This is a genomic window from Synechococcus sp. PCC 7335, from assembly GCF_000155595.1.
Taxonomy (GTDB): domain Bacteria; phylum Cyanobacteriota; class Cyanobacteriia; order Phormidesmidales; family Phormidesmidaceae; genus Phormidesmis.
Genome location: NZ_DS989904.1, coordinates 133,446 through 191,116, shown reverse-complemented (window position 1 = coordinate 191,116; position 57,671 = coordinate 133,446). Strand labels below are relative to the sequence as shown.

General features: G+C 47.9%; 51 protein-coding genes and 1 tRNA gene (1 of these 52 only partly in view). 24 read left to right on the top strand and 28 right to left on the bottom strand.

Features of this window, described 5'->3' with window-relative positions; all coding sequences use genetic code 11:
• Positions 1 to 983 carry the 3' portion of a ParB/RepB/Spo0J family partition protein gene (locus tag S7335_RS00825; protein ID WP_006454502.1) on the top strand. The gene continues 73 nt to the left of window position 1, outside the view, so only the last 983 of its 1,056 coding nucleotides appear in the window; the start codon falls outside the window, past its left edge; it ends in the stop codon at positions 981 to 983.
• 31 nt (positions 984 to 1,014) lie between these two features.
• On the opposite strand, the gene S7335_RS00820 is transcribed toward S7335_RS00825, so the two are convergent.
• Complete coding sequence (locus tag S7335_RS00820; RefSeq protein WP_006455610.1) at positions 1,015 to 2,616, bottom strand: helix-turn-helix domain-containing protein; 1,602 nt, start codon at positions 2,614 to 2,616, stop codon at positions 1,015 to 1,017.
• A 1,033-nt stretch (positions 2,617 to 3,649) separates the two neighbouring features.
• Between S7335_RS00820 and S7335_RS00815 the strand changes: the two genes are divergently transcribed.
• Both S7335_RS00815 and S7335_RS00810 read left to right on the top strand, forming a co-directional pair.
• A complete protein-coding gene (locus S7335_RS00815; protein WP_006455541.1) occupies positions 3,650 to 4,264 on the top strand; it encodes a hypothetical protein in 615 nt (204 codons plus the stop codon).
• Between the two features lie 43 nt (positions 4,265 to 4,307).
• Positions 4,308 to 5,966: a YdiU family protein gene (locus S7335_RS00810; RefSeq protein ID WP_006457707.1), complete on the top strand. Its 1,659-nt coding sequence runs from the start codon at positions 4,308 to 4,310 to the stop codon at positions 5,964 to 5,966.
• On the opposite strand, the gene S7335_RS00805 is transcribed toward S7335_RS00810, so the two are convergent.
• Complete coding sequence (locus S7335_RS00805; protein ID WP_006455183.1) at positions 5,960 to 7,714, bottom strand: multiprotein-bridging factor 1 family protein; 1,755 nt, start codon at positions 7,712 to 7,714, stop codon at positions 5,960 to 5,962. The genes S7335_RS00810 and S7335_RS00805 overlap by 7 nt on opposite strands.
• A 339-nt stretch (positions 7,715 to 8,053) precedes the next feature.
• Here S7335_RS00805 and S7335_RS00800 point away from each other — a divergent pair, with 339 nt between their 5' ends.
• Together S7335_RS00800 and S7335_RS00795 are read left to right on the top strand one after the other, a co-directional pair.
• On the top strand, positions 8,054 to 8,359 hold the full coding sequence (locus tag S7335_RS00800; protein WP_006456784.1) for a hypothetical protein: 306 nt from the start codon (positions 8,054 to 8,056) through the stop codon (positions 8,357 to 8,359).
• Positions 8,360 to 8,454: 95 nt separating this feature from the next.
• The gene (locus S7335_RS00795) at positions 8,455 to 9,702 is read left to right on the top strand and encodes an OFA family MFS transporter (RefSeq protein ID WP_006454375.1); all 1,248 of its coding nucleotides are present in this window, start codon (positions 8,455 to 8,457) and stop codon (positions 9,700 to 9,702) included.
• Between the two features lie 187 nt (positions 9,703 to 9,889).
• Here the strand turns inward: S7335_RS00795 and S7335_RS00790 are convergent, their stop codons facing one another.
• The 10 genes from S7335_RS00790 to S7335_RS00745 all read right to left on the bottom strand — a co-directional run bounded on the left by S7335_RS00790 (position 9,890) and on the right by S7335_RS00745 (position 19,012).
• Positions 9,890 to 11,002 (bottom strand): TrkA family potassium uptake protein, encoded by a 1,113-nt coding sequence (locus S7335_RS00790; RefSeq protein WP_006457298.1) that lies wholly within the window; start codon positions 11,000 to 11,002, stop codon positions 9,890 to 9,892.
• A gap of 123 nt (positions 11,003 to 11,125) precedes the next feature.
• Positions 11,126 to 11,659 (bottom strand): gamma-glutamylcyclotransferase, encoded by a 534-nt coding sequence (locus tag S7335_RS00785; RefSeq protein ID WP_006457562.1) that lies wholly within the window; start codon positions 11,657 to 11,659, stop codon positions 11,126 to 11,128.
• 10 nt (positions 11,660 to 11,669) lie between these two features.
• Positions 11,670 to 12,422, bottom strand: coding sequence for a (2Fe-2S) ferredoxin domain-containing protein (locus S7335_RS25595; protein WP_006455750.1), 753 nt, complete (start codon positions 12,420 to 12,422; stop codon positions 11,670 to 11,672).
• A 62-nt stretch (positions 12,423 to 12,484) separates the two neighbouring features.
• Positions 12,485 to 12,688, bottom strand: coding sequence for a putative nitrogen fixation protein NifT (gene nifT, locus S7335_RS00775; protein ID WP_038015342.1), 204 nt, complete (start codon positions 12,686 to 12,688; stop codon positions 12,485 to 12,487).
• 73 nt (positions 12,689 to 12,761) lie between these two features.
• Positions 12,762 to 13,913 (bottom strand): homocitrate synthase, encoded by a 1,152-nt coding sequence (gene nifV / locus S7335_RS00770; RefSeq protein ID WP_006454690.1) that lies wholly within the window; start codon positions 13,911 to 13,913, stop codon positions 12,762 to 12,764.
• A gap of 14 nt (positions 13,914 to 13,927) precedes the next feature.
• Positions 13,928 to 14,485, bottom strand: coding sequence for a Dps family protein (locus S7335_RS00765; protein WP_006453403.1), 558 nt, complete (start codon positions 14,483 to 14,485; stop codon positions 13,928 to 13,930).
• Positions 14,486 to 14,612: 127 nt separating this feature from the next.
• The gene (locus tag S7335_RS00760; RefSeq protein WP_006457578.1) at positions 14,613 to 14,927 is read right to left on the bottom strand and encodes an Asr1405/Asl0597 family protein; all 315 of its coding nucleotides are present in this window, start codon (positions 14,925 to 14,927) and stop codon (positions 14,613 to 14,615) included.
• Positions 14,928 to 14,929: 2 nt separating this feature from the next.
• The gene (gene cysE / locus S7335_RS00755; RefSeq protein ID WP_006455821.1) at positions 14,930 to 15,658 is read right to left on the bottom strand and encodes a serine O-acetyltransferase; all 729 of its coding nucleotides are present in this window, start codon (positions 15,656 to 15,658) and stop codon (positions 14,930 to 14,932) included.
• A 536-nt stretch (positions 15,659 to 16,194) separates the two neighbouring features.
• Positions 16,195 to 17,919, bottom strand: a complete 1,725-nt coding sequence (locus S7335_RS00750; protein WP_006456778.1) for a DUF3299 domain-containing protein — start codon at positions 17,917 to 17,919, stop codon at positions 16,195 to 16,197.
• A gap of 88 nt (positions 17,920 to 18,007) precedes the next feature.
• Positions 18,008 to 19,012 (bottom strand): GTP-binding protein, encoded by a 1,005-nt coding sequence (locus S7335_RS00745; protein WP_006454295.1) that lies wholly within the window; start codon positions 19,010 to 19,012, stop codon positions 18,008 to 18,010.
• A 107-nt stretch (positions 19,013 to 19,119) separates the two neighbouring features.
• On the opposite strand from S7335_RS00745, the gene S7335_RS00740 reads away from it, so the two are divergent.
• Complete coding sequence (locus S7335_RS00740) at positions 19,120 to 19,863, top strand: metal ABC transporter ATP-binding protein (RefSeq protein WP_006456651.1); 744 nt, start codon at positions 19,120 to 19,122, stop codon at positions 19,861 to 19,863.
• A gap of 208 nt (positions 19,864 to 20,071) precedes the next feature.
• Here the strand turns inward: S7335_RS00740 and S7335_RS00735 are convergent, their stop codons facing one another.
• The 4 genes from S7335_RS00735 to S7335_RS00720 form a co-directional block, all read right to left on the bottom strand.
• Positions 20,072 to 20,311 carry a metal ABC transporter permease gene (locus S7335_RS00735; protein ID WP_227499922.1) on the bottom strand — a complete coding sequence of 80 codons (240 nt, stop codon included), beginning with the start codon at positions 20,309 to 20,311 and terminating at the stop codon, positions 20,072 to 20,074.
• Positions 20,293 to 20,904, bottom strand: a complete 612-nt coding sequence (locus S7335_RS00730; protein ID WP_006453933.1) for a cation transporter — start codon at positions 20,902 to 20,904, stop codon at positions 20,293 to 20,295. Before S7335_RS00730 ends, S7335_RS00735 begins: the two co-directional genes overlap by 19 nt.
• A 263-nt stretch (positions 20,905 to 21,167) precedes the next feature.
• A tRNA-Thr gene (locus tag S7335_RS00725) sits at positions 21,168 to 21,240 on the bottom strand.
• Positions 21,241 to 21,435: 195 nt separating this feature from the next.
• Entirely contained in the window at positions 21,436 to 22,068 is a 633-nt protein-coding gene (locus S7335_RS00720) for a response regulator transcription factor (protein WP_038015334.1), read from the bottom strand.
• Positions 22,069 to 22,504: 436 nt separating this feature from the next.
• Here S7335_RS00720 and S7335_RS00710 point away from each other — a divergent pair, with 436 nt between their 5' ends.
• Together S7335_RS00710 and S7335_RS00705 are read left to right on the top strand one after the other, a co-directional pair.
• Positions 22,505 to 23,338 (top strand): S-adenosyl-l-methionine hydroxide adenosyltransferase family protein, encoded by an 834-nt coding sequence (locus S7335_RS00710; RefSeq protein ID WP_006453472.1) that lies wholly within the window; start codon positions 22,505 to 22,507, stop codon positions 23,336 to 23,338.
• 108 nt (positions 23,339 to 23,446) lie between these two features.
• Positions 23,447 to 25,684, top strand: coding sequence for a DNA polymerase III subunit gamma/tau (locus S7335_RS00705; RefSeq protein ID WP_006453754.1), 2,238 nt, complete (start codon positions 23,447 to 23,449; stop codon positions 25,682 to 25,684).
• Between the two features lie 2 nt (positions 25,685 to 25,686).
• On the opposite strand, the gene pheT is transcribed toward S7335_RS00705, so the two are convergent.
• Positions 25,687 to 28,155, bottom strand: coding sequence for a phenylalanine--tRNA ligase subunit beta (gene pheT / locus S7335_RS00700; RefSeq protein ID WP_006457413.1), 2,469 nt, complete (start codon positions 28,153 to 28,155; stop codon positions 25,687 to 25,689).
• Between the two features lie 293 nt (positions 28,156 to 28,448).
• Here pheT and S7335_RS00695 point away from each other — a divergent pair, with 293 nt between their 5' ends.
• A complete protein-coding gene (locus S7335_RS00695) occupies positions 28,449 to 30,032 on the top strand; it encodes a serine/threonine-protein kinase (protein ID WP_006455609.1) in 1,584 nt (527 codons plus the stop codon).
• Between the two features lie 124 nt (positions 30,033 to 30,156).
• Entirely contained in the window at positions 30,157 to 30,375 is a 219-nt protein-coding gene (locus tag S7335_RS00690; protein ID WP_006453719.1) for a hypothetical protein, read from the top strand.
• A gap of 85 nt (positions 30,376 to 30,460) precedes the next feature.
• Here S7335_RS00690 and S7335_RS00685 read toward each other — a convergent pair whose 3' ends face one another.
• The 4 genes from S7335_RS00685 to S7335_RS00670 form a co-directional block, all read right to left on the bottom strand.
• Positions 30,461 to 31,207 (bottom strand): tetratricopeptide repeat protein, encoded by a 747-nt coding sequence (locus S7335_RS00685; RefSeq protein WP_006454769.1) that lies wholly within the window; start codon positions 31,205 to 31,207, stop codon positions 30,461 to 30,463.
• Positions 31,208 to 32,103: 896 nt separating this feature from the next.
• Positions 32,104 to 32,241: a photosystem II reaction center protein K gene (locus S7335_RS00680; protein ID WP_006456025.1), complete on the bottom strand. Its 138-nt coding sequence runs from the start codon at positions 32,239 to 32,241 to the stop codon at positions 32,104 to 32,106.
• A gap of 157 nt (positions 32,242 to 32,398) precedes the next feature.
• Positions 32,399 to 33,559 carry a tRNA guanosine(34) transglycosylase Tgt gene (tgt, locus tag S7335_RS00675; RefSeq protein ID WP_006453859.1) on the bottom strand — a complete coding sequence of 387 codons (1,161 nt, stop codon included), beginning with the start codon at positions 33,557 to 33,559 and terminating at the stop codon, positions 32,399 to 32,401.
• Complete coding sequence (locus S7335_RS00670) at positions 33,556 to 34,002, bottom strand: hypothetical protein (protein ID WP_038016654.1); 447 nt, start codon at positions 34,000 to 34,002, stop codon at positions 33,556 to 33,558. The genes tgt and S7335_RS00670 overlap by 4 nt, the downstream gene beginning before the upstream one ends.
• Positions 34,003 to 34,589: 587 nt before the next feature.
• On the opposite strand from S7335_RS00670, the gene S7335_RS00665 reads away from it, so the two are divergent.
• Together S7335_RS00665 and glgA are read left to right on the top strand one after the other, a co-directional pair.
• The gene (locus S7335_RS00665; RefSeq protein ID WP_006454094.1) at positions 34,590 to 36,212 is read left to right on the top strand and encodes a glycosyltransferase family 39 protein; all 1,623 of its coding nucleotides are present in this window, start codon (positions 34,590 to 34,592) and stop codon (positions 36,210 to 36,212) included.
• Between the two features lie 151 nt (positions 36,213 to 36,363).
• A complete protein-coding gene (gene glgA / locus S7335_RS00660; protein ID WP_006454739.1) occupies positions 36,364 to 37,833 on the top strand; it encodes a glycogen synthase GlgA in 1,470 nt (489 codons plus the stop codon).
• 149 nt (positions 37,834 to 37,982) lie between these two features.
• Here the strand turns inward: glgA and eno are convergent, their stop codons facing one another.
• Positions 37,983 to 39,272, bottom strand: a complete 1,290-nt coding sequence (eno, locus tag S7335_RS00655) for a phosphopyruvate hydratase (protein WP_006454144.1) — start codon at positions 39,270 to 39,272, stop codon at positions 37,983 to 37,985.
• A 95-nt stretch (positions 39,273 to 39,367) separates the two neighbouring features.
• On the opposite strand from eno, the gene gloA reads away from it, so the two are divergent.
• Positions 39,368 to 39,754, top strand: a complete 387-nt coding sequence (gene gloA / locus S7335_RS00650; protein ID WP_006454085.1) for a lactoylglutathione lyase — start codon at positions 39,368 to 39,370, stop codon at positions 39,752 to 39,754.
• A 166-nt stretch (positions 39,755 to 39,920) separates the two neighbouring features.
• On the opposite strand, the gene S7335_RS28695 is transcribed toward gloA, so the two are convergent.
• Positions 39,921 to 40,226 carry a Uma2 family endonuclease gene (locus tag S7335_RS28695; RefSeq protein ID WP_006454611.1) on the bottom strand — a complete coding sequence of 102 codons (306 nt, stop codon included), beginning with the start codon at positions 40,224 to 40,226 and terminating at the stop codon, positions 39,921 to 39,923.
• A 206-nt stretch (positions 40,227 to 40,432) separates the two neighbouring features.
• Here S7335_RS28695 and S7335_RS29400 point away from each other — a divergent pair, with 206 nt between their 5' ends.
• The 3 genes from S7335_RS29400 to clpB all read left to right on the top strand — a co-directional run bounded on the left by S7335_RS29400 (position 40,433) and on the right by clpB (position 44,143).
• Positions 40,433 to 40,723 (top strand): hypothetical protein, encoded by a 291-nt coding sequence (locus tag S7335_RS29400; protein WP_369791669.1) that lies wholly within the window; start codon positions 40,433 to 40,435, stop codon positions 40,721 to 40,723.
• A complete protein-coding gene (locus S7335_RS00640) occupies positions 40,614 to 40,934 on the top strand; it encodes a Uma2 family endonuclease (protein WP_369791668.1) in 321 nt (106 codons plus the stop codon). Before S7335_RS29400 ends, S7335_RS00640 begins: the two co-directional genes overlap by 110 nt.
• Positions 40,935 to 41,317: 383 nt before the next feature.
• A complete protein-coding gene (gene clpB / locus S7335_RS00635) occupies positions 41,318 to 44,143 on the top strand; it encodes an ATP-dependent chaperone ClpB (protein WP_006455711.1) in 2,826 nt (941 codons plus the stop codon).
• Here clpB and S7335_RS00630 read toward each other — a convergent pair.
• Positions 44,140 to 45,600 carry an MFS transporter gene (locus S7335_RS00630; RefSeq protein WP_006455694.1) on the bottom strand — a complete coding sequence of 487 codons (1,461 nt, stop codon included), beginning with the start codon at positions 45,598 to 45,600 and terminating at the stop codon, positions 44,140 to 44,142. The genes clpB and S7335_RS00630 overlap by 4 nt on opposite strands.
• A gap of 355 nt (positions 45,601 to 45,955) precedes the next feature.
• Here S7335_RS00630 and arsM point away from each other — a divergent pair, with 355 nt between their 5' ends.
• A complete protein-coding gene (gene arsM, locus S7335_RS00625; RefSeq protein WP_006453596.1) occupies positions 45,956 to 46,918 on the top strand; it encodes an arsenosugar biosynthesis arsenite methyltransferase ArsM in 963 nt (320 codons plus the stop codon).
• 140 nt (positions 46,919 to 47,058) lie between these two features.
• Here arsM and S7335_RS00620 read toward each other — a convergent pair whose 3' ends face one another.
• The gene (locus S7335_RS00620; protein WP_006457515.1) at positions 47,059 to 48,648 is read right to left on the bottom strand and encodes an FAD-dependent oxidoreductase; all 1,590 of its coding nucleotides are present in this window, start codon (positions 48,646 to 48,648) and stop codon (positions 47,059 to 47,061) included.
• A gap of 222 nt (positions 48,649 to 48,870) precedes the next feature.
• Between S7335_RS00620 and S7335_RS00615 the strand changes: the two genes are divergently transcribed.
• Entirely contained in the window at positions 48,871 to 50,679 is a 1,809-nt protein-coding gene (locus tag S7335_RS00615) for an ABC transporter ATP-binding protein/permease (protein ID WP_006456768.1), read from the top strand.
• 104 nt (positions 50,680 to 50,783) lie between these two features.
• Here the strand turns inward: S7335_RS00615 and S7335_RS00610 are convergent, their stop codons facing one another.
• The gene (locus tag S7335_RS00610) at positions 50,784 to 51,062 is read right to left on the bottom strand and encodes an HU family DNA-binding protein (RefSeq protein WP_006456006.1); all 279 of its coding nucleotides are present in this window, start codon (positions 51,060 to 51,062) and stop codon (positions 50,784 to 50,786) included.
• 386 nt (positions 51,063 to 51,448) lie between these two features.
• Positions 51,449 to 51,892, bottom strand: coding sequence for a tetratricopeptide repeat protein (locus tag S7335_RS25590; RefSeq protein WP_006454206.1), 444 nt, complete (start codon positions 51,890 to 51,892; stop codon positions 51,449 to 51,451).
• A gap of 195 nt (positions 51,893 to 52,087) precedes the next feature.
• On the opposite strand from S7335_RS25590, the gene S7335_RS00600 reads away from it, so the two are divergent.
• Both S7335_RS00600 and S7335_RS00595 read left to right on the top strand, forming a co-directional pair.
• Entirely contained in the window at positions 52,088 to 53,095 is a 1,008-nt protein-coding gene (locus tag S7335_RS00600) for an alpha/beta fold hydrolase (RefSeq protein ID WP_006456808.1), read from the top strand.
• Complete coding sequence (locus S7335_RS00595; protein ID WP_071776894.1) at positions 53,096 to 53,758, top strand: class II aldolase/adducin family protein; 663 nt, start codon at positions 53,096 to 53,098, stop codon at positions 53,756 to 53,758. It abuts the gene before it with no gap.
• 70 nt (positions 53,759 to 53,828) lie between these two features.
• Here the strand turns inward: S7335_RS00595 and tsaE are convergent, their stop codons facing one another.
• The gene (tsaE, locus tag S7335_RS00590) at positions 53,829 to 54,272 is read right to left on the bottom strand and encodes a tRNA (adenosine(37)-N6)-threonylcarbamoyltransferase complex ATPase subunit type 1 TsaE (protein ID WP_006456587.1); all 444 of its coding nucleotides are present in this window, start codon (positions 54,270 to 54,272) and stop codon (positions 53,829 to 53,831) included.
• 79 nt (positions 54,273 to 54,351) lie between these two features.
• Here tsaE and S7335_RS00585 point away from each other — a divergent pair, with 79 nt between their 5' ends.
• The 4 genes from S7335_RS00585 to S7335_RS28315 all read left to right on the top strand — a co-directional run.
• The gene (locus S7335_RS00585) at positions 54,352 to 55,008 is read left to right on the top strand and encodes a ParA family protein (protein WP_006456118.1); all 657 of its coding nucleotides are present in this window, start codon (positions 54,352 to 54,354) and stop codon (positions 55,006 to 55,008) included.
• Positions 55,009 to 55,118: 110 nt separating this feature from the next.
• Positions 55,119 to 55,673, top strand: a complete 555-nt coding sequence (psbP, locus tag S7335_RS00580) for a photosystem II reaction center PsbP (protein ID WP_227499921.1) — start codon at positions 55,119 to 55,121, stop codon at positions 55,671 to 55,673.
• A 294-nt stretch (positions 55,674 to 55,967) separates the two neighbouring features.
• Positions 55,968 to 56,561, top strand: a complete 594-nt coding sequence (locus S7335_RS00575) for a nucleoside triphosphate pyrophosphatase (RefSeq protein ID WP_006455569.1) — start codon at positions 55,968 to 55,970, stop codon at positions 56,559 to 56,561.
• Between the two features lie 3 nt (positions 56,562 to 56,564).
• On the top strand, positions 56,565 to 57,671 hold a 1,107-nt coding region (locus S7335_RS28315; protein WP_038015327.1), incomplete at its 3' end, for a UPF0182 family protein.

Here is a 57,671-nt window from a genome sequence, read left to right as displayed (position 1 = left end):
AAGCGCAATCTGCCTCATTAGAGATACGAGTCGATAGTATCGTTTCTTTGCAGCTACCCAACAACATGCAGCAGCCAAGGCTGTATTTTGATCCAGGCAAAATGGAGCTGTTGAAAGAATCTATTAAAAAGCATGGGGTGCTTGAACCCATCTTACTCAGACCCAGGCAGGATGGAAAATACGAGGTGATTAGCGGGGAACGACGTTGGCGATGCTGTCAAGCACTGGGTATGACAACCATACAGGCTGTTGTCCGACCAATGTCCGATGCTACCGCGCTAGAAGCGGCCCTGATTGCTCACTTGCTGAGTGATGAAATCTCTTTGATAGAACAAACTGAAAGTATTCTTGGCTTATTGTCTTTAAGGTTGGGACTATCTAATGAGGTGATTAAAACATCTCTTTATAAGCTCAACAATTCTTACATACGCGGCACCGAGTATGTAGGTGAATTTGACAATCAACAAGTGGCGGTGATTGGTGAAATATTAGGCGAGTTTGGCATGAAGCTAGCGAGCTTTGTTTCTAATCGACTGCCTCTACTCAACCTATCGCCTCCAATTTTAGAGTCTGTGAAAGCTGGTAGGCTATCGCCAACAAATGCTGTCCTCGTTAATCGTCAGCCAGAGGAATTTCACGTACCGCTCATCTCTCAAGCTGAAGGAAAAACTAAAGGAGATGTTATTTCATTAATCAAGGCTACGGTGAAGTCAAGAGAGCCACCCCTGGACAAAAGCTCTTTGAACACACCTACCCAACAACCGACCGAACAAACTAAAGAACAACCGATTAAACAGTCCGTAGACGCTTCTTTGCCAATCGAAGGCACTCTGCATGGGGCGTCTATTGCAAAGCAGATCTATGGACGAATTCAGCGTCTGAAAGACCAAGTTTCGCTGCTAGAGAAACCAGAAGTAAGAGAAAGATTAACACAGATAGATGGGTTGATTGAAGAGATTGAATCCTTTCGCCAGCAGAGTTGAAAATTCTAGAATTCTAACCTATACAGTACTATCAAAGATCTAGCTCTTTACGTAGCAGTGCTTGGTCGTCCCGGCTAACCTTGAACCGTCCATTTTCAATATCACGTACCCAACTTTGGCTCTTGCCGAGACGCTCAGCGAGCGATCGCTGACTTAGCTTTTGCCGCTGGCGAGCCAAGTTGATATCACTGCCAGAGAGCTTTTCGGTCTGAGTGACGGTCCATGATTTGGAAGGTTTACGGCGTTTTTTAGGTTTGCGTCGTCGAATATTTTCCTGCCATTCCTCGGAAATCTCAAAGCCCAACAGCCGGGCGTTGAGTAAGCGCTGCCATTTATCTCTGGGCGCACTATCCGTCAGGCCAAAGGCTTGATTAGCATCATCAGCCCAAAAGTTGACTTCCTCATCAACATCGTCAGGGATGCTAGCAACTCTAACCCAAAGTGGTTGAATATCAAGTGGATAGGTTTTAGGATCAAACAGCGGCTTTAGCCCATACTGACAGATGGCTTCTAGGTCGCTCTCGAAAGCTCTTAATAGTCGCTTGTGAGCACCGCGTACGGTAGCCGCTTGATGTAATTGTTCTTCTCCATAGGCAACTCGCATTAGGGTACGAACCTTCACGCGCTGATCTCCGCCTAGTCTTAGCTTGAATAAGCTCCATAACAGTATGCGGATGGCACCTTGATGTTGTTGCCAGCGGCCCATGACTTCTCTGAGTAATGATTGAGGCAGAGTCCCATATTGGTAAAAGGCGGTTTGAGATCGATATTTCTGCTTGTTCAAGAAGTGTTTAGCCCATAGTCCTGATTTTATAGTAAAGCTCAGTCCGATTAGATGCCGATGACCCTTACTATCCTTTTCAAAATGATATTGGGTATCAAGCAATTGCCAGACGAAGTGTTCCTCTAAGCGAAAAGCGCCGACTCTGCCCTGCTGAGGCCAGTTGAGAGTGACTAGAACCTGACAGGATTGATGCACTAGATTCTTGATTAGGGTAAGTTTGTCGAGTTTAGTGAGGTCCTTGCGCTTATCGAGCCCTAGATAGTTTGCAATATGTTGATCGTTTAGTACGAAAGCATTTTGCCAAGGACAATCAATCGTCATAACATAGGCCGCAAAGATTAGGTGAATGCAGGTCGCACGAATGTCGAAGTTTGCGATCGCCTCTTCCCCAGCGCCCATACTCATTGGCTTAGGAGAATTCGTCTCAGCATCTGCCGCCAGTCGAAATCTCATTTCTCCCCGATTGCGATTTACTGGCCGACGATAACAGATTCGGTCATCATCATCTCGTGTCCAAGGCAGTGCCTGCCGCTGGGCGAGGATATTACAGGTCTCCCACATCACTAAGCAAGAGGCAAAAGGTGACGTTTTGCGGTTGAGAAAAATACTGGGAATAGCGACGGGTAGTAAGCTACTTTTGCACCGTCCTTTTTTAGGTGGTAGAGGCTTTAATGCCCCGGTATCACAAGCTGAAACACAAAGAGGTATCTCCAAATCAGGGCAGCCATCGCACAGCGTAGGATCAATCCAGTAGCCGTCGCTTTCGCTATTCGGTTTGATTGCATCTTGCGGACATAGCGGCTGACAAACATCGCAAGCAATACAGTTTTCTTTAATCGTGTAGTTCATAACGCAATCGGGTCTGTTAAGGAGTTAGGTAGACTGCAGCTGATAGGGTAGATAGAGAGATTACTACTCAGATAAGGGTGGCTTGGATGAGGCTATTTGTGAGTGCTATTTATTGGAACTATTTAGTCAATGAAGTACTGTTCAACTTAGTCAATGAAGTACTGTTCAATACAAAATTCTGATAGCCGAAGTTTCCCACTGGCTGAGCGAGATTGTAGGGCTTGATTTAGTTCTCAATGTCTACTTACATTCGAGCTTCCGTTAGCTGCACTTGATAACGTAACTAAACAAACAACCGTTAATTTGACATCTAATAAACCGAAGCTAAATTGTTAGATGATTATGCAAACTATGATGAATGAGAGGCTTCGCATTGAGAATGGCGATAAACGAGTTCACTAGAAACGTACTAACAACAGTCCTAGCTTATTGCCAGAGACCTGTATAGAGGTATATTTAGAGACAACCGCATCTTTCTTGATACCTCTCTCGCTCTGAAGATAGAGTGTCTTAGTCCTAGCATTCAGACAAAAGAGATAAACGAATAGAATCAAGCAGCTCGTGATAGTTGACTTGGCGTTTTGCCTCGTCAAATTACTCTGCCTTAAAGAGCTAAATTAATGAGCAATAAAACTAACCCGTAGTCAACTCAAACCGTAGTCAGAAAGTAGCTTAAATAGATTTGTTTCTTTGATTACATCTGTATTAGGTATAACAATGCAATATAGTCTGTTCTATGTCAAATGATACAGTTTTATGTTGTCTTTACAATTCATTTTTAATAGCTACCAAAGAGATTCTTATATAAAGTTTCTATCTCTTTGATTTTGCGAAGTCAGAGCGCTTTGATAAAGTATGAATTAGGTTGAAGGGCTTATTATACGATTACTTTCCTATCGCTTCACTGCATCAACAACAAAGGCAGAAGCAAAGATTAATATAGTCAAATAGTCGAAAGAAATTCTAATTGTTAGGATTTAGCAGTTGAGAGTGAGAATTCTAGAATTTTAAAGATAATCCATTCAAAAAAACTGTGAATAAAGATTGGTCAGTTACAGAAGATGGGCACTGTCAGCCGTGCCCTACAACCCTAGATTGGAGTTTGTTAGAATCTCCATATCATTTTCATCGGTTTCTGACAGAAATAGAAAACGCACTACAGCAGGCGAGAACGACTCATCAATGTGATTGTTTACCAGTGCTGCGACGATTAGTTCGCAAGCTCGTCATCAATTCCTATTGGATCAGAACTCGGCGGCCTAGTCTTTCGTCTACGGCTCCAACTGCGCTTTTGAATCTCTACGACGAAACGGGCTATCCTTTAACGATTCAAGTCGAAGCACTTATGCCGGGTGCTAGTTCTCCGATTCACACGCATGGAACTTGGGGGGTTGTTGCAATTTTGCAAGGTCAGGAAAAGCATACTTTCTGGCGCCGATCGCCTGAGCCCAGCTTTCCTGACAAGATTATTTGTGTGGCTGAAAAAACGTTAGGTTATGGAGAGATAATCAGCTTCTTCCCAGAGGCAATCCACCGCATACAAGCGATTGGAAAAGATCCCCTAGTGACCTTTAACCTGTATGGAGAAACTATGGGCAAGCAGCGGTTTAAATTTGATGCGATCACGCATCAAGCCAAACATTACTAGACAAAAGCGACTAATAATACCTCCTTAGGCTAACAGGAGATCTATGTCTGCCCCTAATCCCTTCTTTAGATTGCACTACGAAACTGCACTGGCGTCGTTAGGAGAGGATTTCTACGATATTGTTCAACCTGCGGCTTTTCCCAAAGCGCAGCTCCGGTTTCGCAACAGTCGTCTGCTTCCTTTGCTAGGTTTAACCCCTCAGTTAGTCACCGATCAACACTTTGTTGAAGCCTTTGGTAAGTTTCACGCTTACCATGGCCAGCAGACTCAACTACAGAAGCCAGCGCAACAGAAGCCGCATCAACAGCTAACCTATCTCCCAAAGACTCGCTCGCCAAGAGTTAATACACCAGAAATAAATACGCAGAAATTAGGACTTGCCCTGCGCTACCATGGCTATCAGTTTGGCCAATACAACCCCTATCTAGGCGATGGACGCGGCTTTCTCTACGGGCAAGTGCGCACAGCCAATGGGCAGCTTTTTGATTTAGGAACAAAGGGGTCGGGGCAAACCCCTCACTCTCACGGCCGCGACGGTCGGCTGTCTCTATTAGGTGGAATTAAAGAAGTACTTGCTGCCGAAGCTTTGCATAGACTCGGTATCCCTACCTCACGCGTTCTCAGCCTGATAGAGACAGGTGAAGAACTGATCCGAACCGACGAGCCATCCCCTACTCGCTCAGCTGTCATGGTTCGTCTTAGTCGCTCACATATCCGGTTTGGTACCTTCGAGCGACTAGAGTATTTTGATCGCCCCGATTTAATCCGGCGGTTGCTCGACTATGTAATCTCTCATCATTACGAGCATTTATGGCGTACTCCAGATCAAGACATTCGATTCTATATAGAACTAGTGCAGCGAACTGCTTATTTGGTGGCCGGATGGATGGCGGCGGGATTTTGTCACGGCGTTCTTAATACCGATAATATGTCCATTGTTGGTGAAGGGTTTGATTACGGCCCGTACGCTTTTATTGATGCCTATAGCCCTCATTTCACAGCAGCGTCTTTTGATCGGCTAGGTCGCTATAGCTATCGCAATCAGCCTACAGTTTGTCGTTGGAATCTAGAGAAATTGCAAGTTCCCCTAGCATCGGCTATATCAAAAAAAGACATGGAAAGCGCGCTGACCTCGTTTTCAACAGTTTACGAACATGCCTATCATCAAGGAATGCTGCGCAAGCTAGGGTTTGAAAATCTGTCGAATAGAGATGCACTAACTCTAATCGATCTTACTTTGCAATTTTTGTTTGCAAGTCAAGTGAATTATCACCATTTCTTTCAGGCCCTACAACAACAGTTTTCGGTTCGATGGCGAGAAGATTCAGCGAATATTTTTACCGACTTGAACTTTTTAGGCGGTGCTGATTTCGGCTCAGCTAGTCTGAGGTTGACCGACGATGCTACCAATCACCCTACAAAGTATTCCAAGCATCATGCTGCCGATACAGAGCTCAAGAACTCAGGGTTTACTGATCTCAAGATTGGCGATCGAGTAGGTGCGCTAAAGCCTTGGAAAGACTTCTATCATCATCTATTAAAGCAACAATCAGAGGATGAGATAGTGGCGATCGCCCACCGCCTAAAACAATACAATCCCCGCCAGAGAATCTCTCGAAGCGCGATCGCATATATCTGGCAGGCGATCGAAGAAGATGACAACTGGCAGTACTTCAATCAAGCATTGTCTGGCGACTACTGAATTCCTAACGCCTCACGCAGTCTTACCTGATCTTCAAAGCTAATGCTAAATCTTCCCTTTTCAACATCGCGAATCCAGCTCTGACTTTTTCCTAGACTACTAGCTAGCGCCCGCTGAGTAATCTTTTGTTGCTCGCGTGCTGCCTTTATAGCCAATCCAGATAGAGACTGGCTAGAACCTGCACCCTGATTAGAAACAGAAGAACGAGACTGATAATAGTGCTTGGATGGTGGGCGACGGCGACGTTTGGACACAGGCCGTCTAGCAGATTGTTGCCACTCATCTGAAAGCTCAAATCCTAAAATACGGGCGTTCAAAAGTCGCTGCCATTTGTCTTTAGGCGCGTTGTCCGTCAGAACGCGATTAGCCTCATCGGCCCAAAAGTCTAGCGCTTCATCCACATCATCAGGAATTCTTGCGGCCTTAGCCCACAGCGGCTGAATCTCGATTGGATAGGTTTCCGGATCAAAGATGGGCTCTAATCCGTGACAATAAAGTCTTTGAAGATCGTTCTCGAAGGTTTTGAGCAAACGCTTGTGCGCCCCCCGTACAGTTGTCGCTTCTAGCAACCGATGCTCGCCGTAGGCTACTCGTAGTAAAGTACGCACCGTAAGTCGATGATCCCCTCCCAAACGCAGCTTAAACAACAACCATAGTAACAGTCGAACAGCGCCTTCATGTTGTTGCCAGCTACTCATGACTTCTGCAATCAAGGCCCGGGGCAAGGTGCCATACTGGTAGAAAGCCGTTTGGTTGCGATAGTCTCTGCTGTTGAGAAAGCGCTGGGCCCAACCGCCAGCTCTAATCGTAAAACTCAAACCAATCAAATGTTGGCAGCCTTGAGCATCTTTTTCAAAGTAGTATTGCGTGTGGCGTAAGTGCCAAACAGGTTGCTCGGTGAGCGTGAAGGGCCGTACCTTTCCCTGCTGAGGCCAGTCTAAAGAAACTAACAGCCGACAGGACTGGTAGACCAGCTCTTTAATTAAAGTAAGTTTCTCCAGCTTAGTTAAGTCTTTGCGTTTATCAAGCCCTAGGTACTTTTCGATATGTTGATCGTTGAGTTCAAAAGATTCTTCCCAAGGACAATTGAGCGTGGCTGCATAGGCCGCAAAGATGAGATGGATGCAGGTGGCGCGAATATCAAAGCGAGCGATCGCCTCTCTACCAAGATCTGCGGACATTGGCAAAGGCACTTCAGCAACAGTAGTATCAGCAGTATCAGCGTCTACTGCAGTATCAGCTGTTCCATCGCTGACTGTATCGGTATTGACCCTATCAGCATTGCCCCTTTCAAGATGAGCGATTTCAGGATCAACCGCCAGCCGAAATCGCATTTCTCCACGCCCTCGATTGACCGATCGGTGGTAGCAGAGCCTGCCGCTAGCATCTGTATGCCAAGCGAGTAACTGCCGATTAGAGAATACTGTGCAAGCCTCCCAAATCACCATGCAAGAAGCAAAAGGTGTTGTTTTGCCATTGAGAAAAATACCGGGTATAGCAGGCGGCAGCAGCGTACTTTTACAGCGTCCCTTCCTAGAGGGCAAAGGCTTCAAAGAGGTGTCTGAGTCGCAAACTTGCACACAGTAAGGAATCTCTACATCTGGGCAGGCATCGCAAAGTGTTGGGTCGATCCAATAACCTGGTTGCTGATATTCTGCTTGTGGCTCCGAAGGCTTAATCGCCCCTTTAAGACACTCAGACCAGCAGCGATCGCAGTCGTGACAACCGTCCTTGATGGTGTAAGCCATTGGCACCCTACGAGAATCGAACCCCTCTATAAAACTCTAAAACTTTGTTCTAACCGCTACAGGTATAACAACCGAGCCTCGAAGCGTTCTATGACATTGGATACGGTTTAATGTTTTCTTTACTATTTCTTTTCACGTTCCCTGACAAACCGTTTGACTTGGCCACACATTTAACAATTCATCGTTAATATGAGATATTTATGCGTAGACAGAGGCTATGCGTAGAGGCAGACAGAGATTCTCGAATTGATATTCATCAGAGGTATACTCGGGAAGATAACTTCTGTACGGTGTCTTAAATAATAAAGTGCTAACAGCCATTAAGAGGGAAAAAAGGTAATGGTGACTATTACAGAAGCTGAAGAGCTAGCCATGACTTTTCTCATGGATGATTTGGAAATTTCAGTAGAAGATCAGTCGTTCTTCTTGGTCATCTCGGCGAGAGAGACCGGTAGTAGCTGGACAGTTGTTGAAATTGGTGTGGCCGGACTGCCCGACAAGTGGGTACTTCAGGTGTTTGATACGGGTCAGTGCGACCCTTGCTACACTTTCGTCTCTCCTATGCCTAAAGGAGAGGACGCAGATCTATCAGAGTTTCCTAGCCGGATTGCTGAAGTAGTGGCAGCTGAGCGGATAAACAATTAGACAAATAGACAAACAATGAGTAATTGTAAGTTTGTTCTATAGTTTGATTGATACAGTTTTGCTTGATGATCTTTTTCTTGTAGCGACGAGTCACTATGTCCTTAGAAGTGAAGATTCTAGGATTGTCAGCAGAGCGAGGTAGATGGCTGCTGGTTTTACTGGGTATGAGCGTATTGCTATGTCTAGGCAGCGTTTATGCTTGGAGCGTTTTTCGTAAGCCTCTGGAATCAGAATTTAACATTGGTGCGACCGAAAGTCTATTGCCCTACACTATCGCACTGGTTTTTTATGCCGCCCTGATGCCGATTTCAGGATTTCTTATTCCTAGAATGGGACCACAGATGGTCACCACAATCGGCGGGCTCGCGGTAGGGCTAGGTTATGTTCTTTCTAGCTTTGCCTCGGACATTACGGCAATGACACTGACCTACGGAGTCATCGCAGGCACCGGCGTTGGTATTGCCTATGGCGTTCCGATGGCGGTTGTGGCGCAGTGGTTCCCGGATAAAAAAGGATTGGCGGTTGGTATTACTATCGTAGGATTTGGACTCTCCCCCTTAATTAGTGCGCCGATTGCCAGTAGTTTGATGAGTGCCTACAGCCTCAGGATTGCCTTACGGGTTTTGGGAGTGGCGTTTGGCCTGCTGATTCCGGCGATCGCAACCACCCTCAGGTTCCCCCCCAAGGACTGGCATCCTAGCCAAGCCTCAGCGTTAGCCCCGCTAGCAACCCAGGACCGTATCTATCCCAAACACTTACTGACGAGTCGTTCGTTTTATGGATTGTGGATTTGCTATGCGCTAGGCACTCTAATTGGCCTTAGCGCTATTGGCATTTCGAGCCCAGTTGGCGAAGAAATGATCAACATTAATCCTGGCTTAGCAGCTAGCAGCGTCTCTTTATTTGCAGTGTTCAATGGTGTTGCTAGGCCGCTTTTTGGCTGGCTGAGCGATCGCTTTGAGCCGCACTATGTGGCGATCGCTAGCTATGCGCTCATTCTGGTTGCTTGCATACTGATGGTCAGTGCCCAGCCTGGACAAGTAACAACCTACTTGCTGGCCTTTTGTTTATTCTGGTTTTGCTTAGGGGGGTGGCTGGCGATCGCGCCGACAACGACACTGCGATTTTTTGATCCTAATCACTACGCCCAAAATTATGGCATTGTGTTCACCGCTTACGGTATTGGAGCTTTGAGTGGAACCCTGGTTACTGGGAGGATCCGAGACTGGCTAGGCTCCTACACCTATGTATTTTATTTAATGGCACTGCTGTCTCTTATCGGCATCGTAACCGCCAGTACTTTGTTGAAGCGCGACAAGTCTAACCTGATCGATCTAAGCTGATCTATCAAGTTATAACTTTGGTCGCTTAGCTTACGGCATAGTCATTGGCTATAACCCTTGTGTTTCAACAGGTTAAATGACTCGCAATGCGCGAATGCATCTGCACTTTGCTATGGTTTCTCTAGACTGTTTGACCTAGACTAAAGGAGTTATGCTCGCAAGTCATTTGCCTAACTGAAGAGTGTGTTCAAGGCGTTTGATTAGGCTCTTGCAGTGGCTTTGCATTTAGTGGAGAGAGAAGACGGTTCATAATTTGTAGCTGCTCTGCTGTTCCTAAGCAAATAAGAAAATCTTTTGCCTGCAGTTGAATGTCGGCTGTCGGTCCAATAATCAACTCGCCCTGGTTGCGTCGAATCGCAACAATCAAAACCCCGGTGAGCGCTCTTAGTTGAGATTCTTTGAGCGTTTGACCAATTTGAGCACAAACCAAAGGATCAAGAAAGAACTCTTCCATGTAGTAGGTGCGATCGCCGCTCGAAACAATGCCATCCATAAAGTCCATTACCTGAGGTCGCAAGGCAGCCGCGGCCATGCGTTTGCCCCCGGTGATGTATGGCGAAATCACTGCATCTGCGCCTACTCGCCGTAATTTTTGAATAGCCTCACTGCTGCTGGCTCGAGCGACGATCCTCACGCCAGGATTAAGCGTTCTAGCCGAGAGTACGGTGTATAAGTTTTCTGCATCAGAGGTCAACGCTGAGATTAAACAAACCGCCGATTCAACTTTGAGCAAGTGAAGTGTATTATCTGAGGTGGCATCTCCTTGCACCGCTACAAAGCCTAGCGTTTGGGCCTGCTCTACCAAGCCTGCTTCTGTATCGACAACCACAAATGGAATCTTTTGCAAAGAAAGTTCTTCGGCAATTTGTTGGCCGGTTCTACCAAATCCACACAAAATATAGTGATTAGAAAGACTTTGCATAAGCTTACGGCGTTGATTCAAGCGGATGCCTTCTTGAAAGTAGCCCTTGACAATCGCTTCTGTAAATCGATTGGCCATATACCCAACCGCTACAATTCCTAGAAAGATCAGTACCGTTGTGAACACCCGGCCGCGATCGCCCAGTGGCCGAACTTCTGAAAAGCCTACGGTCGTTAAGGTAATGACAGTCATATAAAGGGCTTCGGCAAAGTGCCAGCCCTCCACAAGCCAATACCAAAGGGTCCCTATCAGAATAATGCCAAGCACTGCCGAAAGTCCTCGAAAAAGCTCTCGCTGCATCTTTCGATATCTTTCTTGCAGAGCCGTATAGTAGCGATCTCGCGCCTCTGGTGCTTGAATGAATGGCTGACGTGGCAAGCTAATGAGGTTCCTTTATTGCAAAACTAGCTTGCCTTAATCGTAAGCCTGAAAACCGTTGATAGAGAAGTAAGCCTATATAGAGACCTAATAGAGAAGTAAGCCTAACTTCTCTTCAAGAGGCTAAGCACTCTGTAGGCCGCGCATGTGCTCGAACAGACTCCAGCAATAGTGCTCTGGCAGCTTGCAGGTAGTCGCGCCTCGCATTACCACAGAGAAGTACCAGTCATTGGGCGGAACTTCTACAGGCATTTTCTTGACAACGACATAGGTGCGTACTTGGATGTAGGAGCGGCCACCGCTGCTGACGGTAACGCGTTCGTGACGGTAGCCACCTTGCTCAACGCCTTCACGCCGGTCGAGGAGATCGCTAAATCGCCAAGGCAGCCGGTAAAGGACACCTTGCACCTCACTACCTAGCTGCGGAGAGATATCGAGCGCGCCACACTGCCGCTGAGACGAATAATAGTGAAACCCCAAGCGATAGCCTTTTAGAGTGGCAGGGCCTACCACATAAGGATGGGTATTTTCTTTGAGCGATCGCTTCAAATCGACTGGGCACATGCATGAGCCGTAGGCAAAATAGTGAAAGTAGGATTCACCAGGGAAGTGCTCAGAGGCGGGATGTTCAGTGATTAGGCGTTCAAAAGATGACATAGCTCAGCACTTAGGACAGCTCGCAAAAGTGTTTTTCAATCAGGGAAGGTAGATCCTGTGGATTCAGACCATAATAGCGGTGTTTGCCAGGCATAATTGTCAGACCGGGTGCTTTTGAACAGCACTTTTGGCAGCCCGTGTATTGAATCTCTACTCGGTCTTGAAGCTGATATGTCTGCAGTGCCTGCTCTAGCGCCGAAACGAGCTGTCGTCCACCGCGCTTGTTACAGCCTGATTTGTGACAGACTAAAATTCTTTGCTTCTGCCGAGCTGGCCTAGAGGCAGCTACCGGCATCGTCGAAGTGGCTGTCGAAGTAGCTGTCGAAGTAGCTATGGGCAAAACGCTCGCCGTTTCAGAAAAAAGACAGTAGGCTTTGAGCTGAATGACGTTTGCCGCATAGTCAAGCCGACTGCGACCAATACAGCGAACGCGATCGCCTAGCCGAAGAGAGCGTTGCCTAAGCGACTGTTTGACAGCAGCCTGTAGATTTTTAGGCAGCTCAATACCAATCGTCTCTAGTTCACCAACTTGGTTATCCTCGGTCAATACTTCAACGGCCAGCACAATTGACTTCACGTTGTTAGGCGCCTCGCCGAGTAGTCCTAGGAAGGTACCGGTTAGATTGAATATCCAAGGCAGCGCGGTAGGCGCCTGAGTGTTTGATTGATTAATCAAACTCATATCGTCTCTGATATCAGAGGAAATATTAGAGATCGCCTCTGACATGCTTTTCGATACAGCAACCGAAAGATTATTCGACATGCGGGTTTCCTCTTGCAAGGGCTGAGTAACTAATAGGGGAAGGCAATTGAAAGATTCGCTACCTACTTCACTCGTTTGGCTCGCACCGTTTGAGGCGTTTGGATGGGATCATCTAGTCCAGCTATCTGTAGTTCCCAACCGTTTGCTAACGTCAAAACATGGTCTTCGTCTGCTCGGGCTTTCTGAGTCACCTCTTGTTCTAGGTCTTTTTTGGCTACGTAGGCCATTAACTTTCCAGCGCGGTCTGTGTGAAGCATTACTTTCATAGCTGATTCCTGGCATTATAAGGACTTTGGAATTGAAGAATGTAGAGTTGCAGAATGTAGAGTTGCAGATTTTTTATTGCGTCTTGGCAGCGAGGACAAGCAGTTCATCCAAGGTGAGGCTGCGTTTGAGTTCGGTGGCCTGGTCGCGTACCGCCTGTAGCACTGACTGGCTCCTTCCTGGCTCAACGCTTACGCCTGCCCCTTGCATCACCTGATTCAATAGATGGCGGCCTGAATGTTTACCTACAACGAGCTGGCGCTCTCGCCCTACTTCTATTGGGTCAAAAGGTTCGTAAGTGCTGGGATTAGCTAAGACGCCGTGAGCGTGGATGCCAGATTCGTGGGCAAATGCATTTCTACCCACGATCGCCTTCCAAGGAGGAACCGGACAGTTGACGGCTTTAGCGACAGAGCGCGATAGCTCTAGTAAGTGCTGGGTACGGATACCTAGCTTGATACCATAGATGTGTTTTAGCGCCATCACCACTTCTTCTAAAGCCGCGTTTCCGGCCCGCTCCCCTAATCCGTTAACGGTGGTATTGATCGAACTAGCGCCAGCGCGAACACCGGCTAGTGCATTCGCACTTGCTAGTCCAAGATCGTTGTGCGTGTGCATTTCAACTGGAATTTCTAGCGCGGCAACGAGTTTTTGCACTTTTTCAAAAGTGGTAAACGGATCGAGAATACCGACCGTGTCACAAAAGCGAAAGCGGAATGCTCCCCACTCTTGAGCAAACTGAGCCGCGTCCACCAGAAACTGTTCGTCCGCGCGTGAGCTGTCTTCACCGCCCACACTCACCTCTAGGCCGTGATCCTTGGCGAAGTTGATGGCATCGCGTAGCTGCAGCAGCATCGCATTCCAGCGGCCCTGAAACTTGACCTGAATTTGAGCATCAGAGACAGGGATAGAAATATGGATTCGCTGTAGTCCGCAGTTCAAGGAGGCTTGAATATCGGCGATGACCGCGCGGTTCCAGCCTAGGATTTTGGCATTGAGTCCCAAATTGGCGATCGCTCGAATCGACTGGGCTTCGGCTTGTCCCATCGCTGGAATACCCACTTCTAATTCTTGAACACCGATAGCATCTAAGAATTTGGCGATCGCCACTTTCTCTTCTAGACCAAAGGCAATACCGGCGGCCTGTTCGCCATCTCGTAAAGTGGTGTCATTGATATAGATATGGGCTGGGTCAGTTTGAGGTGAAGTGAGAGATGAAAGCGTCATAGCAGCCTCGAGTATTATTTCAAAAAGGCAAAGGTGAGACTGTCTTCTGCTAAGAAGTGATCGAGATGGAAAGCTCTATCTTCTGTAGTCAACAGAATTTGCTCATAGAGATAGCGGGTAGCGCGATCGCCTACGCTTTCTGCCTGGGTGGCCAATCTACGCAACAGAGAGATTACCGCCTGCTCTCCTGCCAAATCGTTTTCAATCATCTGTCGGCAAACGTAGATGCCTTCGGGCTCGGGCTCAAAACAACAGAGATCTGAAAGCTGAGCGAAAGAACCTGCAGGAACACCCCCTAGTCCATTCAACCGCTCAGCGATATCGTGGGCATGTTCCTGGGTCTGACCATAGCTCTCTTGAAAGAATTCGTGAATAGAATAAAATTCAGCGCCTTCGGTAACGAAGTGTTGCTTTTGATACTGAAGGTATAGACCCTGAAAACTGGCATAGGCTAGGTTTAATCCTTCGCAAACCGGAATAGTAACGTCTCTTTCAAGACGAATTGGGTTAGGGCCGACATCGCCAAAAGCCTGAACTAGGTTTTCAACAGATTGAACAGATTGAATGGTCATATGATTACTCCAAATAACTTAGATTGAACAAACTTTGAAAATTTGAAAAGTGGTCTGGTGAAAATCGATCTGAGCTAAAAATCTGAGAGAAAGTCGTACCTTAAAGTGAAACTTTTAGATGAAACTTTTAGAAGACTACAGAACAGGCAACACGGCTGCTCCAGCAGCGCTCTAGCCAGTCCACACTGGTTTGACGAGGAACCTTGAACCGTCGCACTACGCTATTCACTAGCAGCAAGGCGATCGGGTGATTGGCGTTGACGCGCAAGGTGCCATCCGCCGGACAGGTGCAGGGAATGTTGAGTTCTCGTAGGCGAAGATTGATTGACCAGCGATCAACCTGAGAAACAGAAACAACATAACCCAAGTTGTTAGAGTTTGCGTCAGCGTGATCGCCTGCGTGATCTAAATGAGAAGTAGCAACAGATGTGTATTGGTCCATGATTAAGACTCCAGCGTAGTTAAAGATGAGAGGGTAGAGCGTTTGAGCGTGTGTAGCTGTTCTTCGAGCTGTTGAATGTGAGCCCATAGATGATGTATCGTTACGGCCTCAACATCAGGTAGATTGCCGTGTTCTAATGGGGCCGCAGTTGTATTACATTCGCAGACATTTCGGCTAGGAACGCCGACAGCAGTGCAGTGAGCCGGGACTGTATGCAGGACTACCGAACCAGCGCCAATTCTGGCATGATCGCCAATATGGATGTTGCCTAATACGTTCGCACCTGCGCCAATGACAACTTTTTTGCCTATGGTGGGATGGCGTTTGCCCGTCTCTTTACCCGTGCCTCCTAAGGTGACACCCTGGTAGATCAAACTATAGTCACCCACAACGGCAGTTTCTCCAATGACGACCCCCATCCCATGATCGATGAATACTGCAACACCTAGCTGCGCTCCAGGATGAATTTCAATGCCAGTAAAACAGCGTGCTAGATGCGAGATAAAACGAGGAAAGAAAGGAATATGCCGGTAATGTAGCCAGTGAGCTAGACGGTGAGCCGTAATTGCATGAAACCCAGGATAGCAACACAGTACTTCTAGCCAGTTGCGAGCTGCCGGATCTCGCTCAAAGATGATGGCAAAGTCTGATGCTATAGGCCATTGTGATCGCACTAGGTCAGTCAACTGCCGCCGATAGTAAGTAAAGGCTCTCTTGAAGGAGGGAAACATAATTCGGGTAGTCGACCAGATGACCGCTGTAAAGAACTTTGTTTGTTCGTTTATAGCAACCGCGTTTTTACGAGGTTATCGCCACCGACCCATCCGAATTTACTAGAACTATTAAGCCTGCACTCAAACGCTGTACCCTCTTGCTAGAGAGCCTCGTGGATTTATTCAAGGTAGGCGCACTAGTATTTTAGTGATCAAGGACGAGTGTTTCTCACCCCAGGTACAAGTATTGTGCACTCAGCCGCAAAGCCTCCACTTACCGCGGTTGTAGAATTCTTTCAGATGCGCTGAGAAAGACTTCTCGGGTGTACTCAAACTGAAGTCCTCACGCTTCTATGCACACTTCTTTTGTGAAAACAGTAACACGAATAACCATTTTCTTAGGTCGCTGCTTGATAAGACAGTGCATAAAAGTGATAGTTTGCTCAAAATAGACAATCCTACAGCCAACTTAGAATAATGTTCACGAGATTGACGCTTGAGTTGATTACCTATGGCATCTGTCAGGGTGACTGTTTTTAGCCTGACAACAGCCTTCATTCAGTTAGGGTCAACAAAAAAAGACTTGCACCTAACAACAAGACACAGCTAGCGCCCGCAACCTGGCCTAATTGCACCAATGAGAACCTAGAGAGCAGATTTGGTTTACTTGGCACTGCCTCTTTCCAAGAGAGTCGCTTTTGCTGCTGGCGAGCTGCCGCTTGATGCCCGTACCGATTTCCTAAAATAGCGAGTGCACCAATCCAGGCCAGGGTAAAAGCCATACCCACAGAAATAGAAATAACCATTGCCACACTTGGCCACAGCAAGTCATTTGCCAGTCCATACAGCAACACGAGCAATGCGCCGCTACAAGGTACAGCGCCGACCGCCAAGGCGAGCCAGCCACCAATGCCTTGGGGATCTTCACAAGTCAGACAGCTACAGTCCGCCAAAACAGCGCTATTTCCTGGCGGCGCAGTCTTTTGCGGCACGGTCTCTCGTAACCTATCTAATTGCCCAGTTTCTGATAGTGCGAGCTGCTGAGTCAAACTGGGATATAGCATCGCTTCTACCGTCGCATTGTCTCCGGACGCAGCATAGGAAGCGGAATGGACAGTGTTTCGCTTTTTCAGCGCCTGTCGCAACATCCAACCACCAATGAGCGCGATCGCCCCATAGCTAATCAACTGCACCACCCGGTAACTACTGGCACTGCTGCCGCCCACTTGCTGTACCAGTTGATCGGTAAAAACAACAATAACAACTGCAGAGAGCACATGGAAAAGAGCAATTCGTATGCCCATTACAATGCCGCGCCGCATGCTACCACCATTGCCGACAAAGTAGGAAACAATCACCGCCTTTCCGTGCCCAGGTCCTAATGTGTGCAGCACCCCATAGCTAAATGACAGCAGCATCGCCATTATCAGCGTACGCGGCGATGTTTGCCGCGACAGATTTCCTAGAGACACCGTTAGCACATTGGAAACCCTCGCTGGTAAGGTGCGCCACCATGGCCCTGTAATTTGCCTAGCAAACGCTAATGAGTTGGTATCTGGAGCTGGTGTGATCGCCTCCAAATCCATCGCATAGCTCACCTCGATCGTTCGGCTACCATCTACTCGAAACAGCTCGTATCTGCCGGAGCGCGATCGCAGCTTGCCAGTAATCTGCACCGCTGAAAACAAACCAGGATTCTCAATCGCTACCCTTGGCTTGATATAGACCATCTGATTGGGCGGCGGCGTTGGAACGTGGATACAAGCACCCACATAAGGCACTAGCAAAAACTCGCTTACTGTCTGCGTTCGGCTATCGGCTTGAGCATTGCCCAATGGCAGAATATAGCCCGAGAGTTGAACAGATTGTTCTTCCAAATCGGGGTTAGTGATTTGTGATTGCGACCGCCAGTAGGCCCGAGCTTCATCCGCATGAACCAACAGTGCGTCCGTGTCGAGCCCTTCAGCAGCTAAGGTTTGCTCTAGCCGCTGAATTTCTTTAGCCTCTATGCTCTCAGGCGCAGATGGATTCTCCTTTGTCCATTCTTTCAGCTGATACAAACTAGAAAGACGATAGGTTTGTGCTTCACTTAGGTGCTCGTAAGGATTGCGCAAGTGCGTTGAGTGGGCCTGCAAATCGTCCCAACTAATTGCCTCTTGAGCCCTTACCGGCGCGGCTGGAATGATAGCCATCAGCAAAGCCAGCACAAAGACAAAAAACAGTGCACTCAGGCGAGAGCACCACAAAGCAAAAGAGCTGAGCTGACAAACCTTGAACATCTACTGCTCACAAAAGCGATGACGCGGCTATTGTATCGTCTTTAACAAAAGTCACTTACTTTGAAGTCTTCATCGCCTCTGGTAAGCATTAAATAGGTTGACCGGTTAAACAATTGCCTAGATATTGGTGGATTTGTAACGGGTTGAGCTTGTGGCCAATGAACACGAGTTGGTTTTGCATAGGGGGCGTTTGAGTATCTGGAGAAAGGCTGCATCGCTTGCCTGCTAGCTGAAAAATATATCGCTGTGGCTGATTTTCAAACCATAGAATGCCCTTAGCCCGAAAGATATTCTCGGGCAATTGATGCATCAGAAAATGTTCAAACCTAGTAAAGTCGAAAGGGCGATCGCTGCGGAACGGAACAGATACAAAGCGATCGCTCACGATGTGATTGGAAATCTGTTGCTCTGAAAGAACATAGGTCTCAGCGTCGGATAGCCCCACATCTAGAATGGCGGAGAGCGGCAGTGCAGCAGAAGTTTCTAAGCTACATCGCAGCAGCCGTGCCTGGGCTTTTAGTCTATGTATTTCAGCTTCTACAGCCAAAATACGGTCATCGTTTACCAGATCAGTTTTATTGAGTAAGATGACATCGCTGTAGATAAGCTGATTGGTGTATACCGAACTGTTAAAGAGATCCGCACCAAAGTTATCCGCATCCACCACACCGATGACAGAATCGAGCCGAGTCAAGTCTTTTAGGCTTGTACCAACAAATGTCATCATAATCGGCAGCGGATCAGCTAGGCCGGTGGTTTCTATCACCAGATAATCTATCCGCTCTTCTCGCTCTAATACCTGATAGACCGCATCTACCAGACTTTCGTTAATCGTGCAGCAAATGCAGCCATTACTGAGCTCCACCATCGTCTGATCGCTTGAAACCAAGAGCTGAGTATCAATATTAATATCACCAAACTCGTTCACCAGTACAGCGACTTTGAGGCCCTCGGCATTATTCAAAATGTGGTTAAGCAGGGTAGTTTTACCGCTCCCTAGAAAGCCGGTGATGATCGTGACAGGCATTCCTTGCTTAGGAATCCTGATCGCTGAGTGATCTTCGACTAATTCATCTTTGAATGCTGACGCCATAGAGCAGTAATGATTATCATTCTCAGGATCTTACACTCTAAATCACGTTGCATAGAAATAATCTGCTAAGCTTTTGCATATGCGATAATGATTATCATTTCTAGAGTATGCTAGCGGTTCAGAATCTATCAGTCAACTATCGGGGAATCGAAGCACTGACAGCAGTTTCACTGACTTTGTACCCGGGTGAGTGGGTAGGCCTGATCGGACCTAACGGTGCCGGGAAAAGCACCTTGGTCAAAGCTATTTTGGGACTGATGCCTTATCAGGGAAAGATTCTACTGAATGGAGCTTCACTGAAACGGCAGCGGCGGCGGGTAGCGTATGTACCGCAGCGATCGCAAATTGACTGGGACTATCCGATCACAGCCTGGAATGTGGTGATGATGGCGCAGACAAGAGCGCTTGGCTGGGGGCGCTCTCCCGATGTCCAAGCCAAGAAGCTAGTGAGTGCTGCGCTCGATCGGGTGGAAATGTTGCCCTTCAGAAATCGTCCCATCGGTCAGCTCTCGGGTGGTCAGCAACAAAGAATTTTTCTGGCTCGCGCTTTAGCACAGCATCCTGACTTATTTTTGTTAGACGAACCCTTTAGTGGCATTGATAAGAAAACCGAAGCCGTTATGCTAAGCATTTTCGCCGACCTCAGCGAGCAAGGCAAAACGCTACTAGTTTGCAGTCATGAGTGGGGCGAAGCGCTCAATCGCTATCATCGATTGCTATTACTCAATCGCCGCGTTTTGGCCAACGATACCCCTCGAGCGGTGATGACGATGGAAAATATTCAACAGGCTTACGGCGCGAATATTCAATCAGCTTTGCACAATCAGAACGTCATTCCTTTTGCCTGTTAGCTGTTGTTTTTACCTGCTTGCTGCTGCATTCCGGTCGGGCAGATCCAAACACAATAGGTTCATTCTCTGCTCTGATACTGGAGTAAATTCGTACATACGCTCAGTCGTCTGTGATCGCACGTCAAAATCTTCTGGCTGGAGCTAAACCTTGAGCTCAACAATAGAGCCAATAGAAAGCAGGTAGAGAAGGTTAAGTATGATAGTAGGCTCAGAAAGAGAAAGTGATCGCTAGTCCCGGTAGCACCACATGAGGCGTCACATCGCCCAAGATTCCCATGTGCTGAACAATTAGGTAAGTACCTATAATCGGGCGTAGAACACTCATCATCACGCCTGCCGTCGCACCTAATCGCCTAAACTCAAAGTTCAAGGAATCTAACAGCCGGCTCATAGTGTGAGTATGCATAGGGAACAGTGATTGCTGTGCGATCACTGCATCTCTTGCCATGATTGCGTGAGTACCTGTCCGGCTGACCTAGCAAACACAAACGTTAACAGAAAACCTACAGCCAAGTCGGGTAGTCCAGAATGCGTGATAAACACTAGTCCTGCTGCTACCAACACCGATGTATTGGCAATGATGTCATTCCTAGAGCATAGCCATACCGAAGACATGTTCAAATTATCTTTTCGGTGTCTAGACAACAGCATCAGACAAATAAGGTTAGCAAGTAATGCTAACAGACCAACTGTACTCATAACGCTCACTGTCGGTGTGATGCCAGCAGAGAGTTGATAGAGGGCTTTAGCGAAGAGGGCGATCGCGAACAAAAACATCAAGATGCCCTTTAAAAAAGCAGATCCCGCCTGGGCTTTACGTCCTTTATTCACCACGTATAGGCTACTTGCATACACCAACGCATCTCCCAGCATATCCAAGGAATCTCCAGCAAGAGAAAGCGAGGCGGCTCGAATGCCCGCACCGAATTCGACCACGAACATCACTAGGTTGATAAACAGCACAGCCCACAGCACCTGAGTCTGATTCTTCTTCAGCTTCGTTAACTCACAACCCTTGTTCTGACAGCAGCTATCACTCATAATTTGCTCTTCAATACAACGTTCAAGTGAATGTTAGAACGTTACCACAAAAGCTTGTAGGCTAGCACTGGGTAAGTCCCCTTATGGGTACTTTGTACTGACGCTTTTTATTCCACAACTGCGTACGACTCTATGCCCATACTGAGGCCATACTGAAAAGTATTCATTGATGCCGAAACGAGGTCTCAAGCAATCTCTCAAAGACAATCCCTATAAGGGCTTATGCCTTTACAGGGATTGGAGAACCATTAGTTTGTTCAAAAAGCTGGTGATCCGACTCGAACGGACGGCCGGCTGATTACAAATCAGCTGCTCTACCAACTGAGCTACACCAGCAAGAGGCTTGATTATATCAAACATCGAAACGATTTTGATAGGCTGAGTCGATCTTGATCTGCGAAGCACTGACCTGATATTCAGTCCTTCCTCCGACCCGTTTCGAGCCAGCCTTTCTTATCGCTTTGGCATAGTACCATCAAAGCCCGTCTCAATTAAACTGAGTTGATCAAACCAAGCCTAGGCCTTGTTATTTTATACTGCCCAGCGAGCCAGCTCAGTGCGGTTATGGAGTCCGGTTTTGCCTAGCATGTTGCTCACATGGCTTTCAATTGTACGCTGGCTAACTCTTAGCTCGTCAGCGATTTGACGGTTGGCCATGCCCCTGGCGACAAACTGCACCACCTTCAGCTCGGTAGGCGTTAGCTCTACGTCAAAAGGTACCTGAATGGTCGGCATCGAACTCGACCCTTTGTTTTGATGGTGGATCAAGCGATTCGCCTGCTTCAAAGAAGACTCTACTTGGGCAACGAGTTCTTCGGGCTCAAAAGGCTTAACCATATAGACGTCAGCGCCGGTGGTCAGACCTTTAACGCGATCTTGACTCTGTCCCTTAGCGGATAAGAACAAGATTGGAATCCAGCTCTTACTAGGATCCTGACGAATTTGTTCGACAAAGGCGTAGCCGTCCATTTCTGGCATCATCACATCGCAGATGATCATATCTGGCGATAGCTCAGGAAGCATCGTGAGTGCCTCTCTGCCGTTACCGGCGGTCACTACCTGATAGCCACGAAATTCTAAATAGTCCTTTACGAGCAAGATGAGATTAGGATCGTCATCGATGAGTAAAAGTTTTTTTTGTTCTCCCGGATTGGATTCTTTCATGCCGTTTGTCCGTAATCTGAACTGAGGAGAGGTCTGCACTGATGTTTGTACTGATGTTTGCACGGGTATATAGGGTGAATGAACAGCATTTGGTCTCGTTTAACTGATGGAACTAATGTAGCAGTCCTTCAGCTAGCATACAGAAGCGTGGTTGCGCAAGCGTTAGCCTATCAATTTTCTATATCAACTATTCCCAAAATGTTGGATGAAATCACCCAGGCAAGTTGTATTGAACAAAAGTTAACTAATCAGCGGTATTATCAGTATTTGTCAATGGCCGCTTAAGCTCATATAGTCGCCACTACATATAGTCGCCACTACATATAGTCAAATAGTCCGCGACTGCATTTCTTCAATTGAGCGTGCTTGAATCATTCGTTTGCTCGCTTTTGGATTGGTGTTGTGATAGTAGGCGCCTCGTGGCGTTGCTTTAGACATGATCACATTACTAAGCGACTTTGGCTTACAAGATGCCTATGTGGCGGTGATGAAGGGGGTGATCGCCTCAATCGCTCCAGGAAAGCTGATGTGGGACCTGACGCATCAGATACCACCGCAAGATATCTTGGCAGCTAGATTTAACCTGACGATGGCCTATCCGCATTTTCCAAAAGGGACTGTGCATCTAGCAGTAGTAGATCCGGGGGTGGGCTCTAATCGACGGGCGATCGCCTTGCAGCATCCGAACGGATTTTTTGTGGCTCCAGACAACGGTCTGCTCGGCAACCTCTTCGACCAAGCGCAGCACGGCCCATCGATTACAGCCGTCAGTCTAACCAATCCTCAGTATTGGCGAGTGGAGCAGCCTAGCCATACGTTTCACGGAAGAGATATCTTCGCTCCTGTCGCTGCACATCTGGCTAACGGTGTGCCGATTGAGTCGTTGGGTGAACGTATCGATCCGGCCACACTAGTCCAACCGAATTTGCTACCCCTGCAAGCCGTCAACAGCAAGTCGCTTGATCAGCGTACGCTCCAATACGTTGGCAGTCTGCAGTACATAGACAGTTTCGGCAACCTGATAAGCAACATTCCTGGTGAGGTGGTCTCTAACCGGTCCTGGCAAGTTGCGCTCGAAACGCCCCATCGTCAGTTTGAATTTACGGGTGTAAGCACATACGCTGATGTCCCTGTAGGTAGGCTGTGTGCAGTAGTTGGTAGCCACGGGTGGATAGAGATAGCCTGTAGCTGTGGTAACGCTGCTAAAACACTTCAAGGTGTGGCTGAAGTTGGCAGTCCGCTCTCTGTAGTAATTTCCGAAGTGCAGTAGTTTCGGCGCATAGGTACTGCCCGAACAAGTATCAGATGCAATAGTTTAGACAATCTTTTCACTGAGACGATATCTTAGTAGCGATAGCCGTACTCAGGTTAGCAGCGCTTGTACGAACCTCTTCACCATAAGTATCGACCGCAAACGTTTTCTCAGCTAGTGGGTCAAGATGCGATCGCTCAAACCCTCACGCATGCCTTAGAGCAAAAGCGGATTGCTCCAGCTTATCTATTTTGTGGTCCTAGAGGCACTGGCAAAACGTCTAGTGCTCGGATCCTAGCAAAATCGCTCAACTGTCTTAGCTCAGAGGTGCCAACAGCTCAGCCCTGCGGTCAGTGTGACGTTTGCCAAGCAGTGATCCAAGGGATTGCGCTAGATGTCGTCGAAATCGATGCGGCAAGTAATACTGGTGTGGATAATATTCGCGAGCTGATCGAGCGATCGCAGTTCGCACCCGTACAATGCAGGTACAAGCTTTACGTGCTCGACGAAGTTCATATGCTGAGTACGGCTGCGTTCAATGCGCTGCTTAAAACGCTAGAAGAGCCACCGAGCAGAGTAGTGTTTGTACTGGCTACGACCGATCCTCAAAGGGTCCTGCCGACGATTATTTCTCGCTGTCAGCGGTTTGATTTTCGCCGCATTCCGCTGCCGTCTATGATCAAACATTTGAGCTATATTTCGGCTGAAGAGGCTATTCAAATTGAACCATCCGCGATTCAGCTAGTCGCTCAGATCTCTCAAGGTGGATTGCGTGATGCTGAAAGCCTGCTAGATCAGCTGAGTTTGCAAGCCAATAAAATTACGGTTGAGACGGTTTGGGACTTGGTGGGGGCCGTTCCTGAGCGAGATTTGCTGAATCTGGTAAGAGCGATCGCCGCCGATGATAGCACCGCCTTGCTAGAGCGCGTTCGCCATCTAATGGACAAGGGCAGAGAGCCTTTGATTGTGCTGCAAAGCCTGGTGGGGTTCTACCGCGATTTGCTAATTGCCAAACGTGCGCCCAAACGCGTCGATCTTGTGGCAATTACCTCACCTACCTGGGCTGAGATGATTCCTTTTGCGCAAAAGCTATCTGCTGCTGCGCTGCTTGCTAGCCAACAGAAACTCCAAAGCGCAGAAGTTCAGATCAAAAATACAACTCAGCCACGGTTGTGGTTAGAAATTACGCTGACCGGACTACTACCTAGTGCGCTAGAGGTGATGGCCAAGCGTACTCCTGCTAGTAACGCTGCTACGAACCCAGCTACTAACAGGGCTAACAGTGCCGCTGTCGATAATGCGCGCGAGACAACAGCAGCGACTGATATCACCTCTAGTGTTAAGCCTAAGATTGCACCTAGCATCACGCCGCCAATCGTTAAGCCTGCGATCGCATCAACTATTCAGCATCCAGTGCCGCCCTCGGTAGATCAGCCAGCACAGACGGCTGCTACCGGTGCCTCCAAGTCTCCAACAGAGCCTCCCGTATCACTACCAGCTATTCCAGGCGAACCGAATGAACCTAAAGCAGAACTATCTGATAGTTCTGCCTCTTCTAATAATCTAGACCCAGCCAAGGCAGCAGTGTTATCAGATCCGTCTGCTGCTTCTGCTACACAGCCCACTCCCTTAAAGCCGGCAGCCCCAGAAAAGCCAATAGCTGTTGCCTTCGGTAATCTAAGTGATTTGTGGAAACAGATCCTAGCGGTGCTGCAACCTCGTGGGACGCAGATGTTGATGTCTCAGCAGGGAATGCTACTCGGTTTTGATGGGGTAGGTGCAAAAGTTGGATTTCGTTCGGCTCCCCTTCAAAAAGCAGCTAGAGAGCGCATTCCCAATCTAGAAGCTGCTTTCCAAACAGTTTTTCAGCGACCCATCAAAATATCTTTGGAAGTTGTCGACACGTCAAAGCCAGTAGATCCTGCTGCCCAGTCATCTGCTAGTTCATCCACTGGCCTTTCGCCTCACTCACAGCCTTCGACTCTACAAAGAAATCAACCGACTAATCCGCCAACCAATCAACCAGGTAACCAATCGAATGGACAATCTACCAATAACAGCTATCTAGAAATTAGCAGTGGCGCAGATATCGAACTGTCAGATAGCTCAAATATCTCTGTGCCCAACGTTCATAAACCTGTTACGCAACTGAGTACTCCATCTAATCCGAGGCTAGATGCGTCTGTTAATCGACAGCTTGCTGACCAAGAACAAGAGAAGATAAAGCGATTTGCTAGCTTCTTCAACGGTCAGATTGTTAATCTAGATGACGATGCTGATCCTCCACTACCAGGATCGACCGAACAAACAGACTCTAACCAAGGACCCAAATCTTCTGCACCTGGCCCAGATGTTCCGTTCTAGACCTAGCTACGCAGACTAACTTTGTAGGTTTTTTCTAAAGTGGCGCGAATCTTTTGGTGAATAGGATCGATATCTTTGTCGGTAAGGTTGTGATCGCTTGCTCGATAAACTAGCCTAAACGCCAAAGAGCGACTGCCTTCCGGTACGCCTTGCCCACGATACTCATCAAATAGAGTCACTGACTCTAACAGTTTGCCGCCCGATTTATTCATTGCCTTTTGCAGCTCAGCGACGTTTACCTCAATTGGGGCAAAAAATGCGAGATCTCGATCAGAAGCTGGATACCTAGAGAAGGCCTCAAACTTAACGGCCTTACCACGCTTTCCAGTCAAACACATTTCTAATACGGCCCAATCTAGCTCAAAGACATACACCGCCTCCGGCAAGTCTCTCTCGCGGCGTAGCTCTGGGTGTAGCTGCGCAAAAGTCCCTAGCCGCGTACGACCTCGCACAAACAGACCCGCCGTTCGTCCAGGATGGAGTCGCTCATCCCTAGCCTCAGCCCGATAGTCCACAGCTAGTCCTAGATTATCAAACACGCACTCTAGAATGCCTTTTGCCTCATACCAGGTGAGCGGCCTCTCTTGATTGCTATTTTCCCAGCGTCCCTGGCGAGCATCTCCACCGACAATTCCTGAGACCTTAATCGATTCGATCGGATCGCCCTCTGGATCGTCGTCAGGCTGATTGAAAACAGTACCGATCTCAAAAGCGTTGAGTGGCCCGTTTCCTTGATTAATGTTGAGCTCAAAGGCTGCAATCAACCCATCTAGTAAATCAATTCGCAGCGCTGAGTACTCGGTGAACAAAGGATTTGCGATGACTACTTGCCGATCAGAGCTTGGGCTAGTTAAAGAATAGTGAATGACCTCTGTTAATCCCGCTCCTCGAAAAGCTGCTCGTAGCCGCCTAGACAACGCTGCCGCTTGAGAAAGATAGCCGCGTGAGGTCTGGCTTGGTAGCGTGTTGGCGAAGCGGTCGTAGCCATAGAGCCTAGCGACTTCTTCGATCAGATCAATTTCGCGCTCTAAGTCACGATAGCGATAAGGCGGGATTTCTACTGTCCAAGTGTCTTCATCGGTAGCAGTTGCCTTGCAGCCTAATTTGCTCAATAACGTTTCAACAGTTGCTTTGTCTAGTGCCTTGGTGCTTCCCTGCTCGACGACCTCGCCTAGGATTTGGTGAACCCGGCTCAAGCGCAGCGAAACTTCTCTAGTCGGTGAGATATTGCCTATCTCAGTGCGATCTTCGCCCTGTCCAACTAGCGTTGCGCCTGCGGTTTCGATAAAAAGCTGAAGGGCGCGATCGCGAGCTAATTTCAGCTCGGCCGGGTTTACTCCTCGTTCATACCGAGCCGAGGCTTCAGTACGCAGTCCCTGGGACCTAGCCGATTTGCGAATTACCGCCGAGTCGAAATAGGCCGCCTCTAGGAATACCCTTTCTGTCGTATCGATAACTTCCGTCTTGGCCCCACCCATAACACCAGCTAAGGCCACTGGCACATCGTTCGCGGTAATCAACACTGTCTGCGCTGCTAGCTGCCGCTCTTGATCGTCTAATGTCACTAATGATTCAGACTCTGTTGCGTAGCGAACACTTACTGAGAGTGAATCTTGCTCACCTACTGCCATGAGTCTATCTAAATCGAAAGCATGTAGCGGCTGGCCCCACTCTAACAAAACATAGTTGGTGACATCGACTACGTTATTGATTGCCCGGGTCCCGGCGGCAATTAAGCGCTGTTGTAGCCAAGTTGGAGATGGCCCAATCCTAATCCCTTCTAAAACACTTCCCATATAGATAGGACAGATCTTAGGCTCGCTCAGTGTGATATCTACTTTGTCTAAGGCTGTTTTACTTCCTGGCAGATCGTCAGAGATTGGTAGCTTCAAAGGGTTTCCAGTGATAGCTGAAATCTCTCTGGCGATGCCTACCATGCTTAGGGCATCGGCTCTGTTCGCTGTAGAGGTCACATCCAAGACAAAATCATCTAGGCCAAGTAGAGGTCGCACGTCTTGACCAATCGAAATCTCTCCCTGCTCAAATTGCTGCTCATCGAAGATATAGATCCCTTCAGAGTCTCGAGCTAACCCTAACTCCGCTAGAGAGCAGATCATTCCTGCCGATGCGACTCCTCTCAACTCGCGCGGCTTAACTTTCAAATCTACTTTAGGTAGATAGCTGCCGACCGTGGCTACCGGCACACACGTATTCGCACCAACATTCGCCGCTCCACAGACAATAGTTGAAGTCTGGCCTTGATTAATATCAACCGTACAGACACTCAGCTTGGCTGCATCTGGATGAGGCGATGTGTCTAATACCCGACCTACTACCACGCCTTCTGCCCAGCTGCGCCGATCTTCTATTTCTTCGACCTCGAATCCCGCCATTGTTAGCGCTTCAGCTAGTGCCTCCGGCGAAAAGTCAAACTCGACAAGCTCTTTGAGCCAGTTAACAGAAACACGCATTGTGAAATCGACGCTTAGGCGCTTTTTTAAGAAATCAGGCTGTCAATAGTCTTGAGTACGCTTCAAAGAAATTTCCAAGTGATATTGGAGAGCCAGCCTCGACTTATGGTACTACGGTTTCCTGTCTAGAATCCCACGCTTGCGCCTATTGCTGGTGCTGAGCTGCTTAGGACAGTCTATTTGGCTAGAACCGCTGTACGAGGTCAGGCAGATCGATGTGCAAAGTAAGCCTGCATCCTCACTCTGCTATACAGACGGGCATACTCAAAATACGCCCAGACGCAGATTTTGCAATGACCTACTGCATTAAGACCGGTTGCCTCGATCCTAAGAATGACAACGCCGCTAGATTTTGCAAAAGCTGCGGCAGTAAGCTGTGGATACGCGATCGCTATCGAGTGATAGGTGCTTTAGGTCGAGGGGGGTTTGGTGCCACCTTCCTTGCCCGTGATCAGCGGTTGCCTGGCTATCCCGCCTGCGTTATCAAACAGCTCCGACCCACTACAGATGTTCCTAATCTGCTAGATATGGCCCGTAATCTCTTTCAAAGAGAAGCCAAAATTCTCGGCAAGATTGGAAATCACCCTCAGCTTCCTAGACTACTTGACTATTTCGAGATGGCTAAGGAATTCTACCTAGTGCAGGAATACGTCAGCGGTTCCACACTTCAAAAAGAGGTCAAAGAATCAGGCCTTTTTACAGAAGTGAGCGTCAAACAATTTCTCAAAGAGATTCTGCCCGTTATCCAATATATTCACAGCCACAAGATCATTCACAGAGATATCAAACCGGCTAACCTTATCCGCCGCGAACAAGATCAGCAGCTTGTCATGATCGACTTTGGTGCAGTCAAAGACAAGGTCAGTCAACCCACGGTTGATCCAACGGATCAAGCTGCACTGACTGCCTACGCTATTGGTACTCCTGGATACGCGCCTCCAGAACAAATGGCCATGCGTCCTGTATATGCTAGCGATCTGTATGCTATTGGCGTTACTTGCATCTACCTGCTCACAGGTATCCCACCGAAAGATCTTCCCTATAATGCTCAAACTGGCGAGCTTCTTTGGCAAGAGCGTATTTCTGTGAGTAGTCATTTCTCTCAAGTCCTAGTGAAAATGCTCGATATCTCAGTGCATAAGCGCTATCAAATGGCAGAAGAGATTATACGGGATCTTGAAGTTGAGCCGTATCTAGATAGCTTGGCTCAAAACCTATCTTTTGCAACACCAGGACCTGATACGAATAACCAACCAAGCACCCAACCTACGAAAAGCACCCAGCCTACGACGCGAACATCGCGCTCTGCTCGCATAGCCGCGACTATTCGAGCTAGAAAAGAACGCCGTCTGAACAACAGTACTCACTACAAGGGAAAAGAACGCCGTCTGAATAGCAGTACTCACTACAAGGGCGTAGAGCGGCGGCGACGCAAAAAATACACAGCACAATCTCTAATTGATGCTTACGCAAAAGGCTATCGCGACTTTTCTGATCAAATACTTACACAGCTTGATCTCTACAAACAAACCTTTGCAGACGCTAGGTTTGCCAAAGCCAACTTGCGCGAGGCAAATCTAACCAGCGTTGATCTTTCTAATACCAATTTGGGACAGGCAAATCTTACTAGAGCCATCCTCAAAAATGCGAAGTTGGTGAGTGCTTATTTAGCCGATGCCAATTTAGAGGGGGCTGACTTACGGGGTGCCAACCTCAGCAAAGCTAACCTAGACTCTGCGAAACTAGACGGTGCTAATCTTTGTGGGGCCAATTTGACTGGAGCCACGCTTAGCGATGCTCAATTAGCCACTGCGCTGACTAACTGGTCGACTATTCAAGTTGATGGACGCCGAAGTCTGCTACAGAAGATTTTTTGAGTAAAGTTTGAGTAAGCGCTTAGCGCGAAGGTTTCAATCAAAGATTCTTGATCGAGATAACAAGCAAATTTTTGGCTGAGACCGTTACACTAGCTCTAGTTGCCGTAGAAGGAAAGTTTTGACTATGTTTGTTGATGAGCTGACCCCGTTCATAAAGGAACTTGCCCAGCAGCCAGTAGCTTTTTGTGGTGGCTTTTTCTCTGGTTTATTTCGACTAGACTTGACAGAAGATCCGGTCAGGAGCTGGCTGAATAAACAAGGGGCTGTGCCGACTGCTAATGATACGGCGGGTGGAATCAATACCTCTAATCCAAAGGGGCCGCAGTCAATCGATATTGACTAGGCCTCATAGCGTCTTCTTAGATACAGATACCTTGATGGTGATTGATCCACGAACAGCGCCAATAGCGCTAGCTGAGTGCAGATTGTCATTGCGAGCATGAGTTTAGGCTATTAGTCCAACTGAGTACTCTACGGATAACTTTTGTTGGACTACTAATATCTTTGAGGCTGCTATCTTCTGCTAAATGACAGGCGGTTGTGTACGCTGCGATCGCTCGATTCCTATAGCCCTGTAGATGATAGGTTCGCCCTCTTTCTGCGTAGAGAACGGCACTTTTAGGTCTAAAGAACAGAGCAATATCTAGACATATTAGCGCTTCCTCGTAGTTACCCATCTCTCTAAAGGTAACCGCTTGGTTGAGCCGAGCCCGGATGTTCAAAGGGTTGAGATCGATGGCCTCGTCGTAATCGGCGATCGCATCTTGCCAATTGTGCCTGATCGCGTGTAGATTGCCCCGATTGCTGAAGGCTCGATCGAACTTGGGGTTTAATTCTATAGCCCGATTGTAATCAGCTAGCGCGTCGTCGCCGCGTCCCAGGTTGCTATACATGAGTCCTCGATTGACGAGATTCTCTGGGTTAGTTGGTTCACGGACTATCAAATGACTAAGAATTTTGACAGCGGTGATATGGTTACCTTTTTTAGCTTCATCCCCAGCCTGCTTTCGCAGCAGCAAAGTAGTATCTGTAGAAGATAGCCAGCTATCGGCATTGGGATGATAGGTAGAGCGCACGGGCTTTTGTCCCGACTTACTCTGACGAGATCTAGGAACGAGAGCGCGCAACGTCGTTAGATAGTTAGCTTGAGATCTAAAGGACTTTGAATATGTCATTGACCGGGTCTCCTACAGATTACTTTGCTAGCTAAATTAGCTGAGACAGTAGATATCTCTAAAAGCCTCAAATGACATCACTTGACCCGACTAGCAAAATGAGAAGAAGATATCCTTCACTTCATCTATCTAACGTCGATTGAAACACCTCTAAAGTCCAGGTATAGCAAGCGTCGGATTGCATGCTCTATGAGAAATCTACGCCTACGACGTTTGTGCGTCTTTTAGCCTGGATGTACATAGAGTCGCTAGCGGTTACAAGTGTTGTAAGCTAAGAGCCCAAAGCTATAGGAGTGATACCTAATGATTCCACTGTGGAAACCACCGTAGTTTTCACGGTGATTTCAGCAAAACGAGTTGTTTAAAACCAACAGATAAAACCAACAGATAAAACCAACAGATGCCGTTTGAACTAGCAACATGTGGAGTCAGCTTGCTCGAACAGCTGACTGTAATAATCTCATGGGCCTACATAGATATAAACTGGGAAAGAACGTAAAGATAATGTCGATGCTTATTAGATAAAGTTGATATGTACGTGTAAGCACTTGAAGCAACGGAGATTGAAGTATCCTTATCGACCACCTTCCTATTTAATTATTAAGAAATTATTTATCTTTTGAAGACTTTCTATTGGCAAACAGTAAAAAGGGCCGGTTCTGAAGATACAGAACTGGCCCTTTTTACTTGATTAACTTAATTAAATATCTTTAGCTATCGTACATAGGCTAACTAGAGATGCTGCCTAAGACTACTTAAGTAAGTCCAAATGAATCGAGCTCTCTAAGCTAGTAAGGAATGAGAACCTAACGACTAGTTTCGATAATTTCAGGTTTAGCCTAAAAAACCAGCACTGTTATCGGTTGTGATCCACCCGCTATGAACCAGCTTCTAATCTATCTAAACCCGACAGAAGCTTGCCATACGAACGCTAACAGTAAAAAGAAGATGGGCAGAATGGGCAAAACGTCAATGAGAGGGCCAAAGGCGCGGTAGGCTTCGGGTAGCTCTGCTACTAGAAAGGCAACATCCATATACCAAACATCTCCAAATACTTGTGTAATATTAAGGATATTTTATCACGATATGTGAGGTCATCTTAATACAGCTAGCCGGGTCTATATTCATTCAGAAGGCTCTTCGCTACCTAAAGCTTGCTGATCCAACTTGCTAATTAAAAGAGACTAGAGTCTACAGCCAAGCTGCAAACTCGGCTGTAAAGCTGTCTTGCAAAATAGCACTGCGGATCATTGTTGTGAACCTAATGAGTTCAGTGATGTTATGAATTGAGATAAGTGTGTAGGCAAGCATTTCCTTAGCATGGATCAGATGACAAAGGTAGGCTCTTGTGAAGTTTTGGCAAGTGTAGCAGGGGCAATCTGCATCTAGTGGGTTTAGATCTCGGCGAAACTGAGCGTTCTTCAAATTCCACCTATCTCCCTTGACTAGCGCTGCGCCATGACGCGCTAGCCTAGTGGGAATTACACAATCAAATAGATCAATGCCCGCTGCGATCGCCTGAGCCATCTCTCTATATGTGCCAACACCCATGAGATAACGTGGCTTGTCTTCTGGCAGTAGGGGAGTCGTTGCTTGCACAATCTGCTCAATTAGCTCAGGCGGCTCACCTACGCTAACTCCACCGATCGCGTAGCCTGGTAAGTCAAGTGCTGCAAGGTTCTTGGCTGCTGTCGCTCTCAAATCTAGGTAGGTACCACCTTGCACAATGCCAAACAGTGCCTGGTCTGCTCTGTCATGAGCACTAATACAGCGCTTCAGCCACCGATAGGTTCGATCTGTTGCATTGACAACCGCCTCTCTAGTTGCAGGATACGGCGGACACTCGTCAAAGGCCATAATCACATCAGCACCTAGGGCATTCTGAATCTCTATAGAGTGCTCTGGAGTCATCTCAATGATTCTACCGTCGCGAGGTGAGCGAAAGGTTGCACCCTCGTCAGTTACCGTTCGCATTTCGCTGAGGCTGAAAACTTGAAAGCCACCAGAATCAGTCAGCATCGGTCCATCCCAATTCATGAACCGATGAACCCCACCCGCTTCGGCGATTAGCGCTTCACCTGGCTGCAAGTGTAAATGATAGGTATTTGCCAGCACCATCTGTGCATTACACGCTTTGAGCTGTGCAGGGGTGACCGTTTTGACATTGGCCAGGGTGCCAACCGGCATAAACCTAGGCGTGTGAACAGGACCATGAGGCGTATGGAACACGCCAGCACGCGCTTTGGTATGGCTACATCTTGCTTGGAGCTGATAAGCAAATGCTTCAGGGCTAGGCGCTTTGGAATTACCAGCTCTAAAAGCGCTAGAACTACTGGCCGATGGAGTGATCAATAGAAGTTATTCCGTTCGTCATCGATTGAAGCATCCCAGCTTGCAGATAGTGCTTCAGTGACAATAGCTTCTAGGGCTGCAACATCAATCTCTCGATTAGACCGGTCACTAGATACTCTAGAAACAGGCGTTAGACACAAACAGCGATTATCCTGAACAAGGACAAAGCTGGTGTCTGCTTCAGATCTCACTATCTCCATGTAGTCGAAGCTATGGACATTAAGATAGAGGCTATGGTTGGCGACTAGCGTTGCGCTGTGAGGATCGGCGAAGGCTTCCATGATGCAACCCTCTCCAGTATTAATAATTTCGTTGTCTTGACGGTGAATGTAGCGAACATGGCGAAGGTCTTTTAGCAGACGGAGCATATCCGCTTTACGAACGACGATGCCGTTATCGATAATACACGGTGCAAGAAAATTGCCAGAGGAATTGTAGTTCATTTGAAAGGCTTCACTGAGGCCAATAATCAATTCGATTAAGCGCAATAATTGTGAAGAAAATCCTCACAATTCGAGAATACATCCTAACAGTAATCGATTTTTGAAGATTGCGAAATTAGATATGCAAAATTTTGAATTACTTTATCCAAAGAATGCATATCTGTCTTATAGTGACCAATTTATCCTCACAAAAGATGCGCCAGATTACTGATTCATAAAGTGATTTGGTTGTGTACGCAGTCTGAACTGCTCAGTTCATCAGTTCATAAGCAGGTGTCTAAGATTGAGCAGTCGAACGCTAGCAGCATAAAGAAGGATTGTTAAGGCGGTATCCGCGAGTTGGGGATCGACCACTACCGTTACGCTGCTAGCGTCTTCCTTCTTCTATAAGCTTTTATGCTTTATGGTTTTTTTAGTTGAAAGCTCTCGTATCTTTAGTATCTATCTAATCTAAGAGCAGAAAGGTAAGAACAAGGGAGTTCTATTTCTGATTCAGGCCGTTTAGTGCGCTTACAAGACATCAAGACACTCCATTGAGCATAGTACCGTAGACCTGAACTGACAATGCGCCTACGAGATCAGATATTTTGAAAATCACCTGGTGCCATACTAAGGAACCGCTAGATAGGTCTGCTAAGCAAGTAGAGCCTAGAGGGGTTGCCTTAGAGCTACTGCTGCTGACGTTGCTGACGCTGTTTTGCCGAGCGCCCTTTTTCTTTGAATCGGTGATTGATTGGGATGAGAGTACTTTTATTCTTATGGGCCAGTCGCTTTTGGATGGTCATTTGCCCTATACGCGGCTTTGGGACCTCAAGCCCCCATTCTTGTTTGGATTTTTCTCACTGGCTATCTTGTTGTTTGGTAAAACGATTGCCTCAGTTCGGTTCGCTGGGGCACTAGTCGTTGCGCTAACGGCCTTTAGCGTGAATCGCATCACGCAGCGACTATGGACGGTTCGAGCTGGGTGGATAGCAGGGGGTCTATTTATTTTAATGATGTCGGTTGTGGCTGGAGGACAGCCTGTCATGAGCGAACATATCGCCGTCTTGCCGCTAACGCTAGCGCTTTGGCTACTGGTGGTGCGAGGGGCAACTACACCAACTTTGTTTTATTGCGGTTTGCTAATCTCGGCTGCGATGATGATGCGACTGAATCTAGTCTATGTGGCCGTCGGTATGGGTCTCTATCTACCGGTTGCAGGACTTAGGCAACCGCTAGCTCAGCAGGTTCGCACTGTTAAGCGGATTCGTACTGTTGAGCAGGTTCGCACTGGATTGATCTATGGTCTCGGCGTCGTGATTCCGGTCTTCTTAGGCTTTCTCCCTTACTGGATCACAGGCATTTCGCAGGCCTGGTGGACTTCGGTAGTGGTTGCTTCTTTCTCTCGGGCTAATGCTGATTTAGAAAGCTACGAAGTTGCCGTGGTTTTACTAGTCAAGATATTGGACTATATCTGGAATTGGCCTGGGTTCGGTCTACATATCTTATTTTGGTTGGGTACGATTGGGGGCATCAGACTGATTCTAAAGCGCCGAATGCAGCTACAGCCACAGCAAACATCTGGCTGGGCGCTGGTGATTGCTTTTATCTTGACTATTCAGTTCTCTATTTTGGGGAGCGGTTCAGCCCATCCACACTATCTAATTCAGCTGGTTCCTTTCTTTGCTATCCTTTCGGGTATCTTTGTTGAAGCGGTGATCAAGCAAGGTCGGCAGTTCTTTATTGCAGTGCTTCTTCTCTTGTGCCTGGGTGCCTATCCGATTTTTGGTCAATATGCATCCATCACATCTGGCTTGCTCACGGGCGCGCCGATAGATTACTCACCTGCTAGAGCGATCGCCAATTATCTATTCGATCAAGGCCTCGAAGAGCACTCAATCTACCTGATGGATGAACATCTAGCTTACTGGTATCTAAATACCTATCCGCTCATCCCCTCGATAGCGCACCCTTCAACAATTGGGAAAGACTATTTGCTGCAAATTCTGTATGGACCTAGCTGGTCTAGCCCTCGAGAAATGAGGCGACTGTTAGATCTCAAACCCGAATTGATTGTCAAGCAGGCAGATCCTTTTTATCTAAAAGAGCAACCAAAGACAGTTGAGCTTTTGGAAGCTGCACTTGATCAGAATTACACCTTCATTCACGATATTGAAGGGCTCAAAATCTATGCAAACAAGGACCTTTCTACGCTTGATAGCGAATGGTAGAAGCTCCCTACCTCGTTAGAAGAAACAACTTCATTTCTAAAAGATATTCTATTCATAGAGATTTACCGCTCACCCCTCGAAATTCCTTTCTATATCTGCTTATATATTCCGTATACGTGACCTTTCATAACAAGGATTCTAAGGAGTTCCTATGTACATAGTGCAGATTGCCTCTGAATGTGCGCCAGTAATCAAAGCGGGCGGTCTGGGCGACGTGGTCTACGGCCTCAGTAGTGAGCTAGAGCGCCAAGATCATTGCGTAGAACTGATTCTGCCAAAGTACGACTGCATGCGCTACGACCACGTATGGGGTATGCACGAAGCCTACCGTGATCTCTATGTGCCTTGGTATGATGGCGAAATTCACTGCTCTGTTCAGTGTGGCTGGGTTCATGGACGGCTTTGCTTTTTTATTGAACCTCATTCGGGCGATCGCTTCTTCGATCGGGGCAAAGTCTACGGTGATTGGGACGACCAAGTCCGCTTCGCTTTCTTTAGCAAAGCCGCTCTAGAATTCTTGTTAAAAAGCAACAAGCGCCCAGATGTTCTCCATTGCCACGACTGGCAAACTGGACTTGTCCCGGTGATGCTTTTCGAGATGTATCAGCACCATGGAATGGAAAGACAGCGCGTCTGCTACACCATCCATAACTTCAAGCATCAGGGTACGTGGGGAGTGGATATCCTCAAAGCCACCGGACTCAACCGCGCCGAATACTACTTCAACGCCGCTCGCTTGTTAGATAACGGCAACCCCTTTGCTATCAATTTTATGAAAGGTGGCATCGTCTATGCCAACTACGTCAATACAGTATCGCCACATCACGCTTGGGAAGCCCGCTTTACAGATATCGGCTGTGGGCTGCAACCCACCTTAGCTGTTCATCAAGACAAGTTTGGCGGCATCTTGAATGGAGTTGACTACACAATTTGGAACCCGGAAGTCGATAGCAAGATTCCGGTGAACTACTCTGTCGAAGATTTTGAAAACAAGACTTTGGTTAAAAAGGCACTAAGAGAGAAGTTGTTGTTAGCGGCCTATGATAAGCCCATTGTTGCTTTTATTGGTCGACTAGATCAGCAGAAGGGAATGCACCAGGTGCACCATGCGCTCTATTACTGCCTAGAGCAGAGCGCACAGTTTGTCATGCTAGGTTCTGCAACCGAACAAGCAATCAACGACTGGTTCTGGCACGAGAAACACTTTTTGAATGACAATGTAGACTGTCATCTGGAAATTGGCTTCTATGAAGAGCTAGCCCATCTGATCTATGCAGCAGCAGACATTATTATCGTGCCCAGCAATTATGAGCCCTGTGGCCTAACGCAAATCATTAGCTTGAAATACGGTACGGTGCCTGTAGTGCGCGGTGTAGGCGGGCTAGTAAATACTGTTTCTGACTGGGATTATGACGAGCGACCAAAGGAAGAGCGCAATGGTTTTGTTTTCTATGAGAATGACAGCATTGCTCTAGAGTCGGCCTTAGGAAGAGCTTTTGACTTGTATCGAAATGAGCCGGCTCTGTTTGAAAAGTTGGCAAAGCAGGGAATGCGCTGTGACTATTCTTGGAAGAAGCCATGCGAGCACTATCTAAAAGCGTATGAGTTTATTCGAGCATGAGACCTAGGCAAGCCGCAGGCTTGCCTAACAGGCTAGGAGATTGAAGCGATCGCCCCAATTGGATCTTCTCAAAACACGTAGCTAAGGCAAATTATCTCCTATAAGAGTTACAAGATTGGGGCTGTGGCATCTTGGCGCAGAGTTCAATCTCATCTTGGCCCCATACCCGTCGTGCCAGCGTAGACGGCCTGATCGCCAAGCTCGTCCTCGATTCGTAGTAGCTGGTTGTATTTAGCTACGCGTTCACTTCGACACAGCGACCCAGTTTTGATTTGTCCCGCGCGAGTGGCTACTGCTAGATCTGCAATCGTTGTGTCTTCGGTCTCACCAGAGCGGTGGCTAATTACACAGTTGAACTGGTTTCGTTTGGCTAGATCGATAGCTTCTAGTGTCTCTGTTAACGTGCCGATTTGATTGAGCTTAACTAGCAGGGCATTCGCGGAGGCTTGGTCAATACCCTTTTGCAAACGAGTTGGGTTAGTGACAAACAGGTCATCGCCAACTAGCTGAACTTTGCTGCCAATGCGCTCGGTGAGTGTTTCCCAGCTCTCCCAGTCATCTTCGTGCAGACCATCTTCGATTGAGACGATCGGATAGTTACTAGCAAGACTTTCTAGGTAGCTGATCATTTCAACAGGAGAGTGAGCAGCACCATCGTAGGTGTACTCACCGTTCTCATACAGTTCACTCGCAGCAACGTCTAGCGCCAGGGCGACTTGCTCTCCGGGAGTATAGCCCGCTTCAGAAATAGCGGACATCAACAGGTCAAGGGCTTCTTGATTCGAGCTCAAGTTAGGTGCAAATCCCCCTTCGTCGCCAACGCCTGTTAGCAGCCCTTTGGCATCTAGAACTTTACTGAGCTGGGCAAAGATCTCTGCACCCCAACGCAGCGCTTCGCGAAAGCTGCTAGCCCCAACGGGCATAATCATGAATTCTTGAATATCAACGTTATTGCTGGCATGTTCGCCGCCGTTGATGACGTTCATCATTGGGATGGGTAAGACGTTTGCTAAGGGTCCACCTATGTAGCGGTAGAGAGGCATAGCCTGGGCAGCGGCAGCAGCGTGGGCAGTGGCAAGAGAAACGGCAAGAATGGCGTTCGCGCCGAGCTTCTTCTTATTGGAGGTATCGTCTAGGGCAATCATCATGCGATCAATTTCGATCTGGTTGAGCGCGTTGGCTCCCATCAGCTCACGGGCGATCGCATCGTTGACATTCTCCACTGCTTGGATCACACCTTTGCCGCCATAGCGACTTTTATCACCATCGCGCAGCTCGTGCGCCTCAAAGCTCCCTGTTGAAGCCCCGCTCGGGACTTGAGCAATACCAAATGCTCCGCCACTGAGGTAGATTTCGGCCTCGATTGTGGGCCGACCTCTAGAATCTAAAATCTCTCTCGCCTGAATAGCTTCAATGGCTGTATCGAGGGAATCTATCATTCTGCTGCGCCTACTATGTATAAGATGTTCGATTTCCGTCAAAATAAACTCTATAGACTCTATCAACTTTTGGGCACAACAAGAGGTCAACTACAATGCGTATGCTACACACCATGCTCCGAGTCGGCAATCTAGAGAAATCCATTGCCTTTTACTGTGATGTACTAGGGATGAAGCTTCTCCGTCAGAAAGACTATCCAGGCGGTAAGTTTACCAATGCTTTCGTTGGCTACGGCGATGAATCAGAGCACACCGTCCTAGAGCTAACTCACAACTGGGAGACCGATAGCTATGATTTGGGTACTGGCTATGGCCATGTTGCGTTAGGGGTCGATGACATCTATGGGACCTGCGAAGCGATCAAGCAGCAGGGCGGCAACGTTACTCGCGAACCTGGCCCAATGAAGCATGGCAAAACAGTGATCGCCTTTGTAACCGATCCCGACGGTTACAAGATTGAGCTGATTGAGGGGCGGAGTTAGCGATATCTAGGCTTTCAGCAAGTTGAACAAATCTTCAATGGGGTAGGATAGCTCGCCCATAAAATCTGGTATGGGCAGAACGGTATTATGTTCATCGATCAGGATGACCTGAACTTCTTTGTGAGGTCGGTGAATCAAAACGGCTCTATCGTTGGGGTCCGATGAGTCAGCCCATGCCAGTACCGTGTCGCAAGCAGCACTGAATCTTCTTTATCACTTTTGCGTAGCGTTGCCCTGGCGATAGGATCTCAATTATCCAGTCCGGTGCTATTTCAAATACGTTTGCAATTTCTCCGTTTTCATCAATGGGAAGATGCTCCCGTGTAAAAACGGAGATATCTGAGACTACAGCATTTGTTCCGCAGATACATTGCAGTTCAGGGAAAGCACAAGCCGTTTTGTTTGGTTCAACGATACCGTTGATGACGTTCACAAACTTATTTTGAAGTCGGCTGTGCTTTCCCTGGGGCATTGGCTTTTGAATAATTTGGCCCTTGATGAATCGCTAGCAGGCTCTGTCTCTGGCAGTGCTAGAAATGCTTCTAAGGTCATCGGTCTAGACTGAATTTGAACCATTGTTGAGTCCCCTTCGACCGTACGCTACGTCTTTACATACTAAACGCCCAGCTCTACTAGTGATACAAGCTATCGTTGGCTAGCATCGCCTAGACTATAGGCATGCCAGCTTATCAATCGCACCGCGTCGCTATTATGGCTTCTGCTTCTATTCGTTGGACAACTGAAGACCTCGTTGCCATTCCTGACGATGGCGGCTGGAAGCGCTATGAGATTATCGGTGGAGAGTTACTGGTGACTCGCGCACCTCATATTCGCCATCAAAGTGCGGCTAGTAAAATCCATGTTCGCTTGGAGACCTGGTCAGAAGAGACGGGGCTTGGTAATGCTCTTGAGACGCCTGGCGTTGTCTTTACTGATGGTGGAGGTGTTGTCGGCGGGAAAAGAAAATGAGCAGCGCGATAGGGCTTTTAAGCTGAAGCTGTATTCTCTACACGGGGTTCGAGAATATTGGATTGTGAACTGGCGGCTTAAGGAGATCGAAGTTTATAGACGAGAAGAGTCTAGATTACAGAAGGTTGCCACTTTGTTAGTCACAGATTGGTTGACTTCACCGTTGCTGCCTGAGTTTGAGTGCGCTGTGAAAAGTGTCTTTCTAGATTAAGAAACAGAAGAAAGAACGAATATTGGAGAAGAGGAGAAAGAGCGTTCTTAAGATGCTGATAGGGCCTAGCTACTCTGCAAGGCACAGCCTACGACTTTGCTCAGCCGTCGAATTGTGCTGGTGTCGAGGGCCAAGCGGATTAGTATTTTGCCAATCGATGGTTAACCAGACAGATCGAGTCATCAGCATTGTTGTTGAATGCGGGCCAATGGTATGGCGGTGGTCAGCGTGCGATTGTAGTGAGAATGCTGTGAGCTAAATGGCCAAGGCCAAAGATTGCGCTAATGCTAGCCACCCTTCCATTGCTATACTAAAAACCCTGTGCCTGTAGCCACTTCTTCCATAGCTTTCTACTTCCATAGCCCCCTACTTCCATAGCTTCTATGCAGCCAACCGATCCTGACAAATTTACCGCCAAAGCCTGGGACGCTATTGTCGAGGCGCAGGACGTAGCACGTCGATTTCGGCAGCAGTATCTAGAGGTTGAGCACGTCACCCTAGCTATGCTGGAGCAGGCGGGACAAGCTGATGTCGTGCTATCAAAGGCTGGCTTGTCACCAGAGCAGATTTTACAAGAGTTAGAGACTTTTGCTAAGCGTCAGTCGCGGGTGAGAGTTGCGGTTGATAGCAACTTGTATCTAGGTCAAAGCCTCGATCGGATGCTAGATGCCGCAGAAGGCGCACGGCTCAATCTAAAGGATGAGCTGATCAAGATTGAACATCTGCTGGTTGGTTTTGTTGAAGATGAGCGAATTGGCAGACGGCTATTACGCGGTTTTGATGTAGATACGTCTCATATCATGAAGGCAATTCAGGCACTGCGATCGCCTGAAGAAAGTAAGCCAGCGACCGCTACAGTCACCGATGATGACGAGTATCCGGCGCTGCATCAGTACGGGCGCGATCTGACTACAGAAGCTAGAGCAGGCAAGCTCGATCCTGTGATTGGACGAGATGAAGAGATTCGCCGGGTGATTCATGTACTCTCTAGGCGGACGAAAAATAATCCGGTGCTGATTGGCGAACCCGGGGTGGGTAAAACTGCGATCGCCGAAGCCTTAGCCCAGCGCATCATCAATGGGGATGTGCCCGAATCGCTCAAGAATCGCGTTTTGATCTCACTTGACGTAGGTGGCCTGATTGCTGGAGCCAAGTACAGAGGTGAATTTGAAGAACGCTTGCGCTCTGTTTTAGCCGAGGTCACTGATTCTAACGGTCAGGTCGTTTTGTTCATTGACGAGCTGCATACCGTTGTCGGGGCAGGTGCGGGTGCTAACAATGTAGATGCCGGTAATATTCTCAAACCGGTACTAGCTCGTGGCGGCTTGCGCTGTATTGGGGCGAGTACTGTCGATGAATTTCGTAAGCACATAGAAAAAGATACGGCCCTAGAACGACGCTTTCAGCAAGTGTATGTTGATCAACCTAGCGTGGAAGATGCCGTATCGATTTTGCGCGGTCTCAAAGAGCGCTATGAAGTGCATCATGGCGTAACTATTTTAGATTCAGCGCTGGTGGCGGCGGCGGCACTGTCGGATCGCTATGTGAGCGATCGCTTCTTGCCAGATAAAGCCATTGATTTGATCGATGAAGCCGCAGCTAAGCTGAAGATGGAGATCGATTCTAAGCCGGAAGAGCTAGAGATTATCGATCGCCGCCTGATGCAGCTAGAAATGGAGAAACTTTCTTTAGAAAGTGAGAAAGCCGCTGGCTCCTCAAGCCGTACGTCAAACCAGCGGCTAGCAGGAATTAAAAAAGAAATTGAAGAACTCTCAAAAGAACAACAAGTCCTTGACCAGCAGTGGCACACTGAAAAAGAGACGCTAGATGCGGTCACTGAGCTAAAAGAAGAAGAGGAACGCACTCGCCTACGGATGAACCAGGCTGAGCGAGCGAATGATCTAGAACGCGCCGCTCAACTAAAATACGGTCGATTAGAAGAGATTCAGCGAGAGTTAGAAGCTTTAGAAGTCAGTCAGCAGGCACTACAAGAAAAAGGGTTGACGATGCTGCGTGAGCAGGTCACCGAAGCGGATATTGCTGAGATTGTCGCTCGCTGGACGGGCATTCCGGTCAACCGCTTGCTGGAATCAGAACGTCAAAAGCTGTTGCAGCTAGAAAGCCATCTACACGAGCGCGTGATTGGTCAGTCCGAAGCGGTGACTGCTGTTTCTGCGGCTATTCGCCGTGCTCGAGCTGGGATGAAAGACCCTGGCCGTCCAATTGGTTCTTTCTTGTTTATGGGACCAACTGGCGTGGGTAAAACAGAACTCGCCCGCGCTTTAGCGTCATTCTTATTCGATACAGAAGAAGCTTTGATTCGGCTAGATATGTCTGAGTATATGGAGAAGAACTCAGTCTCTCGTCTGGTGGGTGCTCCGCCCGGTTACGTTGGCTATGAAGAAGGTGGTCAGCTTTCTGAAGCGGTTAGACGTCACCCTTATTCTGTTGTCCTTTTAGATGAGGTAGAGAAAGCACACACCGATGTGTTCAATATTCTTTTGCAAGTATTGGACGACGGTCGAATTACTGATTCTCAAGGCCGTACGGTTGATTTTCGCAATACCGTAATTGTGATGACTAGCAATATTGGCAGTGAGTATATTCTCGATGTGTCTGGCGATGATGCTAAGTTTTCTGAGATGGAGACTTTGGTAATGGGCGCATTGCGATCGCACTTCCGCCCAGAATTTCTCAACCGGATTGATGACACTATTCTCTTCCATGCTCTGAGTAAGAAAGAGCTTCGTAGTATTGTCACTATCCAGCTTCAGCGAATTCATCGCCTGCTAGCCGATCAAAAGATTAGCCTCGAAATGTCAGAACCTGCTATCGACTATGTCGCTGATCAGGGCTACGATCCGACCTACGGCGCCAGACCTTTGAAGCGGGCAATTCAGCGAGAGCTAGAAAATCCAATCGCCACCATGATTCTAGAAAATACGTTTACTGAAGGCAGCACACTCAGAATCAGTGCGTCAAAAGCGAACGGTCTTACCTTTAAAGTCAAAGCTGCTAAGCCTGAGCCAGTGGCGGAACCGGCTGAAGAAATTGCGGAAGCGTCAGGGACTGAAGAAACGGTAGCTGAGGAGCTGGAGGCTGAGGGGATGGCTGAAGAAGCGGCTGAAACAGTCAGCGCAGCAGGTAGCCTTGAAAGTGAACCTGAAAGCGAAACAGAAAAAGAAATAGTGGCTACAGTGCCAGATTAAGGCGAACTAATGGCTGTTGATGCTGCTTTGCGTAGGCTGTAGGTGATTAGCGCCGCTAAGACACAGACGGCGGCTAGTAGCCTGAGTAAATTGCTGATGCCAAGACTTTCTTGTAAAACGGGAAGACTGAGCGCGCCGAGGACTGCGCCTAATTTGGCGATCGCACCTGCTAAACCCGCTCCACTGGCTCTAATCGCAGGCGGAAAGACTTCGCCCGACAGTAAGAATGTCGTTGAATTGGGTCCTAGGTTCATGGTGAGATTGAACAGAATAAAGCCGGTGAACAACAGCCCGATCTGAGTGGTAGAGCCCGAGAAAGAGAGCAGGCCCAGACCAATGGCCATACCGATGAAGCCAGCGACCTGCAAAGGAATGCGGCCAATGCGATCGATTGATAGAACTGCAATCACAAAACCCAACACCAAAAACACGTTCACCACAGCCGCACCTCTAGCTGACGCCATCTCCTGAGTTAGTAAGTTCTCGGCTGAAGAGAAAGCAAGGGTAGCGATGATAGTCGGCGTGAAGATGCCGATACCGTAAGTTGCGATGTCCTGTAAGAACCAAGGAATAGAAGCCAACGCCGTTTGACGAATATAGGCTTTTGAAAAGAGATCGTAGTAACCTAGGGTTGCTTTTGCCTCGTCAGCGTCTGTTGCTTTAATAGAAGCATTCGGTTCGAGCAGAATGGGCTTTTCGAGTAGTTCAGAGGCGGCTTCAGAAGCGGCTTTGTAGTCTCCTTTTGCCAGATAGTAGCTAGGACTTTCTAATAGAAACAACAGTCTTAGTCCACCCACTAGAACAGATAGGGCCACCCCGACACCTAGCATCCAACGCCAAGCATAAGCGATCGCCAGCTCGGGGACGGTTTGTTGGAATAGCCAAATTGTCAGCCACCCTATCAGAGCCCCTAGCAAAGCGCCAATCGATTGAAAGCTAAAAGCGCCAATCACCATGCGTCCGCGCAGTCTAGCGGGTATATTTTCAGTAATGTATGAAACGCTGATCGGATAGTCTGCGCCGATTCCAACTCCGACTAAAAAACGAAAGAACAGCAAAGACCAAGCATCCCAGGCCAACGCGCTACCCAAAGACGCTGCAATAAACAGACCAATATCGATAACCAGCATGCGCTGACGGCCGACCTGGTCGGTGACTGGCCCAAGCGTCAGTGAGCCGATTAGCGCACCGACTAGAGCAGCCGTGGCGATCGCACCGACCCAGCCAGCATTCAGACCAAAGTCTCTTTGAATGAAGGGCATGGCAACGCCGATGATAAAAAAGTCAAAGCCATCTAGGGCAATCAAACCAGCCGAGAGCACCCACAGCATCCACATCGGACGGGTCAAAGGTGAGCTATCTAATTCAGTCTGAAACTTTGACTGCAGGGAGAATGAGGAATCATTAGGTTCCAACTCATCGGTCAGCTCGTCGGCAGCGATAGAAGGATTAGACACTAGTCGTTTCACAGATCAAAAATATTTGCCCAGCATATTGCGCGATCATTAGTATTCCAAACCCTCTAAAGAAGGAACGGTCTTATTCGACAAGATCAGTTCTGGCTCTATCACCTACGCTTATCTTTTCTAACTCGTTCCTTCTCATTCAAAATTCAGCTACAGAAATTAAGATAGAGGTAGGTATAGCGAAAATAAGGATGCATTCTTACTTTGCGAGTTGAGTTGCCTGCTGATAGATAACGGTTTGAGCCGATAGGACTGTCCTAAGCAATTCGACAAAAGCTATAGCGGCTACCCATTAGCTAGCACCAACCATCAAAAGTCAAGCTAAAACACTTACTGCGAGGATATTTTGAGCTATTTAGAAGCTGTTGCTGATTTCTACACAGAAGTTGCCGAAACCCCAGATGTCGGCCTTTGCTGCGTACAAAGCACGCCTGTACAAATGCCCGGACTTCGCGTTCCAAGTCAGATGCAGGACATGAACTATGGCTGTGGTACAACCGTTCATCCGGCTGAATTGGCTGGCGAGCCAACCGTTCTATACATAGGTGTTGGCGGTGGACTAGAAGCTTTACAGTTTGCTTATTTCTCGCGTCGACCAAAGGCCGTGATTGCTGTAGACCCGGTAGAGTCGATGCGGACTGCGGCTCAGCAAAACCTGCTAGCAGCAGACGAACAAAATGACTGGTTTGACGCTAGCTTCGTCAGCATTCGAGAGGGGGATGCTTTTAGCCTGCCGATGCCAGATAATTCAGTTGATGTGGTGGCTCAAAACTGTCTTTTCAATATCTTCGAGCCAGAAGATTTAAAGAAAGCCTTGGCAGAAGCCTACCGAGTTCTCAAACCCAATGGCCGATTGGTGATGAGCGATCCAATTACCACTAGAGAGATTCCCGAGCATCTGCGCGAAGACGATCGTCTTAGAGCGATGTGTCTGTCAGGTGCGCTCACTTACAAAGAGTACACTCAAAAGATTGTTGACGCAGGCTTTGGTCAAGTTGAGGTTAGAGCGCGGCGTCCTTACCGATTGCTGAATGCTAAGAACTATCAGTTAGATCAGCACCTGATGCTAGAAAGCTTAGACTGTGTATCTTTCAAGGTTCCTATCGCTGACGATGGAGCCTGTATTTTCACCGGAAAGATGGCTGTTTATGCAGGCGAGCAAGACTATTTCGACGACAATGCTGGGCATATTTTACAGCCAGGAGTGCCCCTGGCAATCTGTGACAAGACCGCCAGAAACTTAGAGAAATTCGATGACATCGTAGTTACTAGCTCTACCTGGCATTATGACGGTGGTGGCTGTTGTTGAACCTGAAATTGACAACGAGATGCGAGCAAGCAGGATCTATCTTTCTGTATTTTGGTAGGTATTGACTCCGACCTTGCTTAGTTCTCGGTTAATCCCGTTGGCATAGCAAAGGTCGGAGATCGAGGCAACTTTTCCTGACTCTAGACAGCTTTCAATTCCTCAAGCCAGTCAATATCTCTATCTTTTATAGCGTTTGCTTCAGGCATTTTGCGTAGACGCATCAGCTCTGAGATGGCAGCGATATCGTGATCGCGTCCAATTCCAGAAACTGCCATCACCTGCTGATCTTCGAGGTAAAAAGCAAGAAAGGATTTGTCTTCTAGGCTGCCTTGAATCACGATATCGTCATAGTTCTCCGAATGACCGATGTATCGTAGCTTTAGATCAAACTGCCCGGTCCAGAAGAAAGGGACCGCCTCGAACATCACCTGCTGTCCGACCATATTGCAAGCCGCAATTCGACCCTGCTGCATTGCTAGCTGCCAGTGCTCTATACGGGTTGGCTGACCGGTGATGAAGTGCGGGAACCGAGCAATGTCACCTGCCGCATAGACATCTGGTTTTGCCTGTAGATACTGATTGACAAGAATGCTGCAGTCTTTTTCGTCCATCAATAACCCTTCTACAAAGTCGGTGGCAGGTTTTACCCCGATGCCCACCACTACCATATCGGCAGATAAGATCTCACCGCTTTCTAGCTCAGCGGTCTCTACTTTGCCGTTTCCTTTTAGAGCTTTCACCTTTTCGTCTAGCTTAAACTCTACGCCGTTAGACTCGTGAACCTGCTGAAAGAGTTTGCCGACAGATTCTCCGAGTACTTTTTCAAAGGGGACTTTGTCAGGAGAAACAACAGTCACCTCTAGCCCTTGTTGCTTCAGGCTAGCAGCGGCCTCCATGCCAATAAACCCTGAGCCAATAATCACCGCTTTTTTAGACTGCTTTGCTGCCTTCAGAATGGCTTTTGCATCTTCTGCTTTACGTAGCGTGAAAACGTTGTCTAGTTCGCTCCCGTCGACGGGCACCTGTTTGACAGCGCCACCAGTAGCGAGCAAAAGCGCATCGTAGCCAAGCGTTTCATTTTCGCCAAAGGTAAGCTGTTTTGCCTCTACGTCTAAACTAGTTACCTTGGCGGAGGTCTTAATTTCAATATTGTGCTGCTTGTAGAAGTCAGCGGAGCGAAGCTGTGAGACCTCACCAACTTCATCCGCCTGTAAGTAGGCTTTGCTCAGCTTGGTACGGTCGTATGGAATCGCGTTCTCAGCAGTCAAAACGATGATTTTGCCCTGGTAGTTGTTTTGCCGCAGCGCTTGGGCTGCCATGTCGCTAGCCGCACCGCCGCCCACGATCACAAAGGTACGTTTGTCTGCCTCAAAGTCTGCTTCAACTAGCTCGGGTGTAACGTGTTCGGTGATTTCTTCTGGCAGCTCAACGTAGACAGTATTGGCTTCAATATGAACCGGAAACTTAGCAAGGTTGTTGCGGCCTGGTGCGCTCAGATGCTTTCCTGTATCGGCGCTAAAGCAGGCGTTGTGCCAAGGACAGACGATTCGGCCATTGTGCAAGACGCCTTTTTCTAGAGGGGCACCGTAGTGGGAACAGTGAGGAGCGATCGCGCTGACTCCATTCTCAGTTTTTGCCAATAAAATTTCTTTGTCAGCGACTGTGAACTGCCGCATCTCTCCTACTTCAAGGTCACCGACCTGACATACTGATACTCGCTGAACGCCCATGACAGTAACCCTTTTGATCGCTTTTCTGAATTGCCGTGCGTATCTGAGCGTAAGCAAAAGCTTAGGTGCTAACATCTCTCATCAGAGGGAGTCAAAATCTGTTTTGCGTACCCAGAAATGAGTAGAAAAATGAGATACGCTCGAACTGTTCTCCAGATAGTCCTCAAAGCCCTTTGAATGATAGTACTGTGACTACAGTGTAAGTACGGCTAGAGTTTTTGGATGGAGCGGTTTAACTTCAAGGTTTTCAGACGATTCTGGGCGATCGCACGTCCCTATTGGATCGGTGATGAGAAATGGAAAGCTAGGGGACTTTTGCTGCTAATTGTAGTGTTGCTGCTAGGCTATACCGGTCTAAGTGTAGTGCTAAACAACCAGCGAGGAGAGCTGATCTCAGCGCTGTCTGCAAAAAGCGAAAGCCGATTTTGGACGACGGTAGGCATATTCATCGGGGTGCTAGTCGTTTATGCGCCGCTGCTAGCAGGCTATACCTATTTGCGTGATCGCTTGGGTTTGGAGTGGCGACGCTGGCTAACCGACAACTTTGTCGAACGCTACTTTGCAAAGCGGTCGTTCTATCAGATCAATCAGTTCAATCCAGAAATTGACAACCCCGACCAGCGAATTGCAGAAGATGTTAAAAGTTTCACTCAGGAATCTTTGACGCTGGCACTTGTGGTTACCGATTCTGTTCTAGAAGTGATTGCCTTTAGCGGTGTGCTGTGGGGAATTTCTCGAGAGCTAGTGCTGTTCTTAGTCGCCTATGCGGTAGTAGGGACTGTGCTGACGGTCGGAATTTTTGGCCAGCCGTTAGTAAAGCTAAACTTCGAACAGTTGAAGAAAGAAGCAAACTTTCGCTTTAGCCTCGTAAGAGTGAGAGAGAATGCCGAGGCGATCGCGTTCTATCAGGGGGAAGAACAAGAGTCCAATCAAATAAAAGAACGCTTTCTAGCCGCTTTCAACAACTATAAAAGTTTGCTGATTTGGGAGCTAAGCCTGAACGGACTGACCAATTTCTACGAATTTATTCCCTTTGTATTACCAGCGATTGTAGTCGCTCCTGGTGTGTTTAGCGGTGAACTTGAAGTGGGCAAAGTTAGCGAAGCGCAGGGTGCGTTTATTCGAGTCTTCTTTTCGTTCAATGTGATTGTCGCTCGCCTCCAATCTCTGACTGCCTTTGGTGCGGGTATTGATCGTCTATACGAATTCTCTGAAGCGATTGGCTACGATACAACAGAAGCAGGAGATAAAACCGCAGTAGTCGAGGAAGTCGTCGAAACGAAGGCGATGAACGAAGGTAGCGGTGAACGCGCTGAAAGTGAGATAGAAAGTAAGACAGCTAGTAAAGCCGATGACCAGAATAGCCAGCCAGTAATCAGCTTCAAGACCGCTCGCGAACTAGCACTGCAATCCTTGACTTTGCAAACGCCCAACTATCAACGCACGCTAATTGAAGATCTATCTTTAGCAGTAGAGGCTCAGAGCTCTTTACTGGTGATGGGTCCTAGCGGGTGTGGAAAGAGTTCTTTGATGCGGGCGATCGCTGGGCTTTGGACATCGGGCGAAGGCACAATCACACGGCCAAAGTTAGAAGATCTCCTGTTTCTACCCCAAAAGCCTTACATGATCCTAGGCAGCTTGCGTCAGCAGTTGCTCTATCCCTACCCTGAGGCAGATATCAGGGATGTGCAGCTAACTGAAGTCCTGCAGCGAGTGAATTTGCCTAATCTAGAGGCACAGTTTGGATTGCAGGCAGAGGCTGAGTGGAGTGATGTGCTTTCCTTAGGAGAGCAGCAGCGACTCAGCTTTGCCCGCGTACTGATTCATCTGCCCAAATACGTGATCCTAGACGAAGCGACTAGCGCTTTGGACACCGCGAATGAAGAACAGCTATATGATCAGCTAGCTAAGACAAAGGCGGCTTACTTGAGCGTTGGACACAGAGCGTCTTTAAAGCACTATCATCAGTCTCTCTTACGTTTGGCAGAAGATCACAGCTGGCAGCTTCTAGATTTAGAAACCGAGCCATAGAATCTAGAAACCGAGCCATAGAGGATTTATAGCTCGGTTGATTGCTGATTAGTTAGTTGGGGACTAGGTGAAGGCGATCGCTGATAGTTTAGTTAGTTAATTGGCTAAGCATCCGCTACAAGCTGCTTAAAGCCCTTACCTGCTGAGAAGGCAGGAACAGTTGTCGCTGGAATTTTAATAGTCTCACCTGTTTGAGGGTTGCGGCCATCACGAGCTTTGCGATCGCGAGGCTCAAAGCTACCAAACCCTACCAAGCTAACCTTATCGCCCTTTGCGACAGATTCCATGATTGAATCAATAACCGCTGTCAAAACGACATCGGCGTCCTTCTTTGAGACATCTGCCTTCTCTGCGACCATATCAATTAGTTCAGCTTTGTTCATAAAAGTGAGTACCTTAAAAACTTCGATAGTATTTGTAGCATAAGAACTTAATAGATCACAAGTACTATAGGGCTATAAAACCCGTGTTTCCGGGAAAAAACGAAGATTATCCTCTCTCTTGGGCTATTTGACTAGCGAAAACTGAAAAATCAATCGTTTTTCTTCCATTTGTTGCTTATTTTTGTTCAGAAATAAGCTTTCTTTCTAGATTCGCAGTCAATCGATTAAGAATGTTATCTTTTAGATTAATTAATGTTTTAATTCACTTTTCCCTTCGTAGCCGCCTGATCGCGTGCAAATTTTCTCAGTAGTCCAGGTGAAACTACGCAATCTGGAAGCTAGAGGGTCGTCACAGCTCCTGCTGTCATAGCTGCGGCCGTCACAACTCACAGAGATTTCAACTTTTCTAATGCTTGTTTAATCTGTTCTAATCCTTCCTTCGTATCCTGCTGGTCGTAGGCATCTCCCGCTTTGAGCAGACTTCTGACCGCTTTGTTGTTATCGCCAACGTTTGCGTATGCTAGTCCTAGATTGTGAAACGCTTCAGCGCAGTTCGGTTCCTGGTTCAATAGCTCAGTAAATTGCTCGATAGCGCCACGAAAGTCTCCCGCCTTGTAAGTGCCAACGCCCGCCACATATAGCGTCTGTGCCGCTGGAGATAAGGGAATAGAGGATGTTTCGACGACTAGCTCTGGAAAAGGAGGCCGCTCAATTGGTCGGCGATAGGCTCTAACCATAGAAAAGATGGCAAAGCCTGCAATCCCAAACACAACAGCTATCCAGACTAATAGATTCGGCAGCAAAGCTGGTAGCAAATTAGAAGCTTCCATAAGATACGTGCAGCAGTTTCAATGACATTCAAGGCCATTAGTTTACAAGGTGATTACTTTTCATGGTGCTATCGACTGTTAATTAGCCTTGAGTGAATCACTCTGGCTACCTAGCTTATTGCTGAGAATGTATCCGCGAACCGCTATGATTCGCCCTATCATAGGCAATATAGACTTTTCATAATTACGATTAGGATGACGGCCCAATCTACTAGCTCGCTCCCAGTTCCCCTCTCTATCGACGATTCTATCGCTAGATCCATTGACAACTCGACGAGTGATTTGACTGATCTAGCACAGAGCCAGGAAGAAACAGTCGTCTCAGCATCTGGCGATCGCTACACTGGAGAAAAACTCACCTGGGACTGGCGCGGCTATGACATCAAATACGTCGCCCATGGCGAGGGTTCACCGATTGTATTGCTACATGGATTTGGTGCCTCTATTGGGCACTGGCGTAAAAATATTCCTGAGCTGGCGGTAGCAGGTCATCGTGTCTATGCTATAGACCTACTTGGCTTTGGCGATTCAGATAAGCCAGATCTTAGCTATAGCCTAGAGTTCTGGGTGAAGCTGATTCATGACTTTTGGAAAACGCATGTCAAAGAACCTGCTGTCTTTGTCGGAAATTCGATTGGGGCGCTGATGGCGCTGATGACCCTAGTGACTTATCCTGACACAGCGAGCGGCGGTGTGCTGCTAAACTGTGCGGGTAGCTTGAACCACCGACCAGAAGATTTGCCGGGCGGTTTGAGCTTTGTCATGGGCGTATTCGCTAAGCTAGTGAATTCTAGATTGACGGGTCCACTGCTATTTAATCAGGTCCGTACAAAAGGTCGAATCCGCGGCTCTCTAAAGCAGGTATACGGCAACCGGAAAGCGATTACCCCCGAGCTTGTCGACATTCTACATGGTCCGGCCTGTCAGCCAGGAGCGCAAAGAGTCTTCGCGTCTGTTTTGAGCGCGCCGCCGGGTCCTCGTCCTAGTGAACTGTTGCCACAGGTGACTCAGCCGTTGCTCGTGCTGTGGGGAGAAAAAGATCCTTGGACACCGATCAAAGCAGCGGGCATCTATCAAGAACTAGCGGACGATCAAGATAAAGATGTCGTGTTTCATGCTATTCCGGATACGGGACACTGCCCGCACGATGAGCGACCAGAAGTCGTGAATAAAATGATCTTAGACTGGCTAGGCGAACGCTAGATGATCGACGAAGGCTATATTAAATATCAGTGTGAGTGGATCAAGGAAGACGCGATCGCTTTCCATACAGTCTCCGATCTCACCCGATATAGAAACGCCCTTCACCAGCTTCATCTGATTGGCGAATATCCCAGTGGCATTGGATTTGGCAACATCTCTCAAAAAACAGGACTTCCTTCTTCCCCCATCCCTACCTTTGTCATCACTGGGACTCAGACTGGCCACCTTTCTACGCTTAGCGCCACCGACTACGCCCTTGTCACTGACTTCAATCCGGCCCAAAATACGCTTCGATGCCAGGGTTTAAGCAAGGCCTCTTCTGAATCTTTGACCCACGGCACCATCTATAGCGTTCATCCAGGCATTGGTGCGATCATCCACGTTCATAATGCTCAACTGTGGAAACAGCTGCTCTATCAGGTACCAACGACGAGCGCTGACGTTCCATACGGTACGCCTGAGATGGCAGCCGCGACACAGCAACTGTTTAAAGAAACGCCTTTATTGCAACAGAGAATCTTTGTGATGGCAGGGCACGAAGACGGCGTAGTTGCTTTTGGTAAAACGTTGCAGATGGCTTACCGAACATTGATCAACTGGGGGATGATGATAGGAATAGTCTCAGAATCTGCCCTGCAGCTACCGTACCAGCTACTGAACTAAGGCAAAGCACCCCTGAAGACTCATCAGCTTAAAGTAGCAATTTGTACGGCGTTACTTCAGGCCAGTATCTCTAAATAGCTAAATCTAAAGTCAGCGAACAAGGAACTTTGATACTGGCCTGTCGCCCTTCATCTGAGTAGCTTAACTCTAGCTCAATTGGCTTTGGGGGTAGGTTGCTCAGCCGCTCAGCCCATTCAATTGCTACGATTCCTGGCTCTACCTCAATGCCTTCCCAATAGGTTTCTAAGTACAAACTATCTGCTTCAGCTACAGAAAGCCGATACAAATCTATGTGGTAGAGCGGCACTCGTCCTTTTGTGTATTCGTTGATAAGTGTGAAGGTAGGGCTGTCAATTTCTTTAATCCCTAAGCTAGTTCCCACGCCTTGTACTAGCGTCGTCTTACCGCTGCCTAGATCGCCCTTTAGAAGCAGTATGCTGCCTGCGGGTAGTTGATCGCCCAGCGATCGCCCTAACGCCTGCGTTGCCTGACTATTTGGCAGCTCAATTATCATCTGTCTGCTCCTGGTTCCCTGACGTCAACGTGATCCTGCTGTATAAACTATATACATTGGGATCAGGTCTAGGCCTTCAATGATCATCACAGTAGCTAGCTTTAAAGGAGGTGTTGGCAAAACGACAAGCGCTATTCACCTGACAGCCTTCTTGCAGGGACAAGGGGAAACAGTGCTGATTGACGCCGACCCAAACCGTTCAGCGTTAGGCTGGGCTAGTAGAGGCGATTTGCCGTTTAATGTGGTCGATCAGTGGACGGCAGAGCAAACTATAAACCCGAGTAGTAATGTGGTGATAGATACGCCAGCTAGGCCAATTCCAGAGGATCTCTCAGCCCTTGCGAGTACCTGCGATCTGCTAGTACTACCAACAACCCCAGATGTATTAGCGCTAGATGCTTTGGTACTCACTATTGAATACCTTAAAGCAATCGGTACCTGTCACTACCGCATTCTGCTTACTTCTATTCCGCCTAAACCCAGCAAAGCCGGAGAGGAAGTCAAAGAACTTTTACAGGGAGCTAATCTACCTATCTTTGAGCAAGGCATTCGACGATTCGCAGCGTTTCAAAAGGCGGCCCTACAGGGGGTACCTGTCTATATGGTTAAAGATCCGCGGGCGGAGGCCTGCTGGCAAGATTACGAAACGGTAGGTAATGAGATTCTAGAGATTTTTGGGGTACAGGACTCGGCAAACAGTCCTTCTGAAGTGCCTAAGGTAAAAGATTCCTTTTGAAAAATTGTTTAGCAAGACAGCCACCGAAATCATGCCAATGGTGAGTTTCAGTCTGAAGGTTCCCGCCCCATGGCACAATTAGTAGAGCCAGAGGATAGAGAGACCAGATGATGAAAGACGTATTTAAGATGCTAAAGCGGTTTGCCTTGCTGTTTGTGATGGTGCTTGCCCTGGGACTACAAAGTTGCTCACCTGGGGTTAGTCTGCAATCCTATAACGATAGCTACGAAGGCTATGAGTTCAAATATCCCACTGGCTGGGTGCCTGCACAGGTAGAAAATGGTCCTGATACCGTATTTCACGACATTATCAGAGCTAGCGAGAACGTTAGCGTTGTTGTCAGTCCTGTTTCTGGTGGCAAAACCCTACCTGATCTCGGCACTCCTTCAGAAGTTGGCTATACCCTATCTAAAAGCATCACCTCTCTAGCTCCTGATGATCGCAACGTGGAACTGGTCAACGCTCAATCTTTTGAAGCTGGTGACAAGCTCTATTACATCCTTGAATACATCGCTAATCTGCCCTCAGGCCAGCGCCATGACCTTGCTAGTGTCATCATTCGACGTGGTCAGCTCTACACGTTCAATGCCTCAATTCCTGAGAATCGCTGGGAGAAGATGAAGGACACGATGAAACAAACAGTGGCCTCTTTCTCGGTCTACTAAATATTCTCTTATTGGTAGCTACATCTATTCTGCATGACGTCTGTATTAAAGGTATTAAAGGCGCGCTCATTGAGTTCTTTCCTGCTGTGAGTGCGTCTTTTTGCATGGTTTCTTGTTACGCTAGTTTCCTATATTGCAATTCGCCAAATGCTACTCCGAGAGAAGGTTTAAGCGAGAAGGTTTAGGTCGATGGCGAGTTGCTAAGCACTTAGCGTCGCCGAATGAGGACTGTTGCCTTTATTGAAGATGCGAGCTAAGCGCAGATTGCTATACATTTCATCCTAGAGCACCCCCATGGCTGATATTCAATTCGTGCTGGCCTCTGCCTCTGTTGCCCGTCGAAATCTATTGATAGAAGCAGGTATCCAGCCGTTTGTTTGTCCTAGTAACTTTGATGAGGACGCTGTGGTGATTAGCGATCCTCGAAAACTGGTAGAAGTACTAGCGCTGGGTAAGGCTGAGGCAGTAGCACCACAGTTTAAGAGTGCATTAGTGCTAGGATGCGATTCTGTTTTGGCAATTGACAATATCCCCTACGGAAAGCCTGAAAGTGAGCAAGAAGCAATTGATCGGTGGCGGTCTATGCGAGGTAGCTCGGGTGAACTGCTTACCGGCTATGCGCTAATCGCCCCTGGACAAGCGCCCTTAGTTCGACATCGCATGACCCGGGTGTTCTTTGCTAATCCCTCTGATCAAGAGATCGAAGCCTACATTGCAACTGGCGAGCCAATGCACTGTGCAGGGGCGTTTGCCACGGATGGCAAGGGCAGTATGTTCGTAGAAAAAATTGAGGGCTGCCATACGAATGTGGTGGGCTTAAGTGTTCCAATGCTGCGGCATATGATGGCTGAGCTAGGTTACCGGGCGATTGATTTTTGGGGGCAGTAGGCCATGAACCGAGCGCGAGGCAACTTCATCGGTAGGAGCTTGGACTATCCGGTTATTCGGCGAAAGGGGTGGCCTAAATCAGGTAGTAGAACGCTTGTGGTGGGCGTTTTAACGCTGCTGCTGGTTTATGTGGCAACGGACTACTGGGCGGAAGGGCTGTGGTTTGATGAGCTAGGCTTTTTGTCTGAGTTTTTGCTGCGATCGCGCACTCAAATTCTCCTTGGGACGGTCACTCTATTCGGCAGCTTAGGCTTTATTTTCTCTAACTTTAACGCTGCAGAAAGGCTCAAGTTCAATCGCAATTGCCTGCTACCCAACCAAGCAAATCTAAGTGTTGGTCTAGGGCTTAGAACGCTACTGCCGATTCTCTTCTTTTTAGGTTTAGTGATCGGGGGTAACCTGCTTCACCATAGCCGAATTGCAATTACTGAACTATTGACAACGCGAGCAGCGATTCCAACGCCGCTGGGTCTAAGCTTCAATGAAAATTGGGAACTGGTGCTTTCTTTGGCGGCCCAGCCGATTCTATTGGTATTGGTCGTCGTAGGAGCGATCGCTCTAATTGCCTTTCCGCTGAGCCTACTTCGCGTTGCTGGCGTTGTCTTAAGTGTTTGCTTTAGCATCATCGCGGTAGAAGAATGGGCGCGTGTTCTACCTGCACTCAACCCTTCTTCTTTTGACCAAGTCGATCCAGTCTTTAAAGAAGAACTGAGCTTTTATATCTTTCGGCTGCCGCTGTGGGAGCTAATTGAATTTTGGCTTTCTGGGATACTTGTCTTCATGTTGGCAGCAGCAACTCTAGAGTATTTGCTAGCAGGTAATACGTTTAGTCAAGGTCGTTTTGCTGGATTCTCGACAGGGCAGCAGCGACACTTATCGGCAATTGCCTCCGGTCTATTAGTCGTTACTGCACTAGGCAACTGGATTCGTCGCTATGAGCTGCTCTACTCTGGGCAAGGCGTTAGCTATGGAGCAAGCTTTACTGATATCTACGTAGGCCTACCTGTCAATACCTCCTTGAGCTTTATTGCGCTAGGGCTAGCTGTGACCCTAGCGATCAGAGCATTGGGTGGAAAGCTGCTAACCAGGCGAGCCAGAATTAGTGGCAGC

Bases quoted from the DNA above. Each gene is read 5' to 3' on its own strand.
- S7335_RS00820 (WP_006455610.1), bottom strand. From the start codon at position 2,616: ATGAACTACACGATTAAAGAAAACTGTATTGCTTGCGATGTTTGTCAG.
- S7335_RS00810 (WP_006457707.1), top strand. From the start codon at position 4,308: ATGTCTGCCCCTAATCCCTTCTTTAGATTGCACTACGAAACTGCACTG.
- S7335_RS00805 (WP_006455183.1), bottom strand. From the start codon at position 7,714: ATGGCTTACACCATCAAGGACGGTTGTCACGACTGCGATCGCTGCTGG.
- S7335_RS00800 (WP_006456784.1), top strand. From the start codon at position 8,054: ATGGTGACTATTACAGAAGCTGAAGAGCTAGCCATGACTTTTCTCATG.
- S7335_RS00795 (WP_006454375.1), top strand. From the start codon at position 8,455: ATGTCCTTAGAAGTGAAGATTCTAGGATTGTCAGCAGAGCGAGGTAGA.
- S7335_RS00785 (WP_006457562.1), bottom strand. From the start codon at position 11,659: ATGTCATCTTTTGAACGCCTAATCACTGAACATCCCGCCTCTGAGCAC.
- S7335_RS25595 (WP_006455750.1), bottom strand. From the start codon at position 12,422: ATGTCGAATAATCTTTCGGTTGCTGTATCGAAAAGCATGTCAGAGGCG.
- nifT (WP_038015342.1), bottom strand. From the start codon at position 12,688: ATGAAAGTAATGCTTCACACAGACCGCGCTGGAAAGTTAATGGCCTAC.
- nifV (WP_006454690.1), bottom strand. From the start codon at position 13,913: ATGACGCTTTCATCTCTCACTTCACCTCAAACTGACCCAGCCCATATC.
- S7335_RS00765 (WP_006453403.1), bottom strand. From the start codon at position 14,485: ATGACCATTCAATCTGTTCAATCTGTTGAAAACCTAGTTCAGGCTTTT.
- S7335_RS00760 (WP_006457578.1), bottom strand. From the start codon at position 14,927: ATGGACCAATACACATCTGTTGCTACTTCTCATTTAGATCACGCAGGC.
- cysE (WP_006455821.1), bottom strand. From the start codon at position 15,658: ATGTTTCCCTCCTTCAAGAGAGCCTTTACTTACTATCGGCGGCAGTTG.
- S7335_RS00750 (WP_006456778.1), bottom strand. From the start codon at position 17,919: ATGTTCAAGGTTTGTCAGCTCAGCTCTTTTGCTTTGTGGTGCTCTCGC.
- S7335_RS00745 (WP_006454295.1), bottom strand. From the start codon at position 19,012: ATGGCGTCAGCATTCAAAGATGAATTAGTCGAAGATCACTCAGCGATC.
- S7335_RS00740 (WP_006456651.1), top strand. From the start codon at position 19,120: ATGCTAGCGGTTCAGAATCTATCAGTCAACTATCGGGGAATCGAAGCA.
- S7335_RS00735 (WP_227499922.1), bottom strand. From the start codon at position 20,311: ATGGCAAGAGATGCAGTGATCGCACAGCAATCACTGTTCCCTATGCAT.
- S7335_RS00730 (WP_006453933.1), bottom strand. From the start codon at position 20,904: ATGAGTGATAGCTGCTGTCAGAACAAGGGTTGTGAGTTAACGAAGCTG.
- S7335_RS00720 (WP_038015334.1), bottom strand. From the start codon at position 22,068: ATGAAAGAATCCAATCCGGGAGAACAAAAAAAACTTTTACTCATCGAT.
- S7335_RS00710 (WP_006453472.1), top strand. From the start codon at position 22,505: ATGATCACATTACTAAGCGACTTTGGCTTACAAGATGCCTATGTGGCG.
- pheT (WP_006457413.1), bottom strand. From the start codon at position 28,155: ATGCGTGTTTCTGTTAACTGGCTCAAAGAGCTTGTCGAGTTTGACTTT.
- S7335_RS00695 (WP_006455609.1), top strand. From the start codon at position 28,449: ATGACCTACTGCATTAAGACCGGTTGCCTCGATCCTAAGAATGACAAC.
- S7335_RS00690 (WP_006453719.1), top strand. From the start codon at position 30,157: ATGTTTGTTGATGAGCTGACCCCGTTCATAAAGGAACTTGCCCAGCAG.
- S7335_RS00685 (WP_006454769.1), bottom strand. From the start codon at position 31,207: ATGACATATTCAAAGTCCTTTAGATCTCAAGCTAACTATCTAACGACG.
- S7335_RS00680 (WP_006456025.1), bottom strand. From the start codon at position 32,241: ATGGATGTTGCCTTTCTAGTAGCAGAGCTACCCGAAGCCTACCGCGCC.
- S7335_RS00670 (WP_038016654.1), bottom strand. From the start codon at position 34,002: ATGAACTACAATTCCTCTGGCAATTTTCTTGCACCGTGTATTATCGAT.
- glgA (WP_006454739.1), top strand. From the start codon at position 36,364: ATGTACATAGTGCAGATTGCCTCTGAATGTGCGCCAGTAATCAAAGCG.
- eno (WP_006454144.1), bottom strand. From the start codon at position 39,272: ATGATAGATTCCCTCGATACAGCCATTGAAGCTATTCAGGCGAGAGAG.
- gloA (WP_006454085.1), top strand. From the start codon at position 39,368: ATGCGTATGCTACACACCATGCTCCGAGTCGGCAATCTAGAGAAATCC.
- S7335_RS28695 (WP_006454611.1), bottom strand. From the start codon at position 40,226: ATGCCCCAGGGAAAGCACAGCCGACTTCAAAATAAGTTTGTGAACGTC.
- S7335_RS29400 (WP_369791669.1), top strand. From the start codon at position 40,433: ATGCCAGCTTATCAATCGCACCGCGTCGCTATTATGGCTTCTGCTTCT.
- S7335_RS00640 (WP_369791668.1), top strand. From the start codon at position 40,614: ATGTTCGCTTGGAGACCTGGTCAGAAGAGACGGGGCTTGGTAATGCTC.
- clpB (WP_006455711.1), top strand. From the start codon at position 41,318: ATGCAGCCAACCGATCCTGACAAATTTACCGCCAAAGCCTGGGACGCT.
- S7335_RS00620 (WP_006457515.1), bottom strand. From the start codon at position 48,648: ATGGGCGTTCAGCGAGTATCAGTATGTCAGGTCGGTGACCTTGAAGTA.
- S7335_RS00615 (WP_006456768.1), top strand. From the start codon at position 48,871: ATGGAGCGGTTTAACTTCAAGGTTTTCAGACGATTCTGGGCGATCGCA.
- S7335_RS00610 (WP_006456006.1), bottom strand. From the start codon at position 51,062: ATGAACAAAGCTGAACTAATTGATATGGTCGCAGAGAAGGCAGATGTC.
- S7335_RS25590 (WP_006454206.1), bottom strand. From the start codon at position 51,892: ATGGAAGCTTCTAATTTGCTACCAGCTTTGCTGCCGAATCTATTAGTC.
- S7335_RS00600 (WP_006456808.1), top strand. From the start codon at position 52,088: ATGACGGCCCAATCTACTAGCTCGCTCCCAGTTCCCCTCTCTATCGAC.
- S7335_RS00595 (WP_071776894.1), top strand. From the start codon at position 53,096: ATGATCGACGAAGGCTATATTAAATATCAGTGTGAGTGGATCAAGGAA.
- tsaE (WP_006456587.1), bottom strand. From the start codon at position 54,272: ATGATAATTGAGCTGCCAAATAGTCAGGCAACGCAGGCGTTAGGGCGA.
- S7335_RS00585 (WP_006456118.1), top strand. From the start codon at position 54,352: ATGATCATCACAGTAGCTAGCTTTAAAGGAGGTGTTGGCAAAACGACA.
- psbP (WP_227499921.1), top strand. From the start codon at position 55,119: ATGAAAGACGTATTTAAGATGCTAAAGCGGTTTGCCTTGCTGTTTGTG.
- S7335_RS00575 (WP_006455569.1), top strand. From the start codon at position 55,968: ATGGCTGATATTCAATTCGTGCTGGCCTCTGCCTCTGTTGCCCGTCGA.